The sequence below is a fragment of the Paenibacillus sp. FSL R5-0486 genome, assembly GCF_037975155.1.
Lineage (GTDB): Bacteria > Bacillota > Bacilli > Paenibacillales > Paenibacillaceae > Paenibacillus > Paenibacillus amylolyticus.
Window position 1 is genome coordinate 461,371 of record NZ_CP150237.1, and the last position, 57,671, is coordinate 519,041.

Here is a 57,671-nt window from a genome sequence, read left to right on the forward strand (position 1 = left end):
ACTTCGGATTCTCGTTACTCATCCAGCTGTCCACATAAAACTCCTCATGATAATCCGGTTGCTGAGCGAGTTCTTTGAGCTTCTGTTCAGCTTCTTCAGCGGTAAGATATTCTCCAATAACTGCTGTAAACTCACCAGTGGACGTTTTGAGGAAAGAGATGTCCTCATCCGGATAGGATTCTTTAATTATACCCATCGATTCTCCAAAAGGCATTGATTCTGTGCGGAGAGAGTATACCTTCCGAGGTGTGACCGGTTTGCCGTCGGAAGTCAATTTCACTTCCAGGTATCCAGGGTTCTTGAATTCCGTTACGGCATACTGTACCCCTTCTTTTAAAACAACTACGAATCCGACGGAAGAGTCGTCTAAAATCATGGAACCATAAACATCTTTCACTAAAGGCTGGGTCATGAAGTCGGCTTTGACTTTCTTTATATCCATGTAACGTGCACCGCTAAAAGTGAAGAGGATACGATTCGGTGCTTCTTTGTGTACCACATTATAATGGGGTGCATCATTAGTCTGATTTTGCTCGTCGGTGCTAAAATTGATTTTAAGCGTATTTTCGGTTGCCTCCGATCCCACAGTTACTCCATCGGTAATCTTGCCGCCATCGCCAAATTGCAACACCTGAACAATAGATCCAACCACAGGTATTTTGGACATGGCGTTTGCTACGGAAGGGATGTTGACTATCAACAGAAAAGCGGCACACGCTGCCAGAATGGAAGCGTAGCGAATGATACGGGAGGAGCTTTTGCGAGCGGCAGCCTTTTGCTGGGCTTGACGAATAACATCAGTAAGTTGAGCTGGAATTTCAATGTTTTCGTAACGTTCTTTACCTGTCATAGATCTCCAACCTCTCCTTCAATTAAATCCATTTTTAATTTGTTGATAATCCGATAGAATTTTGACTTAACGGTATTCTCCGACAGGGAGAGCACTTCAGCGATCTCCCGGAAACGCATATTACCAAAGAACTTTAATATAATATAGGCTCTATCTTCGGGCACGAGTCGATCCAGTGCGTCATATAGATCCATTTTTTCTTCCAGCGACGCCCCTCGCTCTGGAGCCACAAACTCCTGCACATGATCCTCCATATAGGTCACTCGCTGGTTACGTCGAATATGATCTATCGCTGTGTTAATCACAATTCGTGACATCCAGGAATCAAAATAAGTCATGGACTCCATCTTTCCATAAGCGATGTACCCTTTATAGACCGCTTCGGATACGATATCCAGCGCTTCTTGTTCATTTTTAACATAGCAGTATGCCAGTCGATATAATTTATTTTGAATCTCTGTTATTTTTTCGCTGAACTGTTCTTCTTTTGTCTTTCTATGGTTCAGTCTAATCACTCCTGATCCCCCCTGATCAACCTAAATATTCAAGTCACCGCTCGTTCCAGGCCTGGATTCTATATAAGTGCTTGAGTTCGCTTGACACTCGTTAGACTGATGAGGAGAAGAAATAGTTCTAAACGTTCAAAAAAATTTTTTTTCTTTCGGCCCTGAAGAGGATAACGAGCCTCGCCTCCATTCTTAACAACGAATAGTTTGCCTATAACATCACATACCAAAACACCCGCTCTTCTAAGATCGAAGGCGGGTGTAATCGAATTAATTTGCTTATATTAGAAGTTAAAGTTGTCTGGATCAGAACCAAAGCGTTTATTCTCGTTCAGACTGTTAATCTGCTCTACTTCTTCCGAAGTTAACTCAAAATCATAGAGATCAGCATTCGCGTGAATACGCTCAGGCGTAACGGATTTTGGTATCGTCACGATGCCGTTCTGCAGATCCCAGCGCAGAATTACTTGTGCGGGGGACTTGCTGTATTTGGCTGCGATATCCTTCAGCAACGGATGATCCATCAGATGACCATGTCCGAGCGGAGACCAGGCTTCGATCTGAATCTGATGTTTGTTGCAGTACTCACGAAGCTCTGACTGAATCAATAGTGGGTGAAGCTCCACCTGATTAACTGCTGGTTTGATCGTGGCATCGATCATCAAGTCTTCCAGATGGTGAATCTGGAAGTTGCTCACACCGATCGCCCGGATGCGTCCTTCTTTATGAAGTTTCTCCAGCGCTCGCCATGTATCTTTGTACTTGCCCTTAACCGGCCAGTGGATGAGATAGAGATCCAGATACTCCAGTTCGAGTCGTTCCATGCTGGCTTCGAAGGCAGCCAGCGTAGATTCATATCCCTGATCACTATTCCATACTTTAGTGGTAATGAACAGATCCTCACGAGCTACTCCAGATTCACGAATACCCTGAGCGACACCTGTTTCGTTGTTATACGCTTTGGCTGTGTCGATGCTGCGATAACCAGCTTGAATGGCTGTTTTGACAGCATGAACGACTTCGTCTCCGTCTTTAACTTTGAATACCCCAAAACCCAGCCATGGCATTTTGACTCCGTTATAGAGCGTGGTTGTGTCCTGCACGTGTTTCATGGTCCGAAATTCCTCCTCTTATTGATTCATTGTTCCACTATGTAATTACCCTGCTGTTCAGCAGCCAATCGATATCGAAGGGCCGTCTTGATTGATTATACTAAAATCTGCCTGGTCTTGGAAAAGGGAGCGATCCGATTTACGAAGTAAACGCCGCTATTATCCTTTTTCTTCAACCAGAGGTTTGGTTTTGACGCTTGTGGGTGATAAGATGAAGTATACGAAATATGGAAGTCAAGACTTTGTAATTGGAGAGTTTACATAAGAACAGACGAAGTACGGAATCGGGTATAGACCAGACCGTACGATTAACGATAAAGGAGCAAGAATATAATGGCTAAACCTAAACAAACCAAAAAAGCAGCTGCCTGGTCTCTCGTGGTAATGGGAGCAGGATTTGCTGCATCCTTGCCGTTCCAGGGCGTTCCTGTGGGCAAGTTGCTGGTAGGATCATTTGAAGCGGGACTCGTGGGTGGACTTGCGGACTGGTTCGCCGTTACCGCATTATTCCGTCACCCGCTGGGTATTCCCATTCCACACACGGCATTGCTGCCGAAAAATCGCGATAAAATGACGGAAGGTCTGGTCTCCGCAGTAGAGAATAACTTGCTCAACAAAGACAGCATTACCGAGAAAATTGCAGATTTCAAAGCAGCAGAGACGGTGCTCGATACGTTGACCCGTGAGCTTCACAGTGACGGGATCAAGACGATGATTGATACACTCTGCAAACGAATTCTGGCTGGTCTGCCGTTAGAGCAGATTGCTCCGCTCGTGGCACGTGAGATCAAGTCACAAGCGGGAGCCTTTGATCTGGGTCCGATTCTGGAACGGGCTGCCCACCAGATGACAGAGCGGGGTTACGACGCCAAAGCGCTGGACTACGGACTGAAGCAAGCCGAGGAGTGGCTGGTTAAACCCGAGACGATCATGTTTTTGGGTGAAAGCGGCATGAAAGCCATCAGCGGCATTCAGATGAACGGATTGATGCAGTTTGCGATGAATGCGTTCCTTGGTTATATGAACGAGGAGCGTCTGGGTGGTATTTTACAAGGATATCTCTTCGATCGGGTAGAGGATATGAAACGTGAAGGCAGCGCTCTAAGATACAAGGTGCTTGATATGGTACGTACCCAGACGGTGCGTCTGGCAATGAGCGAGGCTATGCAAGATGGAATCAACAGCTGGAAGAACAATATGCTGGAGGGCTGGAACGCAGAGGAAACGGTGCTGAACAAACTCACCGAACTGAGAGACAAGGCGCTCGCCGCGATGGAAGATGGACAGTATGTAGATACGTATGCACTGCCTGCCATTGAGCGGGTATTGATTGATCTGCGGGCAGATAACGAGTTGATGACAGGCATGAATGCCAAGATCGTAAATGGCGTCACAACACTGCTGGAGAAAAATCATTCCAAAATCGGTAAACTGGTACGCGAAAATGTGGACAAAATGGACAATGCCACTTTGGTTTCGATGATTGAGGATAAGGTTGGACAGGATCTGCAATGGATTCGGATCAACGGAGCCGTTACCGGATTTGTTATCGGGATTGCGCTGACTGCGCTGCAGATGGCATTGGCATAACCTAAAAGAGCCACCCTTGAAGTAATGGGGCAAGGCTCTTTTTGTTATGCAAATATCAATGGAGATATAGATACGCATCTTTTTTCTATTTAGAGGTTAACTGCTTGGCTTGCCCCGGCAGATCGTCCGCTGTGACCTCTTCCCAGTGTGTAACACCACGCAGCGTGGATACATATAGTTTCAGATAGGCCCCATTTTTGAGTAGCTTACTGGTGGAGAAGCTTAGTGTTTTTGATTTTCCTTCGTCTGTATAGCCGATCAGTTCATAAGCATATCTGCCATTGTCATCCTTGTTGACTGTAGTCTGATTCACAGTGGTATAGTAGGTTGTTTTGCCGGCAGGGTTATCGGGAGTCAATTTAGCAGGGTCCATGAAGAAGAGCCACAGGCAAGTCAGAATAACGAGTACCAATGCGAGAATAGTGAATGCTTTTTTCATGTTCTTGTCCTCCTTTGATCTCGGTAAATTTAGGACGATGCGATGTCTTTATATTTCAGGCGGCGGATCGACCAGGTAGCAAACAGAAGGATAAAGAGACTGTTCATGAAAAGAAAGACGATATTCTCCGAGGATGTCAGTCCCTTTTGACTCAGAACGCCCATGCCTATAGTTAACAAGGAGTAGGGGAATAACATGCCGATTTTCAGCACATACATGCCTAGTCCCAGAAAGACTGCACAAAGGCTGATGCCAATTGGCGTCGCAAAGCTTCTTATCCGGATCGACAACCCTAGTTGCAGTGCAGCAATAGAGATAGAGGCAAACCATCCTCGCAGGCTCCATACGACGGTCTCCATCGGGAACGGACCCGGAATGACGAACAGTTTGCCTGCTGCCCAGTACATGAGCATGAAGAAGGCTTGAGCCGAGAAGATCAATATGCCAACAATGACCAACTTGGCAACAAATAGGCTGGTGACTGACACTGGAGAAGCCAGAATCATATTCCAGTTGCGATTGCTGTGTTCCAGGCGGCATACAAAGGCACAACAGATAGCGATCAGGATGGGCAGGAAGAATTCTCCGTAAAACAAACTGACCTGTGTCCACAGGCTGTACCACCCGTTTTGTAAAGCCGCTTGATTGAAATAAAAGTTAAAGCATCCGATAAGCAGACTGATAATAGGCAGAATGGCCAGTACCAGGCTGATCCGGGAATGCCGAAGTTTAAGCCATTCTGCGGAAATGCTCCTCAGCATGTGTTCCCCTCCTCAAATCTCTTGTCTTGAAGCATGAATATTCCCTGCAAAATAGAAGATGGCAGCCATCAACAAGGCGGCTAAGAAAAGACCGACAGGCAGCATACCCGATACATAGGTACCCGAAGATGCGCTGTAAATATAAGTGACTGGATTCAGATCCATGTAGTAAGACCAGATGAAAAGGTGACGTACACCTGCTGGAAACAACCCCGATGTTGTTCCGATGAATCCGCCCAGCATACCCAGACATAACGCAAAAGCCTGATTGCGTACTGTAAGAGACAACCATTGCTGAAGAGCGGTGATGGCGAGTGTAGTTAGCATTGTGCCAATAGCGAACTGCACAAGCAGGGAAAGTGGCAGCGGACCGGAAATATTTTTGGATAAACCGAAACCGACAATGAACACAGCTTGCGCAAGGATACCATAAAGGATCAGGCTGTTCGCACATATGTATTTGGCTGTGTAGACATGATTACGTCCGGTGTTGGTCGTCATTAGCATCTTCCAGGTGTTCCCCTTATGCTCCATATCACAGATGCGGGATACAACGATAGCCGATATAATGGGCAGAAACAGACCGTTCATGGAAGCGATGCTGAAGATCAAGGCTTCCCAGCTCGCATTGGTTGCACTTCGGGAGATGGAGATACTCATGGACATGGAGGCCCAGATCATCTCAGCGGCTAGAAAAAGAGATAGCATGACCCAGATCTTTTTGCGGCGGATTTTAAAATACTCTAGGGATAGAGCTTTCATTACAGGCTCCGCTCCTTTCCGGTCAGATCCAGGAATATACCTTCCAGACTTTTCTTGTATTCCTCGATACGAATCACAGGAATATCGTGTTGTACCAGCACTTTATTCATCTGCGAGACTTCTTCGTCACGAAGGTAGTCGAACACCAGTTGTTTGCCCTGGACTGTAGGCATGTAGCCTTGAGTCAAAAGGATTTTTTCCGCCCTTGCCGTATCCGTCGTCTGAAAACGTATGGTAGCCTTGTTATTGGCCTGAAGACTCTGCATGCTTCCCTGAAACAGAAGTTTGCCATCACTGATAATGCCGACTGAGGTAGCAATCTGTTCGATCTCTGATAACAGGTGGCTGGATAGCAGGACTGTTATGCCGTATTGACCTGGAAGGGACTTGATCAATTCCCTGATCTCACCGATCCCGGACGGATCAAGTCCGTTCGTAGGTTCATCCAGAATAAGCAGGCTTGGGAAGGCAAGCAGGGCCATGGCAATACCGAGTCTTTGCTTCATCCCCAGCGAATACTGATCGGCCTGTTTATGTTTTTGATTTTCAAGTCGAACAATTTTGAGAGCTTCATCAATATTTTTGTTCGGTACGTTCCGTAGTCGCTGCATGACTTTCATATTCTCAAGTCCAGTCAAGTGGCCGTAATAAGATGGAGATTCGATCAGTGAACCTGTCTGATTCAGAATGGAAGGGCGATGTTTATTCAGATCTTTGCCAAACACCTTTACAGTGCCTTCGGTAGGTTTGATCAAACCCAACAGCATTTTTAATGTGGTTGTTTTGCCTGCTCCGTTCGGACCCAGGAAGCCAAAAATCTGTCCCGTCTCAACTGCCAGATTGACCTGATGTACGCGGTTAGTACCGCCATAAGATTTAGACAGGTTATGCGTTTCCACGATGGGGGAACTGTTTATCATTGATCTCAACTCCATTTCACTAATGTCTCTGTTGCTCTAAATATAGATCAGGCTTCTTGCTCGTAGCTGAAGATAACCTTACAATTACCTTAAATGGAAATGGAAAATATAGGATTAATGCCTTTATGATGTATAATAAAAAGGGTGATATCAATGGAATTATTGAAGAATAAGAAAATATTGATCGTAGATGATGAGCCCGAAATACGGGAAATGATTGAACGTTTTTTACGGAAAGAAGGTTTTTTCCGGATCTATACGGCTGGTAACTTCGTGAATGCTTTGGCGGTATGCAGACTTGAAAAGCCGGATGCAGCTATTCTGGATGTGATGCTTCCGGATGGAGATGGGTTCTCTTTGCTCTCTTCGATCCGGTCATTCTCGGACATGCCTGTTCTGTTCCTGTCTGCACGTGGTGAAGATGAGGATCGACTGCTCGGTCTGGGGCTTGGAGCAGATGATTATATGGTCAAGCCCTTTCTGCCAAGAGAGTTGATTCTCCGGCTTATGGCTATTCTGAAGCGGGTATATGCCTCCAATACGGTGGAGAGATTGCCTGTATTCCGTTTGGGTGGACAAACTATTGATCTGGAGAGCGCTGTTGTACAGAGGACAGACAGGGAGCTTCCGTTGACAGCTAAGGAGCATGCCATACTAATCAAGTTGTATGAGAATCAGGGCCGGATTGTAACCAGTGATGCCTTGTGTCAAGCTGTCTGGGGAGACGAGAGTTATGGGTATGAGAATACCCTGATGGTGCATGTTCGGCGAATCCGGGAGAAGATTGAGGAAGACCCATCCAAACCAGTATTTCTGCTGACGGTACGGGGACTTGGTTATAAATTGATGGTTCAGGAGTCTAGGTAATGGATGGCGTTGTTCGAATTCTAAGAAGGTTCGTCGGATCAACCATTCTGGTATCTGTGGTGCTGTTACTATTCAATCTGATTCTGCTAGGTTCGCTGATCTTCAAGGAAATTCATGAAGGGCCTTCCCCTGGTGCGGTTGTGAAGCAGATGGCTAGTGGCCTGAGCAAGGGAGAGCAGGGGGAATATGCGCTGGACAGCGATGGAATGCAATTGCTGGATACATATCAGGCTTGGGCGATGCTGCTTGATCCCCAAGGTAAGGTACAGTGGAGCGAACAGCTTCCGGCTGAAATCCCGCGCTCTTATAACGTGACGGATGTTGCGAAGTTCTCCCGATATTATCTTATGGAATACCCGGTGTATGTGTGGGAGCGTAAAGACGGATTATTGGTCGTAGGCTACCCCAAGAACACGTACGGAAAATACCAGTTCGACTTTTTGGCAGAGTGGCTTAAGTCATTACCTGTTCGGATCATCCTATTATTGGTGTGTAATGTGGCTCTTGCTCTTCTGGTCTCCGTATTAATTGGAACACGGGTAATCCGTAGTATTCGACCGTTGATCAATGGCATTCATGCGCTGGCAAAGGAAGAGCCTGTTCATGTCGAGACCAAGGGTATATTTAATGATCTGTCTCAAAGCATCAATTCAACATCTCGCATGCTTCAGGATAAGGATGATGCTCTTAAAGCGAGAGATGAAGCTCGATCCAACTGGATCGCAGGCATTTCTCACGATATACGGACGCCATTGTCCATGATTCTGGGTTACGCGAGCGAGTTGGAAGAGCAAGTGGATTTGCCAGCTGAGCAAAAACAGCAGGCATCCATTATTCGTCGCCAGGGTGAACGTCTGCGGTCACTGGTCAGTGATCTGAATTTGGTGTCCATGCTGGAGTATGAGATGCAGCCCTTGCAGTTGAAGTCGATTCGACTCTCTGTTCTGGCAAGACAGGTCGTGTCGGATTTTTTGAACAATGGCCTGGATGAACGTTATCCGATCTCGCTTCATGTTCAGGACGAAAGTCTTCAGGTTATGGGGGATGAGCGATTACTGTATCGTGCAGTAACGAACCTGATACATAACAGTATCAGGCATAACCCGGATGGATGTGCAATTGTGCTGGAAACGAGCCGTTCAGCGGAGGATTTATGTTGTGAATTTGTGGTATCTGATGATGGGATAGGAATTCCAAAAGAGTATCTGGACGATGTGGTGGTACTCCCTTATGCCGCAGGACGTGTACGGCCCTCCCGCCAGGGACATGGCTTGGGGCTTCCAATGGTATCAAGGATTGCAAAGGCTCATCGGGGAAGGCTTATTCTCACGAGTGACAGTGGGGAAGGGTTTAGAGCTGTATTGCAGTTGCCTGCTACTTAGAAAAACACCTGCCTTGGACAGGTGTTTAAAACTTTATACATGTAACAACGAACTATCGCAATTTTGTCATCGTCATAGTAAAAGTAATGTTTCTTGTCAAAATGACGCGAAAATCCAAAGAATGGATTTACAAAAAATAGCAAATTGTGCTAGGATGAATATAGGAAATAATTACATAAATTAAATATTTTGGGATTGTAAAGACTTGAATTCAACCTTGGTGTTTAGCTTTTTTTAAGCTATACATATAAAAAAAATTGAATGGAGGTTTTTTCAATGAAACAATTCAATCTCGAAGCATTGGGAGCAATTGAGGACATCAGTGATGATGAGCTGATGGTCATTACAGGTGCGGTATCTGTAATTGATGTTGAAGCAAGCGGCGGTGTATTCTGTACGGTAAGTCATGAATGTCATTATAATTCGGTTTCACCTTCTTCTTGGCTGACTTGTTGTTAATTTTTACTCTTATCTTCGGGCACATAGCTGATTTCAGTTATGTGCTTGATTTTGTTATATGAGGTTTTGGGCACGAACCATCCAATAGAAGGGGAGATAAAACGATGAACATACAGGAGCGGTTACATGACTCCCGGTGGAGTGATGCACTCTACTTAACGGAGAAATACAAGCAGTTTGTGCAGCGATATGCTGCCCAAGTTCCCAATGATCTCTTATTTAGCGAGGAAATTGCTGTTGATATAAATGAAAAAAATATAACTGCTGACGTTCAGCATGGGGACATGCCTGTGGAGCACACTTCCGAGTCGGAAAGGATGCAGAAATGGCTTGAAAAGTTTTTTCAGGACCAGGAGCTATTGTCCAATCGCTTCCAGGCTGAATCCATGAATATGGAGACGGTGCAGGCTATGTTTAACGATACAGGCTTCATGTACGACTTTGTGCAGATGCCCTGGCATCAGGAACTCTGCAGCACATTTCTGGAGAATGAGCATTTGGAGATCGAATATTTTATTGAGGGGAATACGGAAGAAATCCCGTTCTTTGAGTTTTCTAGACCCTTCCTGCAACGATCCATTCAGATCATGACGGACGGCTTGAATGATGGATATGAATGGCTGGACAAACGACGTGTTACTGGGCTTGTTCTGAAGACCGTCTCGGATAAAGTGTTCCACATGTCTGCCAAGACACTAATCTATGAATTAAATAAAGCGAGATTGCAAGATGAATTGAGAGGTGAGGATTCCCGGCAGCGGTATCTGCACTTTGTGAACCAGAACATGCAGTCTAGAGATCAGATTCTCTCCTTACTACTGGAATATCCTGTTCTTGCACGAGGACTTGTCGAGCACACTCTTCGGATCAGTCTGAATATGATGCGTGTTCTGGAGCGGCTGACAAGAGATCGTCGTGAACTGGAATCTTTTTTTGATTTCAAGCTGGATAAGCTGGAGGATATCGTATTTCTCGGGGATTCCCATAACGGTGGAGCTAGTGTATTGCGGTTGGCATTTGCCGAGGGGGTCAATGTCATGTACAAACCTAGGAACATGGCCATCGACACCGCTTTTGCCAGTCTGTTGCAATGGTTTAACGATCAGCGAATAGGATTACCCTTCCGTATTGCCAAATCGCTGGATCGCACCGAATATGGCTGGCAGCAATTCATTCCCTATGAGGAAGTCAACAGTCTGGAGGGAGCGGAACGCTTTTTTGAACGGCAGGGGCAGTATCTCGCTATTTTGTATGCCGTTAATGCAACAGACATGCATATGGAGAACATTGTTGCTCAGGGCGAGCATCCCTTCTTCGTCGATCTGGAATCACTGTTGCATAATCAACCTTTCAAATATGAGGAGGAGAAGGCACACTATACAGCGCTGGAGAAGACCCTTTCGATATTGAATAATTCCGTGTTAAAAACGAGCATGTTACCAACGTTGGATTCCAACGCTTTGTATCACAGTGATCTGAGCGGACTTGCAGGGGATGTGGATCAGGTACTCAATACGTATGAGATTCATGATAAAAACACCGATACCATGAGAATCCAACGAAGCAAGGTGAGTGTGAGTCGATTTAGTCATTTGCCTTCATATGAACATACACCCATTAAACCTGAGCGATATATCCAAAGTTTGAAGGAGGGTTTCTATCGCATATACAGTGCTATTATGGAGCAAAAGGAGTCATTTATCTCAACAGTCCGCAATGACTTCCATGGTTGTGCTGTACGTACCATTGTTCGTCCGACCGTTACGTATTTTACGCTGATTGAAGCCAGTTCCCATCCGAAATATCTCAGAGACGGGTTGGATAAGAATCTGTTGTTCGACATGATGTGGATGATTGTGCGGCAGGATCGTGATCGTGAAAAACTGGTGAGATATGAGTGCCATGATCTATTGCACGGCGATGTACCCATGTTCCAGACGTTTATCGGTGAGCAAATGTTGTTCCACCACTACGACAACCAAGCGATTGACGGCGTGTTTTCCTCCGATATTTTAACGCAGACCGCGGATAAAGTGCGGGCGATGAATCCCAAAGACATGGATATGCAATGGGAGTTTACCGAGCGTACAATCCAGACTAAATATGTCCTGGAACGCTCATTCGCCATGGAGAAAAGCACGGAAAGCGTCCGACCGGAAATATTGAATGAACATCAAATACACATGACCAAAGAAGAATATTTGCAAGAAGCCGTGAGGATTGGGGAGTACATAAAAGATATTGCTATTATGGGAGATGAAGGTCTTTCGGTGTCATGGATTAGTATGGGTATGGATGCAGACGAGAAGCTGATCTACAAATCTTCCGAGTTGGGGTTATATAACGGGGTAACCGGTATTGCCTATTTCTATCTGTATCTGAGTCAGGAGACAGGTGACCACAAATATATGCAGATGGTTAATCTGTGCATTCAGACTGCCTGGGAAATGATTCGCAAAAGCATCGACAAAAACATCTCATTGTTCACTGGCTACGGGTCGCTTCTCTATCTGCTGGTGCATAAAGTTAACGTATGTTCCGAGCCGGGGATCAACCCGGATACGCTGGAATTACTCGATATCTTGGACGATATGATTGATAGTGATCAGCAATTGGATGTGATCTCAGGTTGTGCGGGCACATTGATGGCATGTGTGGATATGTATACGAGCTTCCAATCGCAAAAAGCGCTGGATGTGGCTGTGCGATGCGCAGACCGATTGCTGGATCTTGCCCAGCCGATGGATCAAGGTATGGCTTGGGTGACGTCAGCGATCAATAAAACGCCACTTAGCGGTATTGCACATGGCAACGCAGGTATCTGTCTGAGTCTGGCTCGTCTATACAGTGCTACAGGCAACAAAGCCTATCTTGAAACTTGTATGGAAGGACTGAAGTATGAGGAAGCCCTCTACAGCCCTGAAGTAAACAATTGGAAAGATCTGCGGTTCACCGATGGCAACATGCCGGAAGAACACTATGTTATGTACTGGTGTAATGGCGCACCCGGTCTAGGGATCGCCCGCGTAGGGATAGCGCAGCAATTGAGGTCATTGGGAGCTATGGATACGATAGAGACAGATATCCGCAGGGCGTTAGCCAAGACGATGGAAGAAGGGTTTACAGAAGTTAGCTATTCGCTCTGCCATGGGGATATGGGCAATCTGGAGCTGTTCCTTCTCGCAGCCGATTACTTGCAGGATGAAGAGTTGAAGGAGTTCTCGGTTCAGATGGCAAATTACATTGTGACACAGGTGAGACGTGATAACCATCATTGGAGATGCGGCATTCCGGGTCGTCAGCAAATCCCGGGACTGATGCTAGGGCTTGCCGGAATTGGATATCAATTGCTCCGACTGTACAATCGTGACCTGCCTTCAGTACTGATGATGGAAGGACCAAAGGGCAAGGGGATAAGGGATATGGCTCAGACATACGCTATGGAAACGGCGTCCGCTCAGCAGCAGATGACTACTATGGAGCAGTCATCCCATATGGGGCAGCATCATGCCTGAACGGCCTGTATTCCGTCTGCGCCGGAAGAGACAACGCAAAATCCCTGTCAAACTGCAAATGAATCAATATGATTGTGGTCCCAGTTGCTTGCACATGTTACTCGCATATCATGGCTATGAAGCTGATTTCACCGATCTGAGGGAACGTTTTGCAATGATGGGAAACGGCAGGGATGGTAGCTCCATGCTCAAAATGAAAGAGGTTGCTCAGACCTATCACTTGAAAGGGATAGCCAAAAAAGCGCCTGTTGAATCACTTAACAATGATTTTCTGCCAGTCATTTGTTTCTGGGAGGACAATCATTTTGTCGTGCTTGAGCGGATCAAGACGAGTGGGCACTTCATTATTGTTGATCCGGCTTTGGGAAGGCTGGTTATCAGTACGCAGGAGTTTGCGGAGAAATATTCAGGTATTTTTTTGCTCGTATATCCGGATGAGGGCTTTGTACCCTTGTCCGAGAAAAAGATTAGTAAAGTGGCGTACTTCAAGGATTTGATTCGCAGTAACAAAAAATATTTTGGTTGGACCGTTCTACTTGCTCTGGGGCTACAATTGGTTTCGGTGGCCTTTCCGTTCTTGATGCAGGTTTCGATTGATGCGGCCACTAGCGGTGAGGGCTACTCGTTATTTCCTGTCCTGATCACCAGCATTGTGCTGTTAACCCTATTTCAGATCGGTTTCAGTTATATGAAGGATATGTGCATCGTACGGCTTCAGGAATTGTTGGATTCCCAACTGACGACAAACTTTGTCTCTCATATGCTCAAACTGCCTTATCAATATTTTGAAATTCGTTCGCGCGGGGATTTGATGCTACGGATTAATAGCAATACGACCATTCGAGAGATTTTGTCCCAGAAGATGATCTCTACGCTGATCAATCTATTTTTAATTGTTGTGACCTTCACGTATATTGTAATCCAGTCCCGTTTGATCGCTTTTACACTGCTTGGTGTTGGACTGGTTCAAATTCTTGTTTTTGTATACACACGTAGCAGATTCAAGAAACTGACACAGACCCAAATTGTTGCCCAAAGTTTGGCTGGATCATTCATGACGGAAGTGTTGGAAGGCATCTCGACCATCAAATCACTTGGGATTGAAGAGCGTACCGGGGAAAAATGGAGAGCACTATTCATGCGTCAGCTCGCAACGGTCAAGGAAAAAGCTATTTTTCAGACAAGAGTAAATACCGTGACGAATACGCTGAGTTTTATGACTCCGATGCTCATTCTGCTGGTGGGACTATATCAGATTATGCAGGGGAATATGACACTTGGTATGCTCGTTTCATTCCAGTCCCTGGCCGCGCTGTTTCTGGGGCCGCTGAACTCGCTTGCTTTGATGCTGAACGAGTTCGTGATGGCGGATGCGCTGCTGGATCGTATCTATGATGTCATTCAAGCCGAGGAAAGTAATAAATTCAAGAAGAAAACACCGACCCTCCGAGATGTAAAGCTGAATGGGGATATTACAATTGATCAGGTCAGTTTCAGGTATACCGACTACGGGGAAGATGTGCTGAAAAATATTAATATTACGATTAAAGCAGGGCAAAGGGTCGCTCTGGTTGGCAAATCAGGCTCAGGAAAGAGTACCTTGGCGAAATTGCTGGTAGGGCTGTATACGCCCACACAGGGTAATATCTATTTTGACGGCGTGGTTGTAGAAGAACTGGAGCAGCAGGATATTCGCAGCCAGATCAGTATCGTGCTTCAGGATAACTTTGTGTTTAACAACACCGTGTATGACAACATCAGGCTACATGCAGAGGGTTCAACGCTGGAGGATGTAATGTTCGCAGCGAAGCTGGCGGATATTCATGACGATATTGAGAAGATGCCAATGAAGTATAACACACTGATCTCTGAAGCGGGTTCGAATCTGTCTGGAGGGCAGAAGCAACGTGTCGCTCTCGCGCGAGCATTGGTAAGCAGACCCAAAGTTCTTCTGTTGGATGAGGCAACTAGTGCTTTGGATACTGTTACAGAAGCGACGATTGCCCATAATCTGAATATGTTGAAATGCACCCAGATTATCATTGCTCACAGACTCAGTACCATTCGAAGCGCGGACACCATATATGTACTGGATCAGGGTGTACTCGTGGATGCTGGAACACATGATGAATTGATTGGACGGTGTAAATCCTACAATGATCTCGTGTGTGAACAACTGGATGAAACCGGGGCCAGACAGTATGGATGAGGCTAGTGAGGATGATGTTGACGGAAGACAAAAGGCTTTCTTTTCTACACAATATGTGTTGAAGAGAATGCTTTTTTGTTATATATGGAAAATCCGAGAAGCTAAACTGATGCAAAATTCAGGAAATCGGGTAATATACACGCGAACACGCGTATGAATCATATTAGGAAGAAAGATACATAAAAACGATGCTCTCAGCCGATGTGGTCATGTTGATTTTGTACTATGATTCAGTTAACAGAAGCAGAAGGCATGGGTGAATGATCCTGATTCATTGGGTGCACATATACGTTGAAATCATAAGAAGAAGGTGATTGGTATGAGGCCAATACAAAAAAAGGTATGTGTATTCTTACTAATTGTGCTATCTATCTTTATTTTGGGAGGCTGTCAGAACATGAAAGAAAGTGAGAAACAGGCACTTTTTCAAGAAGCAGAAGCAAAAGCGGTCAAATATTTCAAAGACAAGTATGAGATGAACGTTGTCATTACAAGCAAGGAGTTGCTACCCGAAATGGCACTGGACTCGATTGCAATGGAAGGGCATGTGGTAGAGCAGGAGGATCAGGAGTTCACTATTTCCTATGACTATAACGATAAAAAAATCAAAAATTTTGGAATGAGCCCTGCCATCAAGGCAGCCATCATTGAGAAAGGCTACGATCCTTTTGCCAAGTAGATTGTATTGAATTTTGGGAGGTGAACATAACATGGGGGATACACCAAGAATTGATGATGAAACATACCGTCTGATGTCGGAACTGGCTTATGAAAATGCCAAAGCAGGTACTGAATATGCGAATCTACCAGGCTGGCAAGTGCTTGAGGATACGCATGGCAACGGTTATTCCGGGTTTGACGCAGTGACTTTTTACAATCCGGAAACGGGGCAGGCGGTCATTTCTTACCGAGGAACAGAAGGAAGTGCCGGATGGGATCGTAAAGGGCCTGATTTTCTGGCGGATGGTCAGATTGCGATCCCCGAACTGGGCAGAAAAATTGAACAATCTACCGATTTCACACCCGATTGGTTATCAGGTGGAATTCAAAAGGTAAAAGACGTCACCGGACTGACTCATTTGGATAATGCGGTGGGTGAGCTGGATAGACAGATTGATAAAAAGCTGAATCCTTTTCCAAATCAAATGTACGAAGCAGAAGACTACGCGAAGGATATGCAGAACAAATACAAGAATTTGGACTTCTCTCTGACAGGGCATTCATTAGGCGGCGGAAATGCTCAGTATGCAGCAGCGCATACGGGAATGATGGCAGTAACCTTTAGTGCGCCATCTGTAATATCCAGCTTGACTCCATCACTGAAACGCAAGGCAGAAGAGGGTGGATTCGATAATCAGATCGTAAACTTTGGTCACCCGGGTGACTTTGTTGCCAGTGGATTCTTTGGTGGCTATGATCGTCATGTTGGTTCCATGTATTACATCAACTCTAATTACAAGGACATGAATGACAACATGAGCATGGGAGATAAGATGGGTAACACCTTTGGTGGGAAGGAATACCACGACCTGAAGCAGTATCAGTTCGAGAATGGTTATATTTCCAATGATCTATACGACCCTACCACTGGTGAGAAAATCAATAAAACTCCCCGTGAACCTTCCAATATCATGACGGAGCTTGCGGATGTTATGCGTAGCTTTGGTGTGCAGACTAACAAGATGGTTGCAGGTGTTGGCTCAGTGGGGGGAGCTTCCGGACTAATTCAGGTAACGCCGGAAGAACTGAAAAGTGTCGCTTCGCGGTGGAAGCAAAATGCACAACAATGCAATGCGGAGCTAAACCAGGTGCGAACCCGCATGGCTCAATACCTGCATACAAGTCGCAGTCGCAGGCTGGAGCCCATTGTCACCCAACTGGACGCGTCGATTCAAGAACTTAGCACATGGCATATGAAACATACCAGCCAGTTCCTGAACTTTATTGATGAGAAGGCGGATGCCTTCCGGCAGGCGGACGAGAGTCCGGTTCATTTTAATTAGGATTTCTGGGTGCTAGCGTTGATATCACGTACATAGGGGAGGGGAACACGAGTGGGTGGACAATTGCTGGTGGAATTGAATGATCTTCGAATTGCGGAAAAAGAACTGACACAGCTGCTTGCCCGTCTGCAAGCCGATGAGCAAGAAGCGCGGGCGCTATACAGTCGGCTGAACGATTGGAAAGGCCAGTCGGCAGATCATACAAGACAGCAGATTGAAGAGTTTTTTGCGGGCCTGTCCAGACGTATTCAATCCATTGAACAGCAGAAGAAAAGCTTGCTGCAATACATTGAGATCATGATCCAGACGGATCAGGAACGCTAAAGGGTGGTAAGGCTGATGCCAAATTGCGGATGGTAATCAGCGTGGATAAGAGTGTGACCGTGGAGCGGCATGATTAGTGCCTTAACCACGGATTGTAAAGAACATGGGTAGCCAATCAAAATGATGATAGCTAAAAAGCCTACGGCATATCGGGTTTGAACCCGTATGCCATAGGCTTTTTGTTATCTGAATTTTTCTCAGGTTTTCGTAAAACTGTAAGTAGTTCTTAACGTTTTTTGCGACGTGTAGCCAACGCAATCCCCAAGAAGGACAAGATCAGGGCCAGAATGGATACGATCAATGTTGCTTGTTGAAGCTTCAGCGTACCCGGGTCTGTATCCGTGTTGTTTGGTTCACCTGTAACGGTGTCATTGAGTGCATCGCCCAGCGTGGTGTCATCGTTTGCTTTGCTATCGTCGGTAGCTGCATTATCTCCAGTGGCGCCTTCTGTACCTGCACTATCATGTCCATCGTTGGCATGACCTCCACCTACCGCAGCATTACCAGCAGCAGCCGGATCTTCGCTAATCGTTGTGATACTGTGCGGGTTGGCATCACTTGGTTGGCCTGTCCATTCTACGATGCTGCCATCGCTGTAGTATTGGAATGCATCCCAAGCTACTTCAGCTTCCGCCTTAGGGTTCTGTGCAACGAAGTTGAACTGCTGGAATTGTCCTGCCAGAATGCCTTCGTTATCGCCGTCAATCTCCCACGTAATTGATGTTACTTCATTGGAATCGTTCTTCTCTGTGGTGATTTTCCAGCCTGCCAGTGGTTGATATTGCTTGAATGCAACACCTTCCGGAACTTTCATGGTGATTTTGGTTGTAGGCAGTTCTTTCTCGGATGGAATCTTAATGGTGTACGTCTGCCATGCACTTGTCTGTGCAACGGATGGGCTAACGGTAACATGAGCGCTAGCGAATCCGGCGAATAACATGAATGCTGCGGTACCTGTTGCGATAGTGGATGTTAGTTTGGAAATCCATGATGTTTTCTTCAAAATAAATAACCCCTCTCAGTTCTTATCATATATGATTCGGCCCATTTTCTTAAATGAGTGTCTACGTTCTGCAAAGGCCGTTTCGGTTACGATTGGTTCTTTCGAGTGATCAAAAGCAGGTTACACTTGTTACTTCGATGACAGAATAACCTTCCGATCGCTGTTATCCCCAGATTTTTTGATTCCCTTTTCTTAAAGGGTAAAATCCGGGGATAGCATATGCTTCCGAAGCAGCTTTCTTTCAGAAAGCTTTTAGGCGAACGCTTCGCTTCTTCACGCTATTTCTGTCCTCTCCGTTCTCGTGTAGATCAGAAAGCTTTTAACTTCGCTTCTCCAAAATCAATTCGTTCCCTCCACTACATTTGCAGTTTGTAGAAACACTCATTTTAGATTGGGTCACTTTTCAATATAAACGTTGTGTAACTATGGCTTGGCGGTGTTGATCTCAAATTCGGCATCCAGTGCATCCAACGTCTTGGTCAGGAGATGTACCTTGATATTCCAACGTCCAGGCATGGAGATATAATCTTCAGCCTTGTACACACCGGTGTCGTTTTTCGGAATGGTAATCTCATAGATCCCCATATCCATGTCCAGATGTGTGAGTGACAGTGTGATCTGTTCCAGATCGTTAACGATACTTCCATCTGCCCGTTTCACATCAACTTCGAATTGGTTCTCTCCCGTTATATTGGGACTCACCTGAAGTGTGATCGCCGAGCCGTCTTCTGTAGTCTTTGTCTCCTGATACGGTCCGACCGCAGCGGGTTGTCCTGGAGACAGGTGTGTCAGTACGGCAGCAAGAGCGAGAATGACAGCACCGGTGGCAAGTTCCGCTTTCAGGCTGCCGGATAATCTGCTTCCCGTTGCTGCTCTTGCCAATCTGGCATGACGCCAGGCGAAGACAAGCATTACAATAAGCAGGACGATCTTGCCGATCAGGACAAGGCCATAAGCTGTAGTGAACAGGGAAGTCAGCACAGGTGCTGGTAGAATAATCAGACTGCTGTATATCCCTGTAGCAACCAGAGCGGCTACGGCGCCAATTCCCCAGGCGGTAAACCTGCGAATAGCAACCCAGTAGACCTCTCCTCGCACCTTCGATGGTAGCTTATCCGCCAGTGGAGGCAAACATATCGCCATGGCGGTTAGTGCGCCAATCCAGAAAGCGGCACCGATCAGATGCACGAAGTCCATGGCAATCGCGAGAGCACGTTGATCCGCCGCAGCCGGATGTCCCGTCATGGCATGCGTGAACAGCCATCCAAGCACGAGCACAAGTGAGCCATAGGAAGACCAGATGCGAGCACGGATGGATCGATCGCGATCATATCCGGAGAGAATCGTGACGGCCAGCAGCATTACAATGAGTATCTGTAACATCCAGATCTGACCAAAGGATGTCAGCTTGAGCGCACTTCCGATCAGTGCCCAGCTTAGTTCGTTCAGAGCCACACCAGATTCATATAACGTATTCAGTGGCAGGCTGACCAGAGCGGCAAAGGAAGCAGCAGCATAACTGATCCATAACAATCTGTAGCTGCCCGGAACGTCCATAGGTTCTCTTGTCATGGATGTCGGTGCGATTCGCAGCAGTAAGAATGCAAGTGTCCCCAGAATGACAGACAATCCGAGATACTGAATCCAGTCTGTCAGGGATACAATCCATTTCAGCGGCCCACCTGTTGAACCGGAACCGGATGTAAGATCACTCAGTCCGGCAGGAGAACCGGATGGTTCACCGATATGGAAAACATACGCCCCTTGAATTGGGTGTCCATCGGCAGATACAGCTTTCCAGTTAACGGCATAAGTCCCGTTCCCGAGTCCAGCTTGCAGGCCAGTCTCCAGAATATGAGGGCGATCCACATCAATCTTTACATTTCCATCGTCTGCCTGATTGCCGTCAGGGCCGGTTATTTTGATATCATAAAAGGCCGTCTGCAAGGATTCGTTGAACTCCAGCGTCAGCCGCTCCGGAGCAGCTACGAGGATCTCATTTTCTCCTGGCGAAGCCTTAACAATATAAGCATGGGCAGATGCCCACTGTGGCATAACAAGGCAACATACGAGCAACAGACAGGTGACCAATGCCCAGTGCCGTTTGCCCCATTTCAGGGTAAAGCGTGTAAAAATCAAAAAATCATCACCCTCAGGTTATAGATTTGTAGTCATTCATGGTCCTTAAACACAATCTAACCCATTATAACTTTGTCCAAAATGACTGCGTATGACTACATTGGGCTATAAAAAAACGATTTGGTCTACATAATTGTGACAAAAGCATGAATGCTATGTCATTTCTCACCTATGTCGGAAGCATCATTGACTCCGAATTAACAATGTTTATTTGCGAAGTTTACGTCCTGCAAGCCCGCTCTCTAGTGCGTAGCGGGTGAGTTGTACCCGGTTTTCAAGCTGGAGCTTCTGCAAAATGTTTTTGAGATGATTCTTCACCGTCTGGTCTGAAATACCGAGTTGATCGGCGATCTCCCGATTGGTATATCCCGCGGATACCCATTGCAGAATCTCAAGTTCCCGCGCCGTTAGCGGGTTATCTTGCACATCTTCACTGCGTGGTGCGGGGAACTCCTGCAAAATCCGGTAGGCCAGTTCCTTACTGAGCGGTGCGTCGTCACTGACGATGGCGCGCAGGTATTCAAGCCAGGTGGAAGGCGTTAGATTTTTGAGCAAATAGCCTTGAGCGCCTTGTTTCAGTGCTTCGAACAGAAACGTCACATCATCCGATACCGTGACCATAACAACAATAACATAAGGGAATCGCAGCTTGATCTGACGGGTGGCTTCCAGCCCATCCATGCCCGGCATCTGCACGTCCATCAGGATCAGGTCGGGCATCCATTGTCCGGTGAGCTCCAGCGCTTCCTGTCCATTCGAAGCTGTACCAATCACTTCAAACAGGCTGTCCTCGGATAAAATGCTACAGATCGCTTCACGCGCATGCGCATGATCATCAACAACCAATACACGTACATGTTCCATGTTAAGTATGCTCCTTTCCTATCGTCATTCGTGTATGCCCCGGTCTTGAATCGAGGGTAAAAGACCAACCCATCTCGGCAGCACGCTCCTTCGTAATTCGCAGTCCGTACCGATCCTTCAGATGAATAGGATCTCCACTTAGTCCATTCCCATTATCCTGAATATAAATGAACCAGGCAATTGGGTTACCTTCCGCATGAACCTGAACGCGGGTAGCCTGCGCATGTTTGCGTACATTCAGTAGTCCCTCCCGGATACAAGCGAGCAGTTCTACTTGTTCCTTGGCAGAGAACGTTACACCCTTGAGTTCCCAATGAATCTGTGCACCAGGTACCGTTTCCTTGACGAGCACTTCGACCTGCGCATGCAGTGAAATAATTTCTGATGTTACCGTAGAGGAAGGAACAAAACGCAACTGGGCAATAGCTTGCCTTACATATGTATTGACTTCATGCACGGTTTTTTGAATCTCCTGGATCTCATGCTCATGTCCGCTCCCTGCTAGACTACGGCCTGCTTTATCGGTCTTCACGGAGAGCAGGAAAAGAGACTGAGATATGCCGTCGTGAAGTTCCCGTGCCAATTGGTCACGAGCTTCCAGCGCTGCTTTTGCTGCACGTTCCTGCTCCAGAGCAGCCCTGGCACCTTCGAGCATGTGGAACAATCGGCTGAGCAGAGTCACGCTGACGAGGTAAACGATGACGGGTGTTAACCAGTTTCCAGCATCCATCGAAAGGTATGGCATCAGAAACTGATGGCGAATGTATTCCCAGATGCCAACCGTGAATGTGGGGATCAGCAGAATCATCCATTTAATTTGTTTATAGGACATGAATGCAGAACTCCTTTGATCTAGGATTAGCTTATTTAGGTACTTTATTTATACAGGGATGGGATCATTATAACCCAAGCTTGTCCAAGACCCTAGTCTGTGTCTTTGGAGAAAGCTGGGGAGGATCAGGGAGTATTTAGAAGGATATCTAAGAACGACAAGGGGTGAAATGTTGTCACGCTAGGTGAGGGTTGGTGTGACCAGCTGAGGAAGGCTGAGTCCGTTTTCCCTATCGGAGAAGGTCCTCTATACTTAATATAGAACGTGAATTCATTACAAAACATGTTAAGGAGTGAAGCAACAACATGAGTCAAGAAGTATTGGAACGTCGCAGTGAATTGCTCAAAAAGAACATTCATCAGATGCTTGTTCAAGACAATCAGCACGGTATCAGTCGCCAAGACAACATGTTTTTGCAGCAGATGATTAAAGAGCTGCATCAGACCTCACATGAGCTGAATACCAAATCTTAATGTAGAATCTGCACGAGAATGAAGTGTCTGGTGTACGATTCATTCCATGAAAATGAAAATGGCGCTATCTCCGATCAGACCGGGGATAGCGCTTTTACTTTTTCTGGGCTTATAGAAGAAGTTCTGTTTATTTTACTGCAACTGTTGCTGAGCGGTTCTTTTCTCAATATATTGAATGAACAACTCGGCAAGCTCCGGATCAAACTGTGAACCCGAACATGAGCGTAGCTCCCGAATGGCTTCTTCCACGTTCTTGGTTTCCTGATACGGCCGCTCTGTCGTCATGGCATCAAAGGAGTCAATCACGGTCAGCATCCGGCAGAGCCGGGGAATCTCGTTACCCTTCAGGCCGTAAGGATAGCCTTTGCCATCATAGCGCTCGTGGTGAAGTTCAATATACGGAATCAGATCGGCGAAGCGATCGTTCGTGATCACCATTTTTTTGCCCCAGGTGACATGTCCTTTGATCGTTTCCCATTCTTCTGCGGTGAGCTTGTCCTTTTTGTTCAGAATAGACCAAGGAATCTCCAGTTTTCCGATGTCATGAATCAGTGCTCCCAGCACGAAGCGACGTTTTTCCGCATTGTCCAGTGCGAGCAATTCACTGATATCCAGTGCATATTTGTAGACCCGTTTGGAATGTTTAAACGTATCCATATCTTTGTACCTGAACAGATTGAGCTGCTGTTCGATGTCACGAACGTCCTGTACCAGATCAATCTCGTGTTCCATGCCATCATTGCTGCCGTGGCGGTGCACGTTGTTCTTGCCCTGTTTCTTCGCATAATATAGTGCTTTATCCGCCTGATCCACAAGCTGGGATTTGTTATACATATCCACCTGATAGGGTGCGACGCCAGCAGAGAAGGAGAGACAACCGTGTGGAAACACTTCAACGCCTTCAAACGGCGTGTCGTTCAGTTGTTTACGTAGCTTGTTCATGAACCTGTAGGATTCGTCCAACTCCATGCCTGGCATGAGCAAAGTGAACTCTTCTCCTCCATAACGAAAGGCGGTAACAGGTGTGCCTTCCGTCTTTCGCATTAAAAAATCCCCCAGCAGGGCTAGCAGACTGTCACCTTGAAGGTGGCCAAACCGATCGTTATACTTTTTGAAATCATCAATATCAATAAGCCCCAGACATAGCGGTGTGCCCTGCGTTCGGGCGTTAGTCAGTTCGCTTTCTAACATGCTTTCGAAATAGCTATGGTTGAACAGACCCGTACGTTGATCCGTGTTGGCCTTTTCCTCAATCGTCTGATACATCACGAACAACTGCCTGAATGCATGGGAGAGCAGAATGCTAAGACTCAGATACAACAACAGGCCAAGTACGCCATTGTGCACAACCAGAATTGTCAGGACCAGCGCCAGAATCAGCGTACACAGATAAACCAGCAGGGATTCGGTAACGAATGCCCGCTTCATCTGCTGTAATGCATCCTTTGTTGAGAAATGAAAGAATAAGCCAAGTGTGATCGTGTTGATGATGAAGTAGGCTGCGAGCGCTGCAAAATAAGGAATCAGGTTATAGCCGTCCAGAGTTCCCGATTGCCCGCCAGTCCACTCAAACACGGCAGCTGCTCCCGTAATCATGAGACTGTAGATGCTGAAATTAACAATGTGTTTCCACCAGGTTAGCTTGCGCTCTTTGATTAACAGGATGATGGAGACAGGAAGCAGTACGGATAAACTGAAAGCTCCGCCAAACATGAATATACAGGCAAGGTATACCGATGAATCCATGGATTGCTGATTGCCTTTGGGTGGAATCTGGAACGTGAAATAATCCAGAATTAACGCCGCACCCAGCATGGTGTAGACCATAACCCAATCCGCCGTGGTTAGATGAAGGTAAGACCACTTGTTCATGTATAGAAAAACACCGATCCCGGTACAACTAAGCAAAATAACATACATACTGCTTCGATCTGCCTTATGGATAAGGTTACGAATAAAGTTCATAAAAAATCTCCTGCTTGAGTTTAGTCTAATCTTGATGTGTATATAGTTGGTGTTCTTCTATAGGGATATACTATATAGATGTATAACATACCAAGTTGCCTGCCAAAAATCCAGACAGAAAAAACAGGCCGCTGGCAGCCTGTTTGTCTTGTTGGGTGGTATGGATACTAGCCGCCCAGCTTGTATCCCGAAGTTAACGCTACAACGACAGAAGCCACGATGATTGCGTTGATGACAATGCGGGAATATTTCACACCTTCAAATTTTTTCATGGAGAAGACCTCCCTTCCTTGGAGTCTACCTGTTTTCTTCAAGCCTGATGAGTTTTAGCAGGTTGCACAGCCTTTTTGTCCCGATTCACCATCATGTACTGGATAAAAAGGAATATGCCAACGTTCATGACCACATCACCGATGCTGATCACCTGAGTCCGTGGGTAAGGGCTGGAGAGTGGGATGATATCACCGAGAAAAGGCAGATTTGTAGATGCATCCATCATAAAATGCTTTGATACGGCGCCGCCTTCCCGGAGCATGTCCACATAGTAGGGTCCCAGTACAGCGGAGGCTTCCACAGAAACAGGCATGCGCCCACCGTTTACAGCCATAACGGCAAAATTGAGAAATACCCCAATCCAGATGAGCATGAAACCGGTATGGTGTCTGTTGAGCCACAGGAAAGCGAGCCCTGTAATGTAGACGGCAGCAAAGAGATATCCATTAATGGATGCCACCCATTCAAATCGTTCCTGGAGATAGAAAATAAAGAACTGGATTAGCAGCAATACAGGGAAAATCCAGCCACTTCGCAGCTTGAGTGCTGCAAACTGGTTGAGCCCATGCCGCAACCCGCCCCGAAAAAATCCAACGATCAAGCCTAGTAGAATACCGTCATATACCATGGAGTAACTCCTGTTCGTGCGGAGATATGCAATATGATTGCGTGTTTGTGTACATAAAGGATTCGACCTTATATTGGTAATTCCTGCATGAGAAAAATGATTTTGTAGAAGAAATTTGCAAAATGCTGAACAAAAAACCGCCTTTACGAATCTAGGGGTCGAAACCCCTGTAAAATTCGGTAAGGACGGCTGCTTATGGTGCCAAAATACGAGCTTTAATTCGGTTGAAGACGGAATTTATTTTATTCAGATCCACCGTTCAGATAGTTGAAGAAAGGCTGGTCCACCCAGAAGTCATACGTCGTAATGTCCGCATCAGGTGCCAGTTTCAGGAAACCTTCCCGAATGGATTTGGCATTTTCTTTCAGAGAGAAGGACTGAGCATAGTAATTGCCAAGCGCGATCTTATTATTGGAAATGACAGGGTAGTTCGCCAATGCGGTTGGTGAATAATACAGCGGTTGCCACCAGGAGCTGAGAATCAGTGGAGATGTACTGTCACTATTCTTTTTGGCATATTTCAGCACAATGTCGTTGAAGCGAACTTTGTCTGCCACATTGTTGAACTCGAACTGAATATCATATTCCTTCGCAGAAGCAATATAGTTACCGTTCTCGATCTGTGTCACTTTATAGTCTGGCGTTTCCTTCGGCTCGCCCCATTCCTTCAAATAAATGAAGGCAGATGTCTTCGGCTGGAATTGCACATCAGCATCAATACCTTCGCTACGCAGCAAACCAACCAACTGTACAGCATGTTGAATATTATCGTGGCCGTAGGTAAGTGTCAGTTCATCGATAAAGTTGGAATCAAAGCGGCTATCCTTCAGATTGTAACCTGTTACGAGATCATCTCGCAGCGCCTGATCCACAATCTTTCTCAGCTCAGGTGATTCGATCAGATCCGCTGTGCGATATGCAGCATACAATTTGGAATAGATGTCCGCATCGCCGGAACGCCCAATCTCATGTTTGTATTTCCCTTGACTGACCAGTACACGTCCAAGCAAAGTATTAGCGAAATCTTTACTTGCTACGCCACCCTTAAGGAGAGCGGGGTATAGGCTTTCAGGAATCAGGCCTGTATCGATCGCAGCAGCCAGCTCCTGTGCGGCTTGTCCCTGAACACGGTTTGGGCTAATGCCAGCTTTGGCAAGCGCTTTGGCTGTTTTCTCTGCAGGATAAGTATAAGCCAGTTCCTTGAATCCGGCTGCTTTCACCGCGATGAAGACCGCTGCATAAGTGCTCAGTTGATCCTTAGCACGTACTTCTGTACCCGTAAGAACCCCATTATTGTATAAGGATACGGCAGCATCATATGAAGAATCACCAGAAGACAGATCGGTAAAGACAGGAGCTTTGGCTTCACTGTCACTTGCTTGAGTTGCTTCCGTGATGGCTACAATGGCTTGAATGAAATCACCTTTGGTAATCTGTTGCGGCAATTGAATGTTGTATTTCGCTTGCAAGAATTGAGCAAAATCCGCTGCGCTTTCCGTATAGGCAACTGGCGCCTGAGCTACCGGTCCTTTGACACTTTGTGAGGTGGCGGGTTTAGCCGGAGTTGCAGATGCTGCAGAAGCGGAAGCGGGCAAGCTAAGGCTGCCGAGTGTTACCGGAGCGGCGAGTAGGGTCGCCAACGTGATCTGGGTGATTTTTTTCAAATGAATAGCCTCCTTAAAATGGGTTGGAAAATAATTAGCTTTGGGTTATAATTCTGACAATTCCTATAAGAATAGAATAATTGGATTGACTTTAGCACGGAGACGCGCTGGATGTCAACGAAAAAAAGCTTGATACAGAACGGTTTCCAAAGCTTGGTAGAAAGCGAATTGTCAATTATATTCTATTTGAGTGTATACGCTCAAAGATTTATTGACAAGGATCGACAGTATCCGCTAGGATAAGAAAAAAGAATGCTGAAAAGGGGTATTTTCAAAATGAAAAGAGGTTTATCGTTCGTCTTATCGATCATCATGTTGGCTATTTTGTTGGCAGCTTGTGGGAATTCGGCTTCCAAAGACGAACAATCCGCCCAAGGCAGTGATTCGGAGAAATCTCTTCGGATGGCCCTCGTACTTCCCGAAAAAATAGGGGTTAACCCTTTCTTTGTACAGATGGATGAAGGTTTCAAAAAAGCAGGCGAAGAATTCAAAGTAGATACCAAGACGATTGAATCGACAGACCCGGCAGCATTTGAACAAAATCTGCGTGCTGCGGTTGCCGAGAATTATGATCTGATTATTACAGCAACTTTCCAGGCAGAAGATGCATTGAAGAAAGTTGCAGCAGAGAATCCGGACAAGTCCTTTGCGATTGTAGATACAACCGTTGATCTTCCTAACGTTCGTAGCGTTGGTTTCCGTGAATATGAAGGGGCGTACCTGCTCGGCGCAGCTGCTGGATTGTCCACCAAAACAGACAAAGTCGGCATGATCGCAGCAATGGATGTACCATTGATTAAGAAATATACGGAAGGTTTCAAAGCTGGATTGGAATCCGTGAATCCGGGTGCAGAATTCCTCGTGAACTATGTAGGTGGATTTAATGACCCGGCCAAAGCAAAAGAATTGGCGCTGGTACAATTCGGCAAAGGCGCTGACTTCATCGCTGGGGCATCCGCTGTAGGGGATCTCGGCGTGTTCGAAGCAGCCAAAGAAAAAGGCTTCTACACTTCCGGTCAGGATACGGACCGTACTGTTGAAGACCCGGAACATATCGTATTGTCTCAATTGAAGTCAACCGATACGGTTGCTTATGAGACTGTGAAAGATTTTGTAGAAGGCAACTTCAAAGCAGGCGCAGTTAACTACGGTTTGAAAGAAGACGGTGTAGGCCTGACGTACGTTACACGTGACAGCGAATCTCCATTGAATGCTTTTGTCGGACAAGAAGTGATCGACAAGGTTAAAGCAATCAAGGATGATATCGTATCCGGCAAAATCGTAGTCAAAGATCCATTGCAACAATAGTTTTAAATGTTCTTTTCGATGAATGAGTGATGGAAATGATCAGCCGGCTGCCCGATCAGGCAGCCGGTTTTGCTGCTATTAAATGACCAGTATATGTTCAACTTATCGTTTACACGATAACGAAGAGGACAGAAATGACCTGAAGAAGCAACGCGCTCGCATTTATCCCCGGATTTTCCCGTGTCAAAAGGGAATCAAAAAAATCTGGGGATAACGGCGATCGGAAGGTTGTTCTGTCATCGTAGTGGCGAGTGTAACCTTTTTAAGTTGAACTGAGGGGAGCGAACGCAAGATATGCTGTTGGAGATGGAGCAGATTACGAAGAAATACGGCGGCTTCACCGCTAATCGTGACATCCGTTTTAATTTGCGTGAGGGAGAGATTCATGCCCTTGTCGGTGAGAACGGGGCCGGTAAAACAACCCTGATGCGTATGCTGTATGGTATGGAACAGCCCACGTCAGGCACAATCAAAGTCCGTGGACGTGAGGTGAGCTTTGCCACGCCGTCCCAGGCGATGGCAAGTGGCATCGGTATGGTGCATCAGCATTTCATGCTGTTCCCTTCCTTTACGGTGGCGGAGAACATCGTGATTGGACGCGAACCGGCTAAGGCAGGCGCATTTGATCGCAAAAAAGCAGCGGCTCAGGTGAACGAGCTTGGCAGACAATATGGCATGCCGGTTGACCCGTGGAAAAAAGTGTCCGAGTGCCCACTTGGCATGCAGCAGCGAGTTGAAATTCTTAAGGTGCTACATCAGGGCGCAGACATCATTATATTGGACGAACCTTCGGCGGTACTAACACCGCTTGAAGTGAAGGAACTGCTGGCGAACATGAAATCTCTCGCCAAGCTGGGCAAAACCTTTGTACTGATCACGCACAAGCTGCAAGAAGTCATGGATGTAGCCGACCGAATCACGGTGCTTCGGGATGGTCAGGTGACAGGTACGTTGGAAGCCAAGGATACACATGTGGAGGAGTTATCCCGTCTGATGGTTGGTCGTGAACTTGTGCGTATGGACAAGCAGCCATCGGTACCAGCAGAAGCGGTGCTTCAGGTGGAAGGGGTTAATCTGTCCGGAGCGAAGGATCGTTCGGCGCTCAAGGACATCCATATGGAAGTTCGTAAAGGTGAGGTCGTGGGCATAGCAGGCATCTCAGGTAACGGCCAGTCGGAACTGATTCAGGTCATTGCTGGACTGCGTAAGGCGGATAGTGGTCGCGTTGTACTCTCCGGGCAGGATACAACCAACTGGCCGGTACGGCGCATTCGGGAGCATGGACTTGCTCATATCCCGGAAGATCGTTATATGTGGGGAGCGGCCAAGGATGCGAGTGTTCGCGAGAACGGGCTGATGGGACACCATCATCGCTTGCAGTCACGCGGTATTATCAAAGCCAAAGCAGCAAGAACAATGGTAGAGAGTTGGATCCAACAGTTCAGCATCAAGACGGGTTCTGCGGAAACCAAGGCACAGTTTCTGTCCGGAGGAAACTTGCAGAAGTTGATTGCTGCCCGTGAATTTGCACAGGATACACCGTTTCTGATTGCAGCCGAACCAACACGTGGTGTGGATATCGGAGCGATGGAGACGATACATGCCGAATTGCTGCGTAAACGCAGTGAGGGCGCGGGTATTCTGCTCATTTCATCCGAGTTGTCGGAGATTTTGCAATTATCTGATCGGATTATTGTCATGTATGAAGGCGAAATTGCCGGAGAACTGAGAGCAGAAGAAGCGACTGAGGAACAGATCAGTTTGTTAATGGCAGGAGGGAAAGAGCGGATATGAATCGGGTAAAAGAAACACTTCGCGGACTCGTACAGCCGCTGCTTGCCGTATTCATCGGTCTGATTGCAGGGGCTGTGGCGATTCTGATCGTTGGCGGTAATGTGGTGGATACGTATGCGGAGATGTGGAAAGGGGCCTTCGGCAACTTCTACTTCTTCACCAATACGTTGGCTCGTTCCACACCAATCATCTTGGCGGGACTTGGCGTAGCATTGGCATTCCGTGCCGGATTCTTCAATATGGGAGCCGAAGGCCAGATGATTCTTGGCGGGCTTAGTGCCGCGCTCACGGCGCTCTATCTGCCAGGACCAGGCTGGTTTGTGTGTATTGCTGCGATTGTGGCAGGTATTATTGCCGGGGGAATCTGGTCCCTGTTTGCAGGCTGGCTGGATGCACGCTTCGGGATGAACTTGTTGATCACAACCTTACTACTTAACTATATTGCCATTTATTTCGGGGGCTACATGGTCTCCTATCCATTTAAGGACCGCACAGGATCTGCAGCAATGGCTCAGACACCCATGATTGACCAGAGTATCTGGTTGCCGAAGTTGTTCCAGGGCATGGGGCTGCATGCAGGCTTCATTATTGCCATTGTAGCGGCCATTCTGATCTACTGGTTCACGCATAAAACGGTGACCGGTTACGAGATCCGCATGCTCGGCAGCAACCCGTCCTTTGCAACCTACGGTGGTGTTCGCCGCATTCGCATGATGATGCTGTCCATGGTCATCAGTGGTGGACTTGCTGGACTCGCGGGTGCGGGGGAAGTGCTCGGTACACAGTACCGTTTCCTTGATGGCTCATTGTCATCGGCAAGTTACGCATGGAGCGGCATTATGGCCACGTTGCTTGCCCGCTCGCATCCACTCGGTACAGCTGTAGCAGCTATTTTGCTGGCTGCGCTACAGACGGGTGCCATGGGGATGGAACGGAACACGGATGTACCGCTGGAAGTTGGCAGTGTCATCCAAGCTGTATTGACGTTATTTGTATCAGCTCAGATCGGTTATTCATTCCTGAAGCGGAGAAAGGAGAAAAAGTCCAATGCAACAACTGTTTGATGCAGCCATGTTTGGCTCAACCTTGCGGATTATGACTCCAATCCTGCTTGCAGCGCTCGGTGGGGCTTTATGTTCTCGTGTCGGTCTGTTTAACGTCGGTCTCGAAGGACTGGTGCTGATAGGTGCGTTCTCCGCTATTGTCGGTAATTATCTGTTTGGCAATGTGCTGCTGGCGGTACTCTTTTCCATTATAATTGTGATGTTATTCTCGGCGCTCTTTGCCTTTATAAGCATTAATCTGAAGGCCAACGCCATCGTGGTCGGGATCTCGCTTAACTTCCTGGCTGCGGGGGTGACGACCTTTGCACTGCGTGCGATTTTTGATGTAAAAGGTGCATACTACGACAAAGACATGGTGGGACTTCCCAAGTGGGATATTCCGCTGATTAAGGACATCCCGTGGGTGGGCGATGTAATATCGGGACATAGTCCGCTGGTTTACCTCGGTATTGTGCTCGTGATTGCACTACAATTTTACCTGTTCAAAAGTGTATCCGGCTTCCGCCTGCGCTCCGTCGGTGAGAACCCGATTGCAGCACAGAGCATCGGGATCAAGGTACGTGGCATCCAGTATGGTGCCGTTCTGATGTGCGGTGTGTTGTGTGCTCTGGCTGGAGCACAGTTGTCGCTCGGTCAGGTGACGATGTTTACCGAAGGCATGACTGCTGGTCGTGGTTTTATCGCGCTGGTGGCAACGATGTTAGGACAAGCGAATCCGCTTGGCGTCATGGGCTCCAGTGTGCTGTTTGGCTTCATGGAAGCATTGAGTATTCGTCTGCAAGGATTCTCCCTGCCAACGCATTTCACGTTGATGCTGCCGTATATTGTAACGCTGGTCGCGATGTTCTTTTTCAAAGACCGTACCTATGCACAGGATGCACTGAAAGCGGGCGGAAGCTCGCGTTAATTCTGAATGTCTATGTTAGAGACAGTAAAAGAAGGAGGAATTCCACTTGCATAACAAGGCTGAACGTTTGAAAAAAAGTAAAACCCCGGCACCCAAAACAGGTAACGATCACGGAGATCGGCTGCCGCCAGGACAGATGCTGACGGAGAAATTCCCGATTCTGCATGAAGGGGAAGTGCCGGAATATGACCTGACCACCTGGGACTTGAAGGTATTCGGTGAAGTAGAAGAGGAGAAGGTGTTCTCCTTAGCTGAGTTGCAGGCGATGCCACAGGTGAACACGGTGAGTGACATTCACTGTGTTACCCGTTGGTCGAAATTCGATACGCCGTGGGAAGGTATACGTTTTTCCGATTTTGTGAAACTTCTGGGGGTTAAGCCAGAGGCAAAATACGTCATGATCCATGCAGATCATGATTATGAGACAAATGTACCGCTCGAAGAGTTGATGCATGATGATGTACTGCTTGCATTCAAATATAACGGTGAGCCACTAACACCCAAGCATGGTTTTCCGCTGCGTATGGTTGTGCCACAACTTTACTTCTGGAAGAGTGCCAAGTGGATACGTGGTCTGGAGTTTATGACAGAAGACCGGAACGGATTCTGGGAAGTGAATGGTTTCCACCATTTTGCTGATCCGTTCAAGGAACAACGCTTCTCGGGTGAAGATCTGCCGATTCCGGAAGACGAGTGGACGAAGAAGGAGTTTGATTGATATGTTGATGCCTATTTTGCAGATTCATTCGGAAGACATGCCGGCATATGCCATCGTCTGTGGTGATCCGGCACGTGCGGAGAAGATTTCCCGTAAACTGGAGCAGGCGAGAGAACTGGCGTTCAGTCGGGAGTATCGTACATTTGTTGGATTGTATGAAGGGGTACAGATCGCTGTGGTCAGCCATGGTGTAGGTTCACCTGGAGCAGCTGTCTGTTTCGAGGAATTGATTCGCGCGGGTGTAACAACTCTGATTCGTGTAGGTACAGCGGGATCGTATACAGCTGATTATCCGGCAGGCAGTGTGATTGTGAGTACAGCCGCTGTTCGTACGGAGGGGTTGACTCGCCAACTGGTGCCGGATGGTTTTCCAGCGGTAGCGGACATTGGGGTGACACAAGCGTTGATCGAAGCTGCTCGCGAGCAAGAAAGCGCGGATGCTGCAACATTTGCAGGCAAAGTGGGCGTTGGTATCACCGTAACGCTGGATGCGTTCTTTGCAGGCGTGGAAGAGATTCCACACCGCAAGTACAAGCAGGCTGGAGCACTTGCGGCTGAGATGGAAATTGCGGCGCTCTACATCGTCAGCACCTTGCGTGGCGCTCGCGCCGGAGCCATTGTCGCGATCGATGGATTCGCGGACAGTGACCTGGCAGCCGAGTATGATCCGCATACGGATGCGGTTGGAAAAGCGGTGGAGCGCGAGATTAATGCAGCGCTACGCGCACTAGCCGCGCTTGCTCGCCAAGATCAGGCGTAGGTTGGTTAAGGCAAGTATACATTTTTGCTCATTGTTACAAGCAAAACAGTAGATGATGTCCATTTGAGGTGGACAATATAAAAAGGGCGTCCCGTAAGGTCATGAATATGACCCAAGGGGCGTCCTTTCCTTTTTAAGAGGGGGATGCAGGTACAGTGGCGAATTATATTTGCATGGCATGTCATTAAATTAGGAGAGTGATTAAATATGGGCTGGAGTGAATTACGTGAAATTCCTAATGAATACAGCGATGAGGTACAGCGGATTGATGAGCAACTTTTGAAACTGGTTGCAGCCAGAAAGGGCATAACCGGAGCAGTCCAATACCAACCCCCTCAAAATACCATCGATGAATGGGTGAACTTGCTGGATATGAAGGAGGAAGATATCCGATATGTTCTCCGTAGCGTGCAACCGATGCCGCAAAGACACTACTTTCCAAGTGAACCTCTTCAATTGACGAGTGTGGTGCCGATTATGAAGAAAATGATCAAAGATTCGTGTGAGTATATGATCACACATTCGATGCAATATGAAGGCGAAAGCCTCGTTTATGTGGAGATTCAATATAAGGGGAATGAAGCTGAGCGTATACAAATGGTTCCACATTTGGCTCTGGAAATATTCAGCGAACAGAGACATATCACCATGAGACATGGCAGTCGTGGAGGAGGTGGGGAGACGCAAATTAGTTTCCGAGTGATTCCTGCTCTTCCTTCTTCTCTGGAAAACGTTCGATTCTCCTTGATTCCCTCAATACCAGAGATGGAATACAAAGTAGAGGAAATCATTTTGGATAAACAGGTTGATTTCGATTAACGAAAGGGTTTAGAGATAGATTTAGCTTAACTTGGGGAAGGCCTGATCCTCGAAGAGAATGATAATGCAGAAAGTGGGCACGTTATATAAAGGAACATCAACATGAATACGAAAAAAGGGAGGACTCTATGATGACACAGAACAATCAACCTCAGGACGAGGCGGAAATTCGCAACAAGCTGGATGAAGACGGGGATTCCTTGATGGAGAAAAAGAAGATTTTGAGCGGAGTAGACATTGAGCCGCAGGCGGACGAATGGGCGGCGAAGCCATCACCTGTTGCTTTTAATGAAGGAAATGCTTCTTCGAAAAAATAAACAACATGAGCATCACATTCGCTTTGTGGAATGAAAATAAATTTAGCGAAGCAGGTACCCTTATGGTATCTGCTTTTTGGTTGTATAATAATGTAAAATTCAGTAGACGAAAGAGTGATTGGGATGAGTACAGGTACGATTAACATCCGAAAGGCAGAAATGAGGGACTACTCTGGCGTGTCATTGTTGATGGATGAGCTGCACCAGATGCATGTCGAGGCGCGGCCGGATCTATACAGAGCGTTGGAGACCAGAATGGAGAAAAAGGAGTTCATCGAACTGCTGGAAACGGACAAGCGTTACCTATATGTTGCCGAGTCTTCCGAAACGGGCTTGATTCTGGGTTACGGGAGCGCGCAGGTAAGTGTAATTCAGGATAACCCATTGATGGTGGATCGCAAGATGTTGTACATCCATGAACTTGTAGTGGATAACAAACATCGGGGCCAAGGAACAGGTAAACAGTTACTACAAGCATTCATCGAGCTAGGGAGAGAGCTTCAGGCAGATAGCGTGGAATTGTCCGTGTCAACGTTTAACTCTGGGGCACAGGCTTTCTATGAACAGATGGGTCTTGTTGTCCGCAGCAGCAGGATGGAGTATACCTTGTAAGATGAATCGCCCTATTTAATTAGGAAGGATTCATCCATTTTTAACAAAATATCAGAATACCCTTGAATACCCCCATGGGGTATGTTACTCTTAGAAAAGAACGAAAGAAAAGGGGTGTTCATGATGGATCATCAGAGCCATCCCGAGGAACCTTTGCAATCCTCCAAGTCAGATTCAACGGAAGCTTTGGCTACAGTCCAAGAAGCAGTATCTTGTCATGCCGAGGGCGGTGATGGGAAGCATGCGCGCAAGAGTCACCATTCGCAGGAGATGAAGAGTAACCTGGTTTCTCGTTTGAACCGTGTGGAAGGTCAGATTCGCGGGATCAAGGGATTGATCGAGAAGGATACGTACTGTGATGATGTGCTGACGCAGATTGCGGCGGCTCAGTCTGCTCTTAATTCAGTAGGTAAACTTTTGCTTGAAGGCCATATGAAGAGCTGTATCGTTGAGCGTATTCAGGCTGGTGAACATGAGGTTGTGGACGAACTGCTGGTTACGATGCGGAAGTTAATGAAGTAATATGGATTTATTTACCAAATAAAGTTATCATTTTAATATACCCCAAGGAGGGATTTACAATGTCTAATGTTACGTTGAACGTTACGGGAATGTCTTGCAATCACTGTGTGAAATCAGTTGAAGAAGCTGTGAAGAATACCGGTGCGAGTGGTAAGGTTGATCTGGCAGCGGGAACAGTAGCGGTGGAATATGATGAGCAGACGGTGAACGTGGATCAGATCAAAGCTGCGATTGAAGATCAGGGGTACGATGTAGTCTAAAGGGATCACAGGCTTAAACCGAACATGCTCATGGGCGAAAAAGAGGTCAGAGTACCTTTTCCCAAGAGTCAGGTTTAAGCCTAATTTTCTGTCTGATATATACCCCTTGGGGGTATAAAGGATACAACATACAATAAATTGAATTGACATGAAAGGAGCTGACATGATGGATAACTCAACGAATAAACCAATGGATAGATCGTCCGAACCCACACCAATGCCACCTATGGCAGACGCACCAGGACTAAAGACAACACTGCACATCACGGGGATGACCTGTGCTGCATGTTCGACACGAGTGGAGAAGGGATTGTCCCGCATGGAAGGGGTTCAGCAGGCCAATGTGAATCTGGCCATCGAACAGGCAACCGTTTCTTATGATCCAAAGACAACCAACGTGAATGCGTTGCGAGATAAGGTGGAAGCATTGGGCTACGGTACGTTGTCCGAATCGGTTGATCTGAACATCACAGGTATGACGTGTGCTGCTTGTTCTGCCCGGATTGAAAAAGGTCTTTCCCGACTACCGGGGGTATCTCAGGCGAATGTGAATCTGGCGCTGGAAACAGGGCATATCGAATATGCTGCTGGTGCATTGAAACCTTCGGATATTACCGCCAAGATCAAGCAGATGGGATACGGTGCTGAACTGCAATTGACACAAGAAGAGACCACATCGGTTCGTGAACGTGAGCTGCAACGCAAAAAGTGGAAATGGATGATATCTGCGTTGTTATCGATTCCTTTGCTGTGGGCAATGGTCGGGCATTTCTCGTTCACATCCGGAATCTATGTCCCCGAACTATTCATGAACCCTTGGTTCCAGCTACTGCTGGCAACGCCGGTACAGTTCGTGATTGGATGGCAATTCTATGTGGGGGCGTACAAAGCCTTACGTAACCGCAGTGCAAATATGGACGTTCTCGTCGCATTGGGTACCAGTGCAGCGTTTTTCTACAGTCTCTATCTGACGTTATCCAGTGGGTACTTACCTTCTACAACCATGGATCATGGTGCAATGGGAACGAGCACAGCCGCCATGCCTTCGGTAGAACTCTATTATGAGACAAGTGCAATTCTGATTACGTTAATTCTACTGGGAAAATGGTTCGAAGCTGTGGCGAAAGGTCGCTCTTCACAGGCGATCAAAAGCCTGATTGAACTGGCTCCACGTGAAGCCCGTGTCATCCGTGATGGACAGGAAGTGATGGTTCCTGCCGCATATGTTGCGGTGGGTGACTTGGTTCTGGTGAAGCCGGGTGATAGCATCCCGGTGGATGGTATCGTTGAAGAAGGGCAATCCTCAGTAGATGAATCCATGCTTAGTGGAGAGAGCCTTCCCGTGGATAAAAAGCCAGGAGATCCCGTTACAGGTGCTACGCTGAACAAAAACGGGGTATTACGACTGCGTGCGACCCGAGTGGGATCGGATACGGCTTTGTCCCAGATTATTAAAGTAGTCGAGCAAGCTCAGGGCTCCAAAGCACCGATCCAGCGGATTGCAGATGTCATTTCAGGCATATTTGTTCCAATTGTTGTTGGCATAGCCGCGCTGACATTCCTGATCTGGTATCTGTTTGCAAGTCCAGGTGACTTCGCTGGTTCCCTTGAAAAAGCGATTGCCGTGCTTGTCATTGCCTGTCCATGTGCATTGGGGCTGGCAACGCCGACCTCCGTCATGGCTGGATCAGGACGTGCTGCTGAATATGGCATTCTGTTCAAGGGCGGCGAACATCTGGAATCGGCACAACAGATTCAGACCGTAGTGCTCGACAAAACAGGTACAGTAACCCAAGGTAAACCGGTCCTTACCGATGTTGTCACGGCTCCGAATTGGACGGAATCTGATCTGCTTGAGCGAGTGGGAGCGGCCGAACAGAGTTCAGAGCATCCACTGGCAGAGGCGATTGTTGCTGGTATCCGTGCCAAGAGTCTGGAGTTAACCCCAACAGAGAAGTTCGAGAACATACCGGGATACGGCGTGCGAGCTTCAGTAAAAGGGCAAGAGATCCTGGTCGGCACGCGGCGTTTGCTTGCAGATGCACAGGTGAGTGTCTCTGAGGACACCGTTCAGCAGATGAACCGTCTGGAGGAACAAGGGCGTACAGCGATGCTGGTAGCGGTAGATGGTCAGTGGGCAGGGATCGTGGCTGTGGCTGACACCATCAAGGATACCTCTCGTGAAGCCATCGGTCGTCTTCAGGCGATGGGGATCGATGTCATCATGATCACGGGAGACAATGAGCGGACAGCTCGCGCTGTAGCAGAACAGGCAGGCATCGGTAAAGTTCTGGCTGAGGTTCTGCCGGAGGGTAAAGCTGCGGAAGTGAAGAAACTTCAGGAGAGTGGTCTGAAAGTCGCGATGGTAGGTGACGGCATTAATGATGCTCCGGCACTCGCTACAGCGGATATTGGGATGGCGATCGGAACAGGAACGGATGTAGCGATGGAAGCGGCGGATATTACGTTGATGCGTGGTGATCTGAACAGTATTGCAGATGCCATTGAGATGAGCCGGCGCACGATGGGGAACATCAAACAAAACTTGTTCTGGGCACTCGGATACAACGTTATTGGTATTCCTATTGCGGCAGTTGGCTTCTTGGCTCCATGGCTGGCAGGGGCAGCGATGGCGTTCAGCTCCGTGTCGGTTGTCCTGAATTCGCTACGTCTGCAACGCATGAAGCTGAAGAGAAATGACTGACCGACCTTTGTTTGGAGATATATTCAACGCCTCATTGTCAATGAAGTGAGGATGAATAAATACGCGGTTCGCTGCGGCGGACCGTGTTTTTTGTTGAGAAAAATACAGTTGAGTCGCTAGAAAGTAAGCCTGAATCGTTGGTATTAGATGTTCTTTTCTACGGAGAAAGGAAAGCATAATGCACTTTTGTGAAAATGGATCAATTGTATTCATGAATAAAGCTTACGTTTTCTGAATTTTTCAAAAAATGAGTTGACAATATGGACATATTCACATAAAATTTAAACGATCGTTTGATTCAAACAACTGTTTAAATCAAATTAGAACTATTTGAGTAATGGAGGACACCATTTATGTTACAGGCTTTACGTACATTGTTTAAAAAACCGCCAGTGATTGTAGGGATCGTAACAGCACTTATGTTCCAAGTGATCTTTAGCGTGATCTGGATGACCGCATATTCTGGAGTAAATGACCGTGCGAAAGAATTGACGGTTGCGATTGTGAACGAGGACGGAGAAATGTCCAAAGGAATCGCAGATTCGCTCGCAGGAACACTGCCTTTCCATACCGTATCCAATCTAAGTGCGGCTGAAGCGTTGGATCAGCTGAATCATCACCAAGTACACATGGTGCTGGATATCCCGGCTGGGTTTAACGAATTGCTTCAGACGGCTGGCTCAACCGCCGAGATTAAATACACCATTAATGAAGCGAACCCGGTTACGATCAAAAGCATGATGCAAGGTGTATCACAAAGTGTGACAAACACGATTAACAAACAAGCTACAGCACAAGGAGTACAGACGGTGTTAACCGCTTCAGGTGCGCCTGCCGATCAGGCTGCTGAAGCCGCTACAAACCTGGCTACCCGAGTGGAAGGAACAACAACGTCCATCAACCCGGTTAACGGGATGAATAATCAGATGGTGCCAATGATGATGGTACTGGCTTCCTATGTAGGTGCCATGATCATGGGGATGAATCTCCAGACAGCCATGGGTATGTTGTCATCTACCTATTCCCGATTGACTTTGTTTGGCGCGAGAGTAGTCATTAACGTGGGTTCTGCATTGGTCGTTTCCTTGCTGGGATCTTCACTGATTGTGGCACTGGGAGGACAGATTGCACAAGGATTCGTTGCATTCTGGTTGTTCCAGGCGCTCTTCCTGTGCACGTTCATGTTCTTCTCCCAGTTCTTCCTGATCTGCTTCGGACCTGCGGGAAGTCTGTTCAACATCATCTCACTGTCCTTGCAACTGGTATCCTCCGGTGCTATGGTACCGCGTGAATTGCTGAACAGCTTCTATAGCGGCATTGGGCAGTACCTGCCTGCAACATACGCCGTTCAGGGTATTCTGAGCGTGCAGTTGGGAGGCCCAGGAGTTCAGTCTGCTGCGGGCTCTATCGTGATTGTACTGTTGGTTGCCGTTGCGTTGTCACTGGTCGTGACGTTGTTGAAAAAACAACGCATGCCAGCTATGGCTCCAAGCCCTGCTCAAGCAAACAACTAATACAGCAGATGTATACCATTGCATCATAGGATAGGACAAGCACCCCGATGATTTTCATCGGGGTGCTTGGTGTAATATAATAGACAAATGATTCGCTGGATGCAGTCCTTGAGCTGGAGCGAATGAGATGAACGGACAAGAGGGAGCGGGACGGAATGACTGAACCGGAGTTGGATATCAAAACGAGGATATTGCTTGCAGCCAAGAAGCTTTTTGCACAGCAGGGGTATGACGGGACGAGTGTTCGTCAAATATGTGATGAGGCAGGTGCCAATGTGTCGCTGGTGTCTTATCATTTTGGCGGCAAAGAAAAGGTGTTCGAAGCATTATTTGAGCATTTCTTCCCTGGGCATATGATGAACGCGCTGGCTGAAGAGTCCATGTCCTCGCCTGTGGAAGGTATCCGACGAATTATTGGTGAAGTTGTGAAGTTCACGATGACGGATCGGGAGATGAGCGATATTGTGCAACTTGAAATTACACTGCGTACACATCGTACAGCAACCGTATTTCGTTTTCTAGACCCTGTATGGACCCGAGTGAGGGACCTGTTGCAAGAAGGAAAAGACCAGGGATTGTTCCAGGTCGAGTCCGTATCTTATGCGATGCTTCAGGTTATGGGTGTGGCTTTGGCGCACAAACGGGCCAAGAATTCACGATTTGGCTTTGATTATCAGGATATGAATACAGACGAGCTTGCTGAGCAGACAATTGAGTTCGTACTACGAGGATTGGGAGTGAACAGCCATGAATGAAACCATTGAGTTGATGATGAAACACCGCTCTGTACGCAAATACAAGCCAGACCCGGTAAGTGATGAGCAGCTTGCAGCTATCGTAGCGGCTGGGCAGATGGCTTCCTCTTCAAGTAGTGTGCAAGCATATACCGTAATTGCTGTGACTGACTTAGAGCAAAAAGCCAAGCTGGCTGAATTGGCAGGTAACCAGGCCTATGTCAATGAATGTCCGGTATTTCTTGTATGGTGTGCTGATCTGTATCGGCTGAGTGATGCTGCGAATCGTCATCTTCCTGAGAAGGAATCGTATGCCGATTCAACCGAGAATTTCATGGTAGCCACGATTGATGCTGCACTTGCTTCCCAGAACGCCGCTCTTGCAGCGGAGTCACTAGGGTTCGGAATCGTATATATTGGCGGGCTTCGTACCCGGATTGAGGAAGTTGCTGAGCTGTTGGAATTGCCGGAAGGGGTATATCCGGTGTATGGCATGTGTATTGGTGTTGCAGATCAGGAAACGGGAATTCGCCCGCGTCTGCCACTTAATGCAGTTCTGCATCGTAATCGTTATAATGCCGAGCAGAGCATCAAAGGTGTTGAGCAGTATGATGAGACAACGACGGCGTACATGAAAGAACGGACTAATGGTGAAAGAATGACTCCATGGTCCGAACTGATGGCGAAGCGCCTGACTGAGCCGACACGGTTGCAAGTGAGACCGTTCCTGGAAGGCAAAGGATTCTTGAAGCGCTAAGTTATATAGTAAATTAGAAGTCAGTCGGGGCGAAGCCGACTGGCTTCTTTGTGTTGTGCTGGCAGGACAAGCGATAGTACTTGCTGTTACCTGATTGTACTCAAGTTAAGCCATAGAAACGCTTTGTGTTCTGATAAAAGAGCCGGGCGGCCCGCTCGGTTCCCATGCCAGTGATTTCGCTCCATGCCTGGATGACCTGTCTGGTCATGGCCGGGTGTGTCATTCGTCCCTGAAATGGTCCTTCGAAGGGCCACGGTCCGTCGGTCTCGGCCATCACTTGTTCCGATGGATATTGCCGGGCGAGTTCACGAATCTCTTCTTCATACCGAATATCCGGCGTGAAGGAAATGAAATAACCGTTGTCCGCCATGCGCCTTACGGTTTGGCGAGAACCTTTGAACCAGTGGAAATGAGCACGTCGGAACTGATATTGCTCCAGCAAATCACAGACGATATCCGCATCATCGTATACCGCATGAAGGACAAGTGGTTTGTTATGTTTTTTGGCAAGTTGGATGAAACGTTCAAGCAGTTCAATGTACCCGCTCTGATCGAAGCGTTGCCCTGCCTGCTCCGCTTCCTGACGATTGTAATAGGGAAGGCCAACTTCTCCTATGGCTGTGGCTTGTCCCATATGCTTCTCGATCCATTGGAAGAAGAGGTCCATTTCTGCAATGGACGGCAGTTCCTGTTCCGGATGGAAACCGAAGGCCGGATAGATGTTACGTGGATGTTGTTTTGCAAGCTCCAGATTGGTCTTGGCAGAAGCGAGATTCATGGACACGGCAATGACTGCTTCGACCTGCTGAGACGGAAACGATAGCAGCATCTCGCGTTGTTCGTCAGGGGTATACTGATCGAAGTGAATATGAGCATCAATTAATGGTGCAAAAGCTTGAGAATGCACGAGGGAATTCCTCCTTGTGTTCAGTTATATTCTAACTATGTTACGCAGAATTTCTTATGGCGGATCACCCATTAAAGGAAATAAATAACTTAAAAACCCGCACTATCAAGATAGGCGGGCTTTCTGCTGTTCTTCTCGCATCCACTGTGCAATCTGCCGTTTACGCTCCAGGAAAGCGGATTCCTCCGTAATTTCTTCTCGTCTTGGGCGATCAAAAGGAACATGTACCTCGTGCAACACCGTTGCAGGTCGGTTGGATAATACATAGACCCGATCTGCAAGTAGCAATGCTTCTTCGATATTGTGGGTGATGAACAGCACCGAGCGGCGGTTCTGTTCCCAGATATCGAGCAACCAGCGTTGCATGTCGCTACGTGTCAGTGCATCCAGTGCGCTGAAAGGTTCGTCCAGCAGCATGAGTTCCTGCGGACTGAGCAGGGCACGCAGAAATGCAGCACGCTGCTGCATTCCGCCCGACAGCATATGAGGATAGGCCTGCTCGAACCCGGCAAGACCCACGCTGCTTAACCACTTTCGAGCCTCTGCAAGTGCTTCGGCCCGAGGTGGAGCACTTGAAGCTACTTCACCAGCAAGCAGTACATTATCTTCAATGGTGCGCCACGGGAAAAGAGCAGGCTGTTGGGGCATATAACTGATCTTGCCACGCTGTCCCGTTACATTCTGACCGTTCATAAGCACTTGGCCTTCCTGTGGCTTCAGCAGACCGCCGATGATATGGAACAGGGTGCTCTTGCCACAGCCAGAAGGTCCAACGATAGCAACAAACTCGCCTTGCTCCACAGTCAGGGACAGGCCGTTCAGAACCGGTAGCTTGCTACGCCGTTCACGGAATGATGCATGAACATTAACAACGTCCAGTGCAGGTGGAACCGGAGCAGGAGTCGTGTTGGCAGGTCGATCAGGCGTAGCCGAGTTAAACTTTTCACCGTGCGTTGGCTCCATTACACTTGCTCCTCGTCCAGGCTGGACTTGTTCATCCTGTTGCAGATTCATATGGTCATCACTTCCTAATATACAGATTACTTCTTTACTACCGCTTTTGTGGCCGCCAGCGCACGAGCAGCTTCTCCAGCAGGGCAATGAACAGGAAGAGCAGCAAGCTGAGCGCGACAATAATCATGATCGCCACGAATAGGCGGTCCGTACGATAAGCCGACTTTTGCAACATCATATAATAACCAATACCCTTGTCTGCACCAATCCATTCGGCGATGATGGCGCCCATCACGCTATAGGTAGCGGCGATTTTGACACCGGAGAACACGGATGGCAGCGCATGGGGGAGCTCCAGCTTCCAGAAGATCTGATGACGTTTCGCACCAGCCATGCGCATATAGTTCATCATCGCCGCGTCAGTACGGGTCAAGCCATCCATGGCCGCCACTGCAACGGGGAAGAAGCAGACCAGAATGATTGTAATCAGCTTGGGCAGTAGCCCGAATCCGAACCAGATTAACAGGAGCGGCGCGAGCGCGATGGTCGGAATATTTTGACTAAGAATAAGTAAAGGATACAGGGCTGACTTGAGAAAAGGGACCAAATGCAGTACCATCGCAATCAGTAATCCAACCGCTGTTCCAGCGGCGAATCCAATCAGCGTTAACTGAATGGTTGCGGAAGCGTGCATGCCAAGCCGTTCGGCCTGGGTTGCCGCTTCGCGGGCGATGTCGGACGGTGAAGGCAGCATCCATTTCTCAATATGGAAGAGGGAGACGGCTCCCTGCCATATCGCTATAAAGAGAATAACCGCCACAATGGGCGGCCATACACTTTTGAAATAGGCAGGCATTAGCGATACTTCTCCGTCAGGGTATCCATGCTGAAGCCGGTAGGGCTATGGGCGATTTTGATCTGGGAGATGATGCTTGGGCTGCCAGCCTCCACGAGTACCTCGTGCATTTTACGGACAACTTCCAGCAGTTCCTCTAGTTCCCCCTCCATCGTGGTGTCGAGCGCGTTCACCTGATATTTCAGGCCGGATTGCTGAATAACTTCAATGGCGCGATCAACGTAAGGATAAGAGTTCTCGCCATTTGGCGTTTTCGGGATAACCTGAATACTAAGTAGTGTGCTTGCCATGAGAGATCACGGCTCCTTTCGTGATATATAAAATGAACTAATGACTGTTACACTTGCCACTTCGATGACAGAATAACCTTCCAATCGCTGTTATCCCCAGATTTTTTTGATTCCCTTTCTCTAAAGGGAAAATCCGGTGATAAAGGCGACCGCTTCGCTTTTTCACGTTATTTCTGTCCTCTCCGTCCTCGTGTAAAATTTAAGTTCGTTTTATATGAGAAATTTTATTGGGGTAAGAACTCGTTCGTATATGCCGTGCTCACATCGATCTGTTCATCCAGCAGTTTTTTGCTAAACATCCAGTCGGTGTAGTTCTGCCACACTTCCTGTTTTTGCTCACCCCAGCGCGGGGCGTCATCCGTGTATTTCGGACTGAGCCATTTCTGGCTTGCCAGTACGAGGTCCTTGTCCAGATCCGGTACGGCCTTGATCAGAATGTTTGCTGCGTCTTCGGGATGATCAATTGCGTATTGATACCCTTCGGAGGTGGCTTTCAGGAATGCTTTCACCAACTCAGGGTCGTTTTGGATCGTCTGCTCGTTTGTTACGAGGACAGGCGTGTAGTAATCCAATGCATCTGAATAATCCTTCACATATAACATGTCGATGGGCTCCCCGCGCAGTTCGGCTTCAATACCCGTCCAGGCGTAGAAAATCCATGCAAAATCAATGTCCCGTTTTACTGCGGTGAAAAAGTCGGCGTCACCCATATTAATGTTTTTGACTTTGGATACATCGGCTCCGTCGCCTTCCATAATGGATTGCATCACGGCTTCTTCGACTGGGGAACCCCAACCGCCATAGGTTTTACCTTCAAAATCTTTCGGTGACTTGATATTCCGATCCGCCGGAGCAGCGAACCCGGATGTATTATGCTGAATAACTGCTGCGATGGATACCAGTGGAACACCCTGTGTGCGGGCTTGAGTTACACTCTCCTGATAACTTACGCCAAAAGGCACTTCATTGGAGGCAACCATTGTATCTGCGCCACCGGCACCTGGTTGTACAATCTCCACGTTCAAGCCTTCGGCCTTATAAAAACCTTGATCTACAGCTGCATACAGGCCTGTATGATTCGTATTTGGTGTCCAGTCGAGCACCACTTTAATATCTTTCAGGGCGGCAGTGTCACCTTCGTTGCTGCTTTCCGTATTTGTGTTGCCGTTCTGCCCAGCTGGGGCAGCTTCTTTGCCACCACATGCGGCTACAGTCACCATAAGCACGCACAAGAGCAACAATCCCATCGTTTTACGCCATTTCATCTGTGGTCTCTCCTTCGGTATGTCCGGCCGATTGGCACGGGGTACTCCTTGGCTTCATATCCAATCATCTTGCATAAATCGACAGATTTATACCAGTTGAGATCCGGATGACGTTATTTTTGAATAAGTAAAACGTCCATCGATGTCATTCAAGGAAGCCAGACTGCGCTTAGCGGCAGTTTTTCTTGCAATATCAGGAAGGTGATGCTTCCAAACTTATACTTTCTGATAGTAACAAAAAAAGCGCCCCGTATTCCGGGACGCGTGCAGGCGTTAGAGAGGTGGCGTTCAGCCATAGGGCTGTGCCATTTCGATATACTCCGATTCCTACGCTGGCATGATCCAGATCAGGTCTAAGGGTTAGTATCTTGGTGGGATACACTCTCAGCCGGCCAATTCCGACTCCCCTGGGAAACTATGAAGTTACGGGCATTACTAGGTGTAATTATAGGCCAGAGGGTAGGACCTGTCCAGTCATGAACTGGATAGGGACACGTATAAGTTATAAACAGGCCGTTATACATATGTATAACAGCCTGTTTGGATGTGTTATTTTCAATAATTATCGTGGGGAATCATATAAGGCAATCTGACTGAGTGCAAAAGCATCGGATTTTGGGTCATAACCTACCTGTTTCTGAGTGGTTTCCAGATTTAATCGTTTAAACCGATTATTCGAGATCCCATGCAGTATGGTGAAGGGTTCCAGATCGGTAGTTGTAATTGCTTTGAACATCAAATCACACAAGTCAGCCGGACTAATATACGCGCTCATATCCCTTGCCTCCAGCACGGGTCCGTCCGGTTGAAAATCATCATATGCACCTATACGTATTGCTACACTTTGTAAACCTTCGGTATACGCAAAATAGGAAGCGAGCGATTCTCCAAAACATTTGCTAACCCCGTACAAATTCCGTGGGCGTGTGGGCATGTCCGGATAGACTTGAGCATCAATGGGATACCCCTCAATCGTCTGTGCACTGCTTGCAAGAATGACTCTTCGTACACTTTGGTCTTTAGCTGCACGGAATACATTAAATGTGCCTTTGATATTGATGTCCAACAACGATTCATAAAATCCGGCATTCGGGGAAGGATCTCCAGCCAGATGTACAACCACATCCATGCCTTCGCAAGCACGCTGACAGGCTTCGGGGTCTGTCACATCCAGTGTCATGATCTCATGGCTGGTCCCTTGATACGTATGCAGTCTGTCGATATTTAAATCCGTTAGTCGCAGGCGAAATGCTTCTGACAAGTGTTGGGACAAGTCACGTCCAATTTTTCCGGCTGCGCCAGTAATTAAAATGTTCATGAAATCAGCTCCAATTCTTAGCGCTGGAAGAACTCAATCCATTCCTTTTCAGGTCCATAGATGAAGAAATAGCGGTAACCGTTAGGCAGTGTGATAATCTCTCCGTCGATAAATTCGGCTTCGGTGGATTGAATGCGTTTGTACTCAGAATCAAGATCATCCACGTGGATCGCAAAATGGTGCACCGTACCTTCAGAAGGCAGCTTGTCGCTGTATCCTTGAATTAACTCAATCTCAGTCTCATTACTTCCATTGAAGCCAAGGAAGGCGAGCTGAATGATACCGTTGGTATGGGTCACCCGGTCTTTCAATTCAAGACCAACGATCTCCGTGTAGAAACGCAGCGTGGTCTCCAGATCACGAACGGCAATGCCGACGTGGTCAATGCGCTTTTGAAAACTCACAATCAAAAACCTCCTTATGTAGTGAATGTTTCTACCATTTTAAGGGATAGCATAGAGCTGTACTACATGGTTGTCAAATCCAATTTTAAATTGGAAAAATCATAATTGTTCACAAAATGTTCACTTATGTGAAGGGTTTCCTCATCTCTATAATTACGAAGGTAAACAGAGAGGATGAGAGAATTGCCAACAAGCAAGAAGGAACAGATTATTTTGGGATTAATGATGTGTACAGGAATGGTCTTGGTCATGATGTTCTTCAATCTATGGCACAGTGGGTTACTCGGCAAGATGTCCCCGCTTGAGATACTGCTTCAATTCATATTATGTTTTGTCATCGCGTTTCTGGTGGAGTCTTTCATTGTTGGCCCTGTGGCGAGAAAGATTGCATTCTCCTTGCCCTTCGACAAGTCCAATAAGATTTTAGGTGTGCTCGTCATTTCATTTTTCATGGTGATTGGCATGGTTCTGATCATGTCCATGTATGGAATGATCTCGGCATATCTCGCTGATCAATTAAATGGGGGGTCATCCGTAATCCGTACGTATCTCCATACAATCGCTCGTAACTTCAGCCTGGCGCTTCCATATCAGTTGATCGTTCTGGGACCACTCGTCCGATATGTATTCGGTAAATTCATCAAGGATAACGGGCCTGTATTGCCTGTCGTTAATAAAAGTGTGTGATTTGGTTGACCATAAGTATTTCCTGGGCAATCTTGTGCAAATGAATAGATATTATTCTCACCTTTAATGAAAGGAGATGAGAGAGGCAAAGATAGGGTACTTGCCGCCATATTACAGCGCTAACGAATCGAGGACACCTTATTAGGCGAGTTTCTAAGGGAATGAAAACCTAACGAATCTCAGCGGTGTTATTATGCAAAAAACCTCCAACGAGACATTTAATTGAAGCTAATTATCTATAATAACGTCTCTAGGATTCGTTAGATTTCAAACATGCGGAAATGGAGGGGGATAGCGTGTGCTAGGTTCGTTAGAACAGAATAATGCTACAAAAAGATGTCCACCGTCAGGTCATGACAGTAGACATCTCGATTTCTTTAATAGGTATTTCTAATCCTCAGGACTAGACCAACACAGAACTGTTAAGTCGCAGAATTCACTATATGTTTGTTCTGCCATTGATACGTGATTACGCTAATGACAAGCAGGCCAACTGCAAAGATCGCAAGCATCCATGCAGACTGATTAACCGCCAGATGATCAAGACTCCATCCCGTAGTCAAAGGCAGAATGGCACCGCCAACCCCACCTGAGGCAATCAAAATGCTGGGTGTGGATTCTTCTGTTCCGGGCAACAGTTTACTGGCGAAGACAAGGGCAATGGAGAATATCCCTGACATCGCAAGTCCAAGCAGTAAGATGATGAGAAATGCAGACCAGATTTGGTTTGTAAATGGAAATATCATTAACAAGAGAACAGATGCAAGACAACTGTACAGGACATATACGCGGTATTGGAATTTCTCTGCGATATAACCGGCGAAGAGCCGTCCCACGGACATGGCAATCCAGAAACAGGTGACACTAAGGGCTGCTCCGGCTTCCTTCATGTTCATTTTCTCAATCAGGATCGCCGGCATGAAGTTCGCAAGACTCATCTCTGTGCCAACATAGAGGAAGAAGAACAGGACGAATAATACCAGAAGAGTCCTGTTACGGCCACGATAGGTTGGACTGGATGTACTTGCAGATGCGGGATGCATCTCACCCGATGTCCCAGCAGAGTGCGTATTTACGGAAGCATGATTTGAACTCTGTCGCTCCAGAAACTTATCGAGTTCACCGAATGATCCTTTCGCCCAGAAAACAAAGGTCAGCGCTGCGCAGATCGCAACAACGAGAAAGGAGAGACGCCAGTATCCGGTAGCAATCAGACCGCTGGCAATGAGCGGCATGACCATCGCCCCAATCCCGAATAACACTTCCAGTCGACTCATAGCAACGGCTGTATTGTCTTTGATTGCAGCGATGATAATGGTGCCAATAACAGCTTCAACCATTCCGAATCCAAAGCCGGCAGCGGGTGCAATGACGAACATCCAGCCCCATGGTGGCAGCAGCATGTAGGATAATTCTGCAATACAGAGCAACGCTGTGGCGATTAACAGGCCTCCCCGTTTACCAAAGCGTCTGTTCAGCCATGGAGATAACAATACACCACCCAGGAATCCGGCAAATTGAGCAAAGATCAGCGTTCCGCCTTGGCTATAATCTTTGCCGTAATGTTCAAGTGCAACCGGTAGAATGGAACCGAGCACAACGTGGGCAAGTCCAATCAGGAAATAGGACAGACATCCGATCCAAAGTAATTTTTTCATAAAGAACTCCTTCTACTTATATACATAAATTGAGGATCACAATAAAGCGCAATCTTGAAGACAAAGTCTATCATAACAGGACATGTTAAGTTGTGCCATGAATTCCTGATCGATACAGAAGGTTGCAATCTGGTCCGGCGTTCGTATATACTGAGACCAACAATTACAGATCGGACCATGCCGTTGAAGAGCATCCAACTCGGAGGCGTTTTCGCCAGGGGAGCGATATTTCCCCAAGTTAACCGGAACCGCCCGTTATCGCGGACCAAGAGGCTGGAAGCAGGATATCCTGATTCAGCAAGTTGGGTGGCACCGCGAGCAGAGCGCTCCTCGTCCCAAGGGATGAGGGCGCTCTTTGTATTTTTACAGCCAAAGGAGACGGTGACCATGTTAGAAATGAAGTGGATTCGTGCACATGCAGAAGAGGTTCAGGCAGCGGCAGACGGGAAAAAAATCAAGATCAACATTCGCACATTGTTAGAGCGGGATGAGGAACGCAGGGCGCTTTTGCAGGAATCGGAAGAAGGACGCAGATTGCGCAATACGTTATCCGCGGACATTGGCAGACTCATGCAAGCCGGGAATCGGGAACAGGCCGAGGGTTTGCGGGCTCAGGTGAAACAGATCAATGAACAGTTGGAACAGGTGGAAGCGAGGCTCGCCCCTGTGCAGGAGGAAGTAACCAAGCTACAATGGCTGGTACCCAATATCGTGTCCCCGGATACCCCCAATGGCTTGTCGGACGCAGACAATGTAGAGCTACGACGTGTGGGAGAGGTGCCAACGTTCGAGTATAACACCAAAGATCACGTGGAACTTGGGGAGTTGCATGATCTCATCGATATTCCCCGTGGAGTTAAGATTGGCGGTACGCGAAGCTATGTATTAAAAGGCGCTGGCCTGTTATTACATCGAGCAGTACAGCAACTTGCGCTTGATTTGCTTCTGAAGCACGGCTTCACACCGATGGAGGTTCCGCTGATGGTCAGGGAGGAAGCACTGGTGAACACCGGATTCTTCCCAACCGGTCGAGATCAGGTCTATGAACTTGAAGGGGAGAACAAGTGGCTGGTGGGAACTTCTGAAGTGCCGCTGGTCTCGTATTATGCGGATGAGATTGTTGATGTTCAAGAGCCTGTGAAGCTGGCCGCGGTATCGACGTGTTTCCGCAGTGAAGTTGGCTCCGGCGGACGGGATGTACGCGGATTATACCGTGTGCACCAATTTGCCAAAGTTGAGCAGGTCATTCTCTGTGCTCCTGATGCGGAAGAATCGGAGCGCATGTTGCAAGAGATTACAGGACACGCCGAAGAATTGCTGCAATTACTGGAACTGCCGTATCGTGTTGTCGCTGTATGTACCGGGGATATGTCGCAGAAAACGTACAAACAGTATGACATCGAGACCTGGATGCCAAGCCGCGGTGCATATGGAGAAACGCATTCGTCGTCGAATCTGCATGATTTTCAGGCGCGCCGTTCGAATATTCGTTGCCTCGATGCCGAAGGCAAGTTGGTCTACTGTCACACCTTGAATAATACGGCGGTGGCATCGCCGCGTATCCTGATTCCTTTGCTTGAGAATCATCAGCAGGAGGATGGAAGCATTCACATTCCGGTAGCCCTGCGGCCCTATATGGGCGGGGCCGAGAGCTTGATTTTGCCAGAGCAGGATGAAGTGAAGTAGAGAGGTTAGGTAACGCTTTAGTAATTCAAAAAGGGGATGTTCCACACGTCATGTTGCATGTGACGATGGACATCCCCTTTTAAACGGTAACACTATTTAACGAACCGATCTCCTAATATTTTGTGCTGAATTTAACTGATCTGGTAAGTGCTGGAACCTAAGATATAGCTTACTTCTTTGATTAAAATTTCTTCGTTTATGTAAGTAAATAAAGTTATTTCTTAAATGTTAACGCAGCTTCCATTCACGCTCGTTAATGATTTCAATTTGTCCAGATTCAAGGGCTTTTTTGAAACGATTGCGGGCTGTTTTCATCAATAGAACCATTTCGTCTTCAGGACGAATCTTGGTGGATGTCGAAGTGACGATAGCTTTCATACGTTTACGGTTATTTTTAGGTGAAACCATATCAAGCAAATTCTTTTCGATCATACATATCCCACCTCATTTTTAAGGTTTATTAAAACAGTATTACGCGACCTTCCCATATTATACAATGAAAATCATGAATTGTTCCAAGACGCTCACTCACGTTATTCAACTTTATGCAATTCGTATCCGATATAATATAATAGAAGTAAAATATTGGATTATGGGAGATGGATATTGAAATGAATAGAATCAAACTGGCGCTTCGAGGCACACTTGCTCTAATGATTGCATTGACCGTACTGGTCCCTTCGTTGGCCTTGGCGGCTACTGGTGACGTGACATCGATTGAAATAACCAATAGCAGCCCGCAGAAAATGAGTGTCTCCGAAACAGCTGCGCTTCAGGTGATGGCAACGGTAGAAGGTTTTGATAACAAGCAGGATGTTACCCAAGGCGTGACTTGGTCCACCAGTAATGCAGCGGTTGCGACGATGGTGAAAGGCAAAGTCAAGGCTGTGGCCGCGGGCGAAGCAACGATTTTTGCAGAAGTAGACGGGGCTAAAGCCCAGTTGGTTGTCCAAGTGCAGGAGAAGATCAAAAGCATCAAAGCTTCACCGAAATCCTACAGTTTTGTTAAAGGCAGTGAAAGCACCCTTCCGAAAGTAAGCATTACCCGTGCGAATGGTAAGGAAGAGGATGTGACGTCTGAGATTGTGTGGTCCGTATCCACTTCTTCGGCTGTGCTGGAAAACGGTAAAATCAAAGGCGTTACACCTGGCAGAGTATTGCTGCAAGGCAAATATGGAACAACGATCGTGAAAGTCCCCGTTGCTGTGACGGATGAGATTACCAAAGTTGAAGTCACTCCTGCCACAATGCAGCTGAACATCAAGAAGTCCAAGGCGTTGAAGGTCATCGGGACCTACGCAAATGGCAAAACGATCAACCTTTCGAAACAGATCGTATGGACCTCTTCCAACACAAATGTAGCTATCGTGAAAAATGGAGCCGTTAAGACACTGACCGAGGGACAAGCCACCTTGACAGGAACTTATCAAAATCAGACAATAAAGGCAGAGGTTACCGTTGTACCTTTGCTCAAAAAGCTGATTACAGGCCAGAAAAAACTGGTTTTGTCTCCACAGGGAAGTACAACGTTGAGTGTGATGGCCCAGTATGATACGGGTAAAACCACTGTTGTGACGAACAGCGCGGTATGGAGTAGCACAAAGCCGGGCGTAGCGACAGTAACAAATGGCAAGATCGTGGCTGTAAGCAAAGGGAAAACGTCCATCACGGCCAAATGGGGCAATAAAAAAGTGACGATCCCTGTTACGGTAAAATAAATCTTCATATAATAAAGCATCTTGCATGATCCAAAAATTAGTTTCAGTACATGACATCGTTAAAATCATCAATATCATCAAGGTAACAGACAACCAAGGGGCGTAGACATACGCTCCTTTTTTGGATATATAGAAATATGTATCTGAAATGCCTTCTGCTTCAACAACTATATAAGGGGATTGGATGGGATGAATATGAAAGCTTCGATTATAAGCTCAGACTCTAACTCTAGTGATCTGGCTTACCTGAAATATCTTTTTCTATCCCTAAGTTCCATACTTACATTTCAACGGAGTGCTACGATTAAGCGCATGAAGCAACGCACCTATGAAAAATACAGAGAAGGTTACCATTTAAAATGTCATGGTGAAGAGGAGATACCTGAATGAAAGATCCAATGCAACCGGAAAATTGGCCTGCCTGGGCGACAGAGTCGGTAGAGATTGCTCCGGCCAATCCCAATTGGGATGCGCAGGCTCAGGATGAAATCCGGCAACTCAAACGTCTTCTAGAGCAGTTTAATATTCATCAATTCGAACATATCGGAAGCACGTCCATTCCAGGGTTACCCGCCAAGCCCATTATTGATCTGATGGCAGAGGTACAGTCATGGGATGACATGGATCTGATTGCGGATCAGCTGAATCCGTTGGGCTGGAACTACGTTCCGCCTGAACTGGATGGACGGGAGTACAGACGATTCTGGGTCAGGGTTAAGGATGGCAAGAGAGCTGTACACCTGCATCTGATGCGCCCGGGAGAAGAACGCTGGGATCGTCAAATTCGGTTTCGGGATGTGCTGAGAAAACGCCCAGATCTGGTGGAAGCTTACGCCGTCCTGAAGACAAAGCTTGCTGATGAGAACAAGGAAGATAGGGAATCGTATACCGCTGCCAAAACGCAATTTATTTTACAAGTGCTTGATGAAGGCGTGTGATTGATTGAAAAGCGTACTTATCAGAGACAGGCTGATCTATTTCTTAGCAGTCATGATGACCATGGCGGCAGGACTCGTATCCAGACACTTTGGTGAACGATTGCCGGGTTGGGTGCATGAACATTTCGGGGATGCATGTTGGGCGGGCATGATTTATTTCGGAGTACGCATGGTGTGGCCTCATCGCAGCTTGGTATGGGCGATGTGTTTGAGCTGTGTATTCAGCTGGATGATTGAGTTCTCGCAGTTGATTCAGACGCCTTGGCTGATTGAGATACGTTCTACCGTATTAGGTGCTCTTATTTTGGGACATGGTTTTCTGGTGATCGATCTGATTCGATATACGGTCGGTATTCTGTGCATGGTTATGATAGATCGTTATTTCCTGAGAAATAAGATGGCTGGATCATGAACTCAAGTGAATCATGGAGGTGTGCTGCATGAATGTAGAAAAACTTTTTGCCGAATTGCCCGAATTCGAAACACAGCGGTTAAAACTGAGGCGGCTTACGATGGATGATCTTGATGAATATTATGCGTTTGCCTCTGATCCGCGAGTGAGTCAGCAAAGCTTGTGGAACTACCATGAGACGGTGGAGGATTCAATTCAATATATTCAGCGGGTACTGGATAATTATGAACGGAAAACGGTACATATCTGGGCTTTTATTTTGAAGGAAACAGGGACCTTGATTGGGAGAGGTGGCATTTTTCATCTCAACGAACCCATGCAGAGTGCTGAACTAGGGTACGCGATAGCCAGCAGTCAATGGGGTAAGGGGCTCGCAGCAGAAGCGATGCAACCCATCGTGGATTATTGCTTTCGGGAACTGGACTGCAATCGGTTGGAGGGGAAATGTAATGCAGGCAACATAGGCTCTGCACGCGTAATGGAGAAGCTGGGTATGTCGTACGAAGGTTTGCTACGCAAACAGTTGAAGATCAAAGGTGTATTTACGGATCAAAAATTGTACTCCCGTATCCGGGATGATCTATAATACTTCCAATGACTCATAGGGTACATCGCAGAAATTGAAGGAGGCAGAACCATGATCTATAGTATTATTTCCCGTTCGTTGTGGGAGCAAGTGTCAAAGGGGACTGAGTATGCACCAGATAGCCTGGAGACAGACGGATTCATTCATTGTTCCACTAAGGAACAAATTCCATGGGTAGCCGGGCAATATTATGCAGGCCGCACGGATCTATTATTACTTAGTATTGATGAGAAGGCGTTAGAGCCAGAACTGGTGTATGAGGATCTCTACGAATTAAATGAACTATATCCACATATCTATGGAGAGCTCAATCTGGATGCGGTTCGCAAAGTCATTCCATTTGAACCGAATGCAGACGGTACGTTTTCATTTCCTGAATAAATAACATGTGACGCTTCTGTTTGAACATGATCTGGGGACAACATACTTTTCCGAAGGGTGGTTAACGGATGGATATGAATCAGGTTTTTTTGGAGACAGCGGAGAAGCAATTCTTGTATTACAAGCAGCTCGGGGAAAAAGCCATGGCACAACTGGATTCCGAGCAATTGTTTCAATCCTGGAATGAAGACGCGAACAGCATTGCGGTTATCGTAAAACATCTATGGGGCAATATGCTGTCCCGTTGGACGGATGTACTGACAACAGATGGTGAGAAACCGTGGCGTGAACGGGACGCCGAGTTCGTGAATGATATTGCTTCCAGGGAAGAGTTGCTTGCTAAATGGGAGGAAGGCTGGACATGCGTACTCGAAGCTATTCGTTCGTTTACCCCGGAACAATTGTCTCACATCATATACATTCGCAATGAAGGACACACCGTCATGGAGGCTATTATTCGGCAATTGGCGCATTATCCGTATCATGTCGGGCAGATTGTATTTGCCGCGAAAATGCTCAAAGAAACAGCTTGGGACAGTCTCTCTATTCCGAGAAACGGGTCTTCTCAATATAATGGAGGCAAATTTGCCAAGCCGAAGGCACGCAAACATTTTACAGAAGATGAACTTCATATAGAAAAAGGTGAGGAACAACAATGACTCAAATTGCATTGATTCGCCATGGAAGCACAGCGTGGAATAAGGAAAAACGTTCGCAGGGACAGACGGATAATCCGCTGGATCAGGAAGGCAGGGAACAGGCAGTTTTACTTGCCGCGAGACTGGCCGAGGAATCCTGGGATGCCATCTATTCAAGTGACTTGGAGCGTGCAAGTGAGACAGCTCGCATCATTGGTGATCACTTGGGCATTCAGGAGATTCATCTGGACCCTAGACTTCGCGAGATGGGCGGAGGACAGGTCGAAGGAACGACGGAAGAGGAACGGTTAGCCAAGTGGGGAGCGGACTGGAGTACTCTGGATCTGGGACGTGAGCTTGTAGATGCAGGGACTGTTCGAGGTAGTGCGGTGCTTGAAGATATTGTACGGCAGCACCCCGATGGAAGAGTGATTGTTGTCAGTCATGGGGCCGTCCTGCGGAATACACTGCGAGGACTGGTGCCTGAACTGGATATCAGCGTGAAGCTGTCCAACACATCCATTACCCGGATCGCCAAGAATGAGAATGCGTGGCAATGCGAACTGTACAATTGCAGTGTGCATTTGGATTCGCCCGGGGAGTCTTAATAGATGGATGCCCTGACGTTAAAACAAAAATTACA

General features: G+C 47.2%; 58 protein-coding genes and 1 riboswitch (2 of these 59 only partly in view). Of the genes, 35 read left to right on the top strand and 23 right to left on the bottom strand.

What is annotated here, in order from left to right; genetic code table 11:
- The 3 genes from MKY01_RS02200 to MKY01_RS02210 form a co-directional block, all read right to left on the bottom strand.
- Positions 1–850, bottom strand: partial view of a hypothetical protein gene (locus MKY01_RS02200; RefSeq protein WP_339285194.1) — the 5' portion only. The gene continues 2 nt to the left of window position 1, outside the view; 850 of the gene's 852 nt are visible here — the first part of the coding sequence; the start codon lies at positions 848–850; its stop codon straddles the left edge of the window (only 1 of its three bases is visible, at position 1).
- Entirely contained in the window at positions 847–1,365 is a 519-nt protein-coding gene (locus MKY01_RS02205) for a sigma-70 family RNA polymerase sigma factor (protein ID WP_339285196.1), read from the bottom strand. Before MKY01_RS02205 ends, MKY01_RS02200 begins: the two co-directional genes overlap by 4 nt.
- 275 nt (positions 1,366–1,640) lie before the next feature.
- Positions 1,641–2,468 carry an aldo/keto reductase gene (locus MKY01_RS02210; RefSeq protein ID WP_076319554.1) on the bottom strand — a complete coding sequence of 276 codons (828 nt, stop codon included), beginning with the start codon at positions 2,466–2,468 and terminating at the stop codon, positions 1,641–1,643.
- A gap of 333 nt (positions 2,469–2,801) precedes the next feature.
- Between MKY01_RS02210 and MKY01_RS02215 the strand changes: the two genes are divergently transcribed.
- Entirely contained in the window at positions 2,802–4,058 is a 1,257-nt protein-coding gene (locus MKY01_RS02215) for a DUF445 domain-containing protein (RefSeq protein ID WP_339285198.1), read from the top strand.
- 85 nt (positions 4,059–4,143) lie between these two features.
- Here the strand turns inward: MKY01_RS02215 and MKY01_RS02220 are convergent, their stop codons facing one another.
- The 4 genes from MKY01_RS02220 to MKY01_RS02235 are packed head-to-tail and all read right to left on the bottom strand — an operon-like array spanning position 4,144 to position 6,937.
- Positions 4,144–4,497, bottom strand: a complete 354-nt coding sequence (locus MKY01_RS02220) for a YxeA family protein (RefSeq protein WP_036616662.1) — start codon at positions 4,495–4,497, stop codon at positions 4,144–4,146.
- A 29-nt stretch (positions 4,498–4,526) separates the two neighbouring features.
- Complete coding sequence (locus MKY01_RS02225) at positions 4,527–5,258, bottom strand: ABC transporter permease (protein ID WP_036673135.1); 732 nt, start codon at positions 5,256–5,258, stop codon at positions 4,527–4,529.
- 12 nt (positions 5,259–5,270) lie between these two features.
- Positions 5,271–6,020: an ABC transporter permease gene (locus MKY01_RS02230; RefSeq protein WP_036673138.1), complete on the bottom strand. Its 750-nt coding sequence runs from the start codon at positions 6,018–6,020 to the stop codon at positions 5,271–5,273.
- Positions 6,020–6,937 (bottom strand): ABC transporter ATP-binding protein, encoded by a 918-nt coding sequence (locus MKY01_RS02235; protein WP_036616824.1) that lies wholly within the window; start codon positions 6,935–6,937, stop codon positions 6,020–6,022. Before MKY01_RS02235 ends, MKY01_RS02230 begins: the two co-directional genes overlap by 1 nt.
- A gap of 156 nt (positions 6,938–7,093) precedes the next feature.
- On the opposite strand from MKY01_RS02235, the gene MKY01_RS02240 reads away from it, so the two are divergent.
- The 8 genes from MKY01_RS02240 (at position 7,094) to MKY01_RS02275 (ending at position 17,699) form a co-directional block, all read left to right on the top strand.
- Positions 7,094–7,807: a response regulator transcription factor gene (locus tag MKY01_RS02240; protein ID WP_339285200.1), complete on the top strand. Its 714-nt coding sequence runs from the start codon at positions 7,094–7,096 to the stop codon at positions 7,805–7,807.
- Positions 7,807–9,189 carry a HAMP domain-containing sensor histidine kinase gene (locus MKY01_RS02245; RefSeq protein WP_036616670.1) on the top strand — a complete coding sequence of 461 codons (1,383 nt, stop codon included), beginning with the start codon at positions 7,807–7,809 and terminating at the stop codon, positions 9,187–9,189. The genes MKY01_RS02240 and MKY01_RS02245 overlap by 1 nt, the downstream gene beginning before the upstream one ends.
- A 276-nt stretch (positions 9,190–9,465) precedes the next feature.
- Positions 9,466–9,648: a type A2 lanthipeptide gene (locus MKY01_RS02250; protein ID WP_036616672.1), complete on the top strand. Its 183-nt coding sequence runs from the start codon at positions 9,466–9,468 to the stop codon at positions 9,646–9,648.
- A gap of 104 nt (positions 9,649–9,752) precedes the next feature.
- Entirely contained in the window at positions 9,753–13,163 is a 3,411-nt protein-coding gene (locus MKY01_RS02255) for a type 2 lanthipeptide synthetase LanM family protein (RefSeq protein ID WP_339285202.1), read from the top strand.
- Positions 13,156–15,372, top strand: coding sequence for a peptidase domain-containing ABC transporter (locus MKY01_RS02260; protein WP_076319548.1), 2,217 nt, complete (start codon positions 13,156–13,158; stop codon positions 15,370–15,372). The genes MKY01_RS02255 and MKY01_RS02260 overlap by 8 nt, the downstream gene beginning before the upstream one ends.
- Before the next feature lie 397 nt (positions 15,373–15,769).
- Complete coding sequence (locus MKY01_RS02265; protein ID WP_017691026.1) at positions 15,770–16,051, top strand: hypothetical protein; 282 nt, start codon at positions 15,770–15,772, stop codon at positions 16,049–16,051.
- Between the two features lie 31 nt (positions 16,052–16,082).
- Positions 16,083–17,375 carry a hypothetical protein gene (locus MKY01_RS02270; RefSeq protein ID WP_127547983.1) on the top strand — a complete coding sequence of 431 codons (1,293 nt, stop codon included), beginning with the start codon at positions 16,083–16,085 and terminating at the stop codon, positions 17,373–17,375.
- Between the two features lie 51 nt (positions 17,376–17,426).
- The gene (locus tag MKY01_RS02275; RefSeq protein WP_017691024.1) at positions 17,427–17,699 is read left to right on the top strand and encodes a hypothetical protein; all 273 of its coding nucleotides are present in this window, start codon (positions 17,427–17,429) and stop codon (positions 17,697–17,699) included.
- A 226-nt stretch (positions 17,700–17,925) separates the two neighbouring features.
- Here MKY01_RS02275 and MKY01_RS02280 read toward each other — a convergent pair whose 3' ends face one another.
- The 4 genes from MKY01_RS02280 to MKY01_RS02295 all read right to left on the bottom strand — a co-directional run bounded on the left by MKY01_RS02280 (position 17,926) and on the right by MKY01_RS02295 (position 22,537).
- The gene (locus MKY01_RS02280; protein WP_255319812.1) at positions 17,926–18,702 is read right to left on the bottom strand and encodes a YcnI family protein; all 777 of its coding nucleotides are present in this window, start codon (positions 18,700–18,702) and stop codon (positions 17,926–17,928) included.
- 423 nt (positions 18,703–19,125) lie between these two features.
- Complete coding sequence (locus MKY01_RS02285) at positions 19,126–20,841, bottom strand: copper resistance protein CopC (protein ID WP_339285204.1); 1,716 nt, start codon at positions 20,839–20,841, stop codon at positions 19,126–19,128.
- Positions 20,842–21,048: 207 nt separating this feature from the next.
- Complete coding sequence (locus tag MKY01_RS02290) at positions 21,049–21,705, bottom strand: response regulator transcription factor (RefSeq protein ID WP_036616682.1); 657 nt, start codon at positions 21,703–21,705, stop codon at positions 21,049–21,051.
- 1 nt (position 21,706) lies between these two features.
- Entirely contained in the window at positions 21,707–22,537 is an 831-nt protein-coding gene (locus MKY01_RS02295) for a histidine kinase (RefSeq protein ID WP_339285206.1), read from the bottom strand.
- Positions 22,538–22,842: 305 nt separating this feature from the next.
- Here MKY01_RS02295 and MKY01_RS02300 point away from each other — a divergent pair, with 305 nt between their 5' ends.
- Positions 22,843–23,010, top strand: a complete 168-nt coding sequence (locus MKY01_RS02300; protein WP_017691019.1) for a hypothetical protein — start codon at positions 22,843–22,845, stop codon at positions 23,008–23,010.
- Positions 23,011–23,142: 132 nt separating this feature from the next.
- Here the strand turns inward: MKY01_RS02300 and MKY01_RS02305 are convergent, their stop codons facing one another.
- From MKY01_RS02305 to MKY01_RS02315, 3 genes are all read right to left on the bottom strand, one after another.
- Positions 23,143–24,975: a diguanylate cyclase gene (locus MKY01_RS02305; protein ID WP_051449905.1), complete on the bottom strand. Its 1,833-nt coding sequence runs from the start codon at positions 24,973–24,975 to the stop codon at positions 23,143–23,145.
- Positions 24,976–25,285: 310 nt separating this feature from the next.
- Positions 25,286–25,876 carry a DUF5317 domain-containing protein gene (locus MKY01_RS02310; protein WP_076216483.1) on the bottom strand — a complete coding sequence of 197 codons (591 nt, stop codon included), beginning with the start codon at positions 25,874–25,876 and terminating at the stop codon, positions 25,286–25,288.
- A 242-nt stretch (positions 25,877–26,118) separates the two neighbouring features.
- Entirely contained in the window at positions 26,119–27,540 is a 1,422-nt protein-coding gene (locus MKY01_RS02315) for a hypothetical protein (protein ID WP_339285208.1), read from the bottom strand.
- 276 nt (positions 27,541–27,816) lie between these two features.
- Here MKY01_RS02315 and MKY01_RS02320 point away from each other — a divergent pair, with 276 nt between their 5' ends.
- The 15 genes from MKY01_RS02320 to nfsA all read left to right on the top strand — a co-directional run bounded on the left by MKY01_RS02320 (position 27,817) and on the right by nfsA (position 42,330).
- Positions 27,817–28,848, top strand: a complete 1,032-nt coding sequence (locus MKY01_RS02320; protein ID WP_036616691.1) for a BMP family protein — start codon at positions 27,817–27,819, stop codon at positions 28,846–28,848.
- Between the two features lie 294 nt (positions 28,849–29,142).
- Positions 29,143–30,642, top strand: a complete 1,500-nt coding sequence (locus tag MKY01_RS02325; protein WP_127551676.1) for an ABC transporter ATP-binding protein — start codon at positions 29,143–29,145, stop codon at positions 30,640–30,642.
- A complete protein-coding gene (locus tag MKY01_RS02330; RefSeq protein WP_036616697.1) occupies positions 30,639–31,706 on the top strand; it encodes an ABC transporter permease in 1,068 nt (355 codons plus the stop codon). The genes MKY01_RS02325 and MKY01_RS02330 overlap by 4 nt, the downstream gene beginning before the upstream one ends.
- Positions 31,690–32,613, top strand: coding sequence for an ABC transporter permease (locus MKY01_RS02335; protein ID WP_017691011.1), 924 nt, complete (start codon positions 31,690–31,692; stop codon positions 32,611–32,613). Before MKY01_RS02330 ends, MKY01_RS02335 begins: the two co-directional genes overlap by 17 nt.
- A gap of 46 nt (positions 32,614–32,659) precedes the next feature.
- Positions 32,660–33,331 carry a sulfite oxidase-like oxidoreductase gene (locus MKY01_RS02340; protein ID WP_339285211.1) on the top strand — a complete coding sequence of 224 codons (672 nt, stop codon included), beginning with the start codon at positions 32,660–32,662 and terminating at the stop codon, positions 33,329–33,331.
- Position 33,332: 1 nt separating this feature from the next.
- Complete coding sequence (locus tag MKY01_RS02345) at positions 33,333–34,091, top strand: nucleoside phosphorylase (RefSeq protein WP_339285213.1); 759 nt, start codon at positions 33,333–33,335, stop codon at positions 34,089–34,091.
- Positions 34,092–34,298: 207 nt separating this feature from the next.
- Positions 34,299–34,910 (top strand): hypothetical protein, encoded by a 612-nt coding sequence (locus tag MKY01_RS02350; protein WP_127551666.1) that lies wholly within the window; start codon positions 34,299–34,301, stop codon positions 34,908–34,910.
- Positions 34,911–35,038: 128 nt separating this feature from the next.
- A complete protein-coding gene (locus MKY01_RS02355; RefSeq protein ID WP_244898276.1) occupies positions 35,039–35,227 on the top strand; it encodes a hypothetical protein in 189 nt (62 codons plus the stop codon).
- Positions 35,228–35,350: 123 nt separating this feature from the next.
- Positions 35,351–35,839 (top strand): GNAT family N-acetyltransferase, encoded by a 489-nt coding sequence (locus tag MKY01_RS02360; protein ID WP_339285215.1) that lies wholly within the window; start codon positions 35,351–35,353, stop codon positions 35,837–35,839.
- Between the two features lie 123 nt (positions 35,840–35,962).
- The gene (locus tag MKY01_RS02365) at positions 35,963–36,361 is read left to right on the top strand and encodes a metal-sensitive transcriptional regulator (protein ID WP_339287067.1); all 399 of its coding nucleotides are present in this window, start codon (positions 35,963–35,965) and stop codon (positions 36,359–36,361) included.
- Positions 36,362–36,420: 59 nt separating this feature from the next.
- Entirely contained in the window at positions 36,421–36,621 is a 201-nt protein-coding gene (locus tag MKY01_RS02370; protein WP_017691004.1) for a copper ion binding protein, read from the top strand.
- 226 nt (positions 36,622–36,847) lie between these two features.
- Positions 36,848–39,325, top strand: coding sequence for a heavy metal translocating P-type ATPase (locus tag MKY01_RS02375; RefSeq protein WP_339287069.1), 2,478 nt, complete (start codon positions 36,848–36,850; stop codon positions 39,323–39,325).
- A 353-nt stretch (positions 39,326–39,678) separates the two neighbouring features.
- Positions 39,679–40,839 carry an ABC transporter permease gene (locus MKY01_RS02380; protein WP_100528169.1) on the top strand — a complete coding sequence of 387 codons (1,161 nt, stop codon included), beginning with the start codon at positions 39,679–39,681 and terminating at the stop codon, positions 40,837–40,839.
- A 155-nt stretch (positions 40,840–40,994) separates the two neighbouring features.
- Positions 40,995–41,594, top strand: a complete 600-nt coding sequence (locus tag MKY01_RS02385; protein ID WP_076319536.1) for a TetR family transcriptional regulator — start codon at positions 40,995–40,997, stop codon at positions 41,592–41,594.
- A complete protein-coding gene (nfsA, locus tag MKY01_RS02390; protein WP_339285218.1) occupies positions 41,587–42,330 on the top strand; it encodes an oxygen-insensitive NADPH nitroreductase in 744 nt (247 codons plus the stop codon). Before MKY01_RS02385 ends, nfsA begins: the two co-directional genes overlap by 8 nt.
- A gap of 100 nt (positions 42,331–42,430) precedes the next feature.
- Here the strand turns inward: nfsA and MKY01_RS02395 are convergent, their stop codons facing one another.
- From MKY01_RS02395 to MKY01_RS02425, 7 genes are all read right to left on the bottom strand, one after another.
- Complete coding sequence (locus MKY01_RS02395; RefSeq protein WP_315370563.1) at positions 42,431–43,237, bottom strand: TatD family hydrolase; 807 nt, start codon at positions 43,235–43,237, stop codon at positions 42,431–42,433.
- Positions 43,238–43,342: 105 nt separating this feature from the next.
- Positions 43,343–44,251, bottom strand: coding sequence for an ABC transporter ATP-binding protein (locus tag MKY01_RS02400; RefSeq protein ID WP_076253880.1), 909 nt, complete (start codon positions 44,249–44,251; stop codon positions 43,343–43,345).
- 37 nt (positions 44,252–44,288) lie between these two features.
- Positions 44,289–45,047: an ABC transporter permease gene (locus MKY01_RS02405; protein ID WP_339285221.1), complete on the bottom strand. Its 759-nt coding sequence runs from the start codon at positions 45,045–45,047 to the stop codon at positions 44,289–44,291.
- Positions 45,047–45,337, bottom strand: coding sequence for a thiamine-binding protein (locus tag MKY01_RS02410; RefSeq protein WP_017690996.1), 291 nt, complete (start codon positions 45,335–45,337; stop codon positions 45,047–45,049). Before MKY01_RS02410 ends, MKY01_RS02405 begins: the two co-directional genes overlap by 1 nt.
- Positions 45,338–45,561: 224 nt before the next feature.
- Positions 45,562–46,602, bottom strand: coding sequence for an ABC transporter substrate-binding protein (locus MKY01_RS02415; protein WP_339285224.1), 1,041 nt, complete (start codon positions 46,600–46,602; stop codon positions 45,562–45,564).
- 306 nt (positions 46,603–46,908) lie between these two features.
- Positions 46,909–47,021: riboswitch (TPP riboswitch) on the bottom strand.
- Between the two features lie 143 nt (positions 47,022–47,164).
- Positions 47,165–47,920: an NAD(P)-dependent oxidoreductase gene (locus tag MKY01_RS02420; protein ID WP_339285226.1), complete on the bottom strand. Its 756-nt coding sequence runs from the start codon at positions 47,918–47,920 to the stop codon at positions 47,165–47,167.
- A 17-nt stretch (positions 47,921–47,937) separates the two neighbouring features.
- A complete protein-coding gene (locus MKY01_RS02425) occupies positions 47,938–48,324 on the bottom strand; it encodes a VOC family protein (RefSeq protein WP_076319528.1) in 387 nt (128 codons plus the stop codon).
- Positions 48,325–48,498: 174 nt separating this feature from the next.
- On the opposite strand from MKY01_RS02425, the gene MKY01_RS02430 reads away from it, so the two are divergent.
- Entirely contained in the window at positions 48,499–49,011 is a 513-nt protein-coding gene (locus MKY01_RS02430; protein WP_339285228.1) for a hypothetical protein, read from the top strand.
- Between the two features lie 422 nt (positions 49,012–49,433).
- Here the strand turns inward: MKY01_RS02430 and MKY01_RS02435 are convergent, their stop codons facing one another.
- Positions 49,434–50,669 (bottom strand): MFS transporter, encoded by a 1,236-nt coding sequence (locus MKY01_RS02435; RefSeq protein ID WP_339285230.1) that lies wholly within the window; start codon positions 50,667–50,669, stop codon positions 49,434–49,436.
- A 387-nt stretch (positions 50,670–51,056) separates the two neighbouring features.
- Between MKY01_RS02435 and serS the strand changes: the two genes are divergently transcribed.
- Positions 51,057–52,355: a serine--tRNA ligase gene (serS, locus tag MKY01_RS02440; protein WP_339285232.1), complete on the top strand. Its 1,299-nt coding sequence runs from the start codon at positions 51,057–51,059 to the stop codon at positions 52,353–52,355.
- Positions 52,356–52,583: 228 nt separating this feature from the next.
- Here serS and MKY01_RS02445 read toward each other — a convergent pair whose 3' ends face one another.
- Entirely contained in the window at positions 52,584–52,787 is a 204-nt protein-coding gene (locus MKY01_RS02445; RefSeq protein WP_076253873.1) for a hypothetical protein, read from the bottom strand.
- 179 nt (positions 52,788–52,966) lie between these two features.
- Here MKY01_RS02445 and MKY01_RS02450 point away from each other — a divergent pair, with 179 nt between their 5' ends.
- The 8 genes from MKY01_RS02450 to MKY01_RS02485 all read left to right on the top strand — a co-directional run.
- On the top strand, positions 52,967–54,073 hold the full coding sequence (locus MKY01_RS02450; protein ID WP_253505265.1) for an Ig-like domain-containing protein: 1,107 nt from the start codon (positions 52,967–52,969) through the stop codon (positions 54,071–54,073).
- A gap of 386 nt (positions 54,074–54,459) precedes the next feature.
- Positions 54,460–55,011, top strand: coding sequence for a GrpB family protein (locus tag MKY01_RS02455; protein ID WP_047840366.1), 552 nt, complete (start codon positions 54,460–54,462; stop codon positions 55,009–55,011).
- 4 nt (positions 55,012–55,015) lie between these two features.
- Entirely contained in the window at positions 55,016–55,423 is a 408-nt protein-coding gene (locus MKY01_RS02460) for a DUF2809 domain-containing protein (RefSeq protein WP_101314892.1), read from the top strand.
- A gap of 28 nt (positions 55,424–55,451) precedes the next feature.
- A complete protein-coding gene (locus tag MKY01_RS02465) occupies positions 55,452–56,009 on the top strand; it encodes a GNAT family N-acetyltransferase (RefSeq protein WP_180361879.1) in 558 nt (185 codons plus the stop codon).
- Between the two features lie 51 nt (positions 56,010–56,060).
- Positions 56,061–56,390, top strand: a complete 330-nt coding sequence (locus MKY01_RS02470) for a DUF952 domain-containing protein (protein WP_101314894.1) — start codon at positions 56,061–56,063, stop codon at positions 56,388–56,390.
- Between the two features lie 68 nt (positions 56,391–56,458).
- Positions 56,459–57,049 carry a DUF1572 family protein gene (locus tag MKY01_RS02475; RefSeq protein ID WP_315372437.1) on the top strand — a complete coding sequence of 197 codons (591 nt, stop codon included), beginning with the start codon at positions 56,459–56,461 and terminating at the stop codon, positions 57,047–57,049.
- On the top strand, positions 57,046–57,636 hold the full coding sequence (locus tag MKY01_RS02480; protein WP_315372436.1) for a histidine phosphatase family protein: 591 nt from the start codon (positions 57,046–57,048) through the stop codon (positions 57,634–57,636). The genes MKY01_RS02475 and MKY01_RS02480 overlap by 4 nt, the downstream gene beginning before the upstream one ends.
- Positions 57,637–57,639: 3 nt before the next feature.
- A protein-coding gene (locus MKY01_RS02485) for a DUF2785 domain-containing protein (protein WP_315372435.1) crosses the window boundary here: on the top strand, positions 57,640–57,671 show its 5' portion. The gene runs 802 nt beyond the window's last position; only the first 32 of its 834 coding nucleotides appear in the window; the start codon lies at positions 57,640–57,642; its stop codon lies off the right edge, out of view.

Coding starts and splice junctions, on each gene's coding strand:
- MKY01_RS02470 (WP_101314894.1), top strand. CDS start 56,061: ATGATCTATAGTATTATTTCCCGTTCGTTGTGGGAGCAAGTGTCAAAG.
- MKY01_RS02465 (WP_180361879.1), top strand. CDS start 55,452: ATGAATGTAGAAAAACTTTTTGCCGAATTGCCCGAATTCGAAACACAG.
- MKY01_RS02430 (WP_339285228.1), top strand. CDS start 48,499: ATGAGAGAATTGCCAACAAGCAAGAAGGAACAGATTATTTTGGGATTA.
- MKY01_RS02365 (WP_339287067.1), top strand. CDS start 35,963: ATGGATCATCAGAGCCATCCCGAGGAACCTTTGCAATCCTCCAAGTCA.
- MKY01_RS02230 (WP_036673138.1), bottom strand. CDS start 6,020: ATGAAAGCTCTATCCCTAGAGTATTTTAAAATCCGCCGCAAAAAGATC.
- MKY01_RS02255 (WP_339285202.1), top strand. CDS start 9,753: ATGAACATACAGGAGCGGTTACATGACTCCCGGTGGAGTGATGCACTC.
- MKY01_RS02385 (WP_076319536.1), top strand. CDS start 40,995: ATGACTGAACCGGAGTTGGATATCAAAACGAGGATATTGCTTGCAGCC.
- MKY01_RS02325 (WP_127551676.1), top strand. CDS start 29,143: ATGCTGTTGGAGATGGAGCAGATTACGAAGAAATACGGCGGCTTCACC.
- MKY01_RS02225 (WP_036673135.1), bottom strand. CDS start 5,258: ATGCTGAGGAGCATTTCCGCAGAATGGCTTAAACTTCGGCATTCCCGG.
- MKY01_RS02415 (WP_339285224.1), bottom strand. CDS start 46,602: ATGAAATGGCGTAAAACGATGGGATTGTTGCTCTTGTGCGTGCTTATG.
- nfsA (WP_339285218.1), top strand. CDS start 41,587: ATGAATGAAACCATTGAGTTGATGATGAAACACCGCTCTGTACGCAAA.
- MKY01_RS02210 (WP_076319554.1), bottom strand. CDS start 2,468: ATGAAACACGTGCAGGACACAACCACGCTCTATAACGGAGTCAAAATG.
- MKY01_RS02320 (WP_036616691.1), top strand. CDS start 27,817: ATGAAAAGAGGTTTATCGTTCGTCTTATCGATCATCATGTTGGCTATT.
- MKY01_RS02360 (WP_339285215.1), top strand. CDS start 35,351: ATGAGTACAGGTACGATTAACATCCGAAAGGCAGAAATGAGGGACTAC.
- MKY01_RS02220 (WP_036616662.1), bottom strand. CDS start 4,497: ATGAAAAAAGCATTCACTATTCTCGCATTGGTACTCGTTATTCTGACT.
- MKY01_RS02405 (WP_339285221.1), bottom strand. CDS start 45,047: ATGCCTGCCTATTTCAAAAGTGTATGGCCGCCCATTGTGGCGGTTATT.
- MKY01_RS02410 (WP_017690996.1), bottom strand. CDS start 45,337: ATGGCAAGCACACTACTTAGTATTCAGGTTATCCCGAAAACGCCAAAT.
- MKY01_RS02350 (WP_127551666.1), top strand. CDS start 34,299: ATGGGCTGGAGTGAATTACGTGAAATTCCTAATGAATACAGCGATGAG.
- MKY01_RS02260 (WP_076319548.1), top strand. CDS start 13,156: ATGCCTGAACGGCCTGTATTCCGTCTGCGCCGGAAGAGACAACGCAAA.
- MKY01_RS02370 (WP_017691004.1), top strand. CDS start 36,421: ATGTCTAATGTTACGTTGAACGTTACGGGAATGTCTTGCAATCACTGT.
- MKY01_RS02265 (WP_017691026.1), top strand. CDS start 15,770: ATGAAAGAAAGTGAGAAACAGGCACTTTTTCAAGAAGCAGAAGCAAAA.
- MKY01_RS02355 (WP_244898276.1), top strand. CDS start 35,039: ATGATGACACAGAACAATCAACCTCAGGACGAGGCGGAAATTCGCAAC.
- MKY01_RS02450 (WP_253505265.1), top strand. CDS start 52,967: ATGAATAGAATCAAACTGGCGCTTCGAGGCACACTTGCTCTAATGATT.
- MKY01_RS02480 (WP_315372436.1), top strand. CDS start 57,046: ATGACTCAAATTGCATTGATTCGCCATGGAAGCACAGCGTGGAATAAG.
- MKY01_RS02435 (WP_339285230.1), bottom strand. CDS start 50,669: ATGAAAAAATTACTTTGGATCGGATGTCTGTCCTATTTCCTGATTGGA.
- MKY01_RS02295 (WP_339285206.1), bottom strand. CDS start 22,537: ATGTCCTATAAACAAATTAAATGGATGATTCTGCTGATCCCCACATTC.
- MKY01_RS02335 (WP_017691011.1), top strand. CDS start 31,690: ATGCAACAACTGTTTGATGCAGCCATGTTTGGCTCAACCTTGCGGATT.
- MKY01_RS02305 (WP_051449905.1), bottom strand. CDS start 24,975: ATGAACTTTATTCGTAACCTTATCCATAAGGCAGATCGAAGCAGTATG.
- MKY01_RS02375 (WP_339287069.1), top strand. CDS start 36,848: ATGGCAGACGCACCAGGACTAAAGACAACACTGCACATCACGGGGATG.
- MKY01_RS02445 (WP_076253873.1), bottom strand. CDS start 52,787: ATGATCGAAAAGAATTTGCTTGATATGGTTTCACCTAAAAATAACCGT.
- MKY01_RS02455 (WP_047840366.1), top strand. CDS start 54,460: ATGAAAGATCCAATGCAACCGGAAAATTGGCCTGCCTGGGCGACAGAG.
- MKY01_RS02345 (WP_339285213.1), top strand. CDS start 33,333: ATGTTGATGCCTATTTTGCAGATTCATTCGGAAGACATGCCGGCATAT.
- MKY01_RS02380 (WP_100528169.1), top strand. CDS start 39,679: ATGTTACAGGCTTTACGTACATTGTTTAAAAAACCGCCAGTGATTGTA.
- MKY01_RS02290 (WP_036616682.1), bottom strand. CDS start 21,705: ATGGAACATGTACGTGTATTGGTTGTTGATGATCATGCGCATGCGCGT.
- MKY01_RS02310 (WP_076216483.1), bottom strand. CDS start 25,876: ATGGTATATGACGGTATTCTACTAGGCTTGATCGTTGGATTTTTTCGG.
- MKY01_RS02270 (WP_127547983.1), top strand. CDS start 16,083: ATGGGGGATACACCAAGAATTGATGATGAAACATACCGTCTGATGTCG.
- MKY01_RS02420 (WP_339285226.1), bottom strand. CDS start 47,920: ATGAACATTTTAATTACTGGCGCAGCCGGAAAAATTGGACGTGACTTG.
- MKY01_RS02475 (WP_315372437.1), top strand. CDS start 56,459: ATGGATATGAATCAGGTTTTTTTGGAGACAGCGGAGAAGCAATTCTTG.
- MKY01_RS02300 (WP_017691019.1), top strand. CDS start 22,843: ATGAGTCAAGAAGTATTGGAACGTCGCAGTGAATTGCTCAAAAAGAAC.
- MKY01_RS02330 (WP_036616697.1), top strand. CDS start 30,639: ATGAATCGGGTAAAAGAAACACTTCGCGGACTCGTACAGCCGCTGCTT.
- MKY01_RS02240 (WP_339285200.1), top strand. CDS start 7,094: ATGGAATTATTGAAGAATAAGAAAATATTGATCGTAGATGATGAGCCC.
- MKY01_RS02245 (WP_036616670.1), top strand. CDS start 7,807: ATGGATGGCGTTGTTCGAATTCTAAGAAGGTTCGTCGGATCAACCATT.
- MKY01_RS02215 (WP_339285198.1), top strand. CDS start 2,802: ATGGCTAAACCTAAACAAACCAAAAAAGCAGCTGCCTGGTCTCTCGTG.
- MKY01_RS02250 (WP_036616672.1), top strand. CDS start 9,466: ATGAAACAATTCAATCTCGAAGCATTGGGAGCAATTGAGGACATCAGT.
- serS (WP_339285232.1), top strand. CDS start 51,057: ATGTTAGAAATGAAGTGGATTCGTGCACATGCAGAAGAGGTTCAGGCA.
- MKY01_RS02400 (WP_076253880.1), bottom strand. CDS start 44,251: ATGAATCTGCAACAGGATGAACAAGTCCAGCCTGGACGAGGAGCAAGT.